The organism is Streptomonospora wellingtoniae, assembly GCF_031845375.1.
In the GTDB taxonomy this organism is placed as follows: Bacteria; Actinomycetota; Actinomycetes; order Streptosporangiales; family Streptosporangiaceae; genus Streptomonospora; species Streptomonospora wellingtoniae.
The window spans coordinates 55,509-113,179 of sequence record NZ_JAVREK010000006.1 but is presented as its reverse complement, the minus strand read 5'-3'; the positions used below and the strand labels follow the sequence as shown (position 1 = coordinate 113,179).

46 protein-coding genes and 1 tRNA gene (2 of these 47 cut by a window edge) are annotated in these 57,671 nt (G+C 72.3%); 31 read left to right on the top strand and 16 right to left on the bottom strand.

Annotation, left to right across the window (positions count from 1 at the left end):
- From RM446_RS08260 to leuA, 5 genes are all read left to right on the top strand, one after another.
- Window positions 1–406 carry the 3' portion of a hydroxypyruvate isomerase family protein gene (locus tag RM446_RS08260; RefSeq protein WP_311544584.1) on the top strand. The gene continues 395 nt to the left of window position 1, outside the view, so 406 of the gene's 801 nt are visible here — the last part of the coding sequence; its start codon lies off the left edge, out of view; its stop codon occupies window positions 404–406.
- Window positions 407–624: 218 nt separating this feature from the next.
- Window positions 625–1,512: a 2-hydroxy-3-oxopropionate reductase gene (locus RM446_RS08255; RefSeq protein ID WP_311544583.1), complete on the top strand. Its 888-nt coding sequence runs from the start codon at window positions 625–627 to the stop codon at window positions 1,510–1,512.
- Window positions 1,513–1,643: 131 nt separating this feature from the next.
- Window positions 1,644–3,365 (top strand): glyoxylate carboligase, encoded by a 1,722-nt coding sequence (gene gcl, locus RM446_RS08250; RefSeq protein WP_311544582.1) that lies wholly within the window; start codon window positions 1,644–1,646, stop codon window positions 3,363–3,365.
- Window positions 3,366–3,430: 65 nt separating this feature from the next.
- On the top strand, window positions 3,431–4,570 hold the full coding sequence (alc, locus tag RM446_RS08245) for an allantoicase (protein WP_311544581.1): 1,140 nt from the start codon (window positions 3,431–3,433) through the stop codon (window positions 4,568–4,570).
- A 408-nt stretch (window positions 4,571–4,978) separates the two neighbouring features.
- Window positions 4,979–6,700, top strand: coding sequence for a 2-isopropylmalate synthase (gene leuA / locus RM446_RS08240; RefSeq protein ID WP_311544580.1), 1,722 nt, complete (start codon window positions 4,979–4,981; stop codon window positions 6,698–6,700).
- A 189-nt stretch (window positions 6,701–6,889) separates the two neighbouring features.
- Here the strand turns inward: leuA and RM446_RS08235 are convergent, their stop codons facing one another.
- Window positions 6,890–7,660 (bottom strand): CAP domain-containing protein, encoded by a 771-nt coding sequence (locus tag RM446_RS08235; protein ID WP_311544579.1) that lies wholly within the window; start codon window positions 7,658–7,660, stop codon window positions 6,890–6,892.
- 518 nt (window positions 7,661–8,178) lie between these two features.
- Between RM446_RS08235 and recO the strand changes: the two genes are divergently transcribed.
- The 4 genes from recO (at window position 8,179) to RM446_RS08215 (ending at window position 11,541) form a co-directional block, all read left to right on the top strand.
- Window positions 8,179–8,910 carry a DNA repair protein RecO gene (recO, locus tag RM446_RS08230; RefSeq protein ID WP_311544578.1) on the top strand — a complete coding sequence of 244 codons (732 nt, stop codon included), beginning with the start codon at window positions 8,179–8,181 and terminating at the stop codon, window positions 8,908–8,910.
- A complete protein-coding gene (locus tag RM446_RS08225; RefSeq protein ID WP_311544577.1) occupies window positions 8,907–9,764 on the top strand; it encodes an isoprenyl transferase in 858 nt (285 codons plus the stop codon). Before recO ends, RM446_RS08225 begins: the two co-directional genes overlap by 4 nt.
- Window positions 9,761–10,618 carry an SGNH/GDSL hydrolase family protein gene (locus tag RM446_RS08220; RefSeq protein WP_311544576.1) on the top strand — a complete coding sequence of 286 codons (858 nt, stop codon included), beginning with the start codon at window positions 9,761–9,763 and terminating at the stop codon, window positions 10,616–10,618. Before RM446_RS08225 ends, RM446_RS08220 begins: the two co-directional genes overlap by 4 nt.
- A 107-nt stretch (window positions 10,619–10,725) precedes the next feature.
- Window positions 10,726–11,541 carry an SGNH/GDSL hydrolase family protein gene (locus RM446_RS08215; RefSeq protein ID WP_311544575.1) on the top strand — a complete coding sequence of 272 codons (816 nt, stop codon included), beginning with the start codon at window positions 10,726–10,728 and terminating at the stop codon, window positions 11,539–11,541.
- 63 nt (window positions 11,542–11,604) lie between these two features.
- Here the strand turns inward: RM446_RS08215 and RM446_RS08210 are convergent, their stop codons facing one another.
- From RM446_RS08210 to RM446_RS08195, 4 genes are all read right to left on the bottom strand, one after another.
- Window positions 11,605–11,985, bottom strand: a complete 381-nt coding sequence (locus RM446_RS08210) for a Fur family transcriptional regulator (protein ID WP_311544574.1) — start codon at window positions 11,983–11,985, stop codon at window positions 11,605–11,607.
- The gene (locus tag RM446_RS08205) at window positions 11,982–12,881 is read right to left on the bottom strand and encodes a metal ABC transporter permease (protein WP_311544573.1); all 900 of its coding nucleotides are present in this window, start codon (window positions 12,879–12,881) and stop codon (window positions 11,982–11,984) included. Before RM446_RS08205 ends, RM446_RS08210 begins: the two co-directional genes overlap by 4 nt.
- Window positions 12,874–13,707: a metal ABC transporter ATP-binding protein gene (locus RM446_RS08200; RefSeq protein ID WP_311544572.1), complete on the bottom strand. Its 834-nt coding sequence runs from the start codon at window positions 13,705–13,707 to the stop codon at window positions 12,874–12,876. The genes RM446_RS08205 and RM446_RS08200 overlap by 8 nt, the downstream gene beginning before the upstream one ends.
- A gap of 119 nt (window positions 13,708–13,826) precedes the next feature.
- Window positions 13,827–14,225 (bottom strand): DUF6703 family protein, encoded by a 399-nt coding sequence (locus RM446_RS08195; RefSeq protein ID WP_398694710.1) that lies wholly within the window; start codon window positions 14,223–14,225, stop codon window positions 13,827–13,829.
- A gap of 590 nt (window positions 14,226–14,815) precedes the next feature.
- Here RM446_RS08195 and RM446_RS08190 point away from each other — a divergent pair.
- The 3 genes from RM446_RS08190 to RM446_RS08180 all read left to right on the top strand — a co-directional run bounded on the left by RM446_RS08190 (window position 14,816) and on the right by RM446_RS08180 (window position 20,594).
- A complete protein-coding gene (locus RM446_RS08190) occupies window positions 14,816–18,526 on the top strand; it encodes a CDP-glycerol glycerophosphotransferase family protein (protein WP_311544571.1) in 3,711 nt (1,236 codons plus the stop codon).
- A 147-nt stretch (window positions 18,527–18,673) separates the two neighbouring features.
- Window positions 18,674–19,006, top strand: a complete 333-nt coding sequence (locus tag RM446_RS08185; RefSeq protein ID WP_311544570.1) for an antibiotic biosynthesis monooxygenase family protein — start codon at window positions 18,674–18,676, stop codon at window positions 19,004–19,006.
- Window positions 19,007–19,202: 196 nt separating this feature from the next.
- Entirely contained in the window at window positions 19,203–20,594 is a 1,392-nt protein-coding gene (locus RM446_RS08180; RefSeq protein WP_311544569.1) for a glycine--tRNA ligase, read from the top strand.
- A 252-nt stretch (window positions 20,595–20,846) separates the two neighbouring features.
- On the opposite strand, the gene trhA is transcribed toward RM446_RS08180, so the two are convergent.
- Both trhA and RM446_RS08170 read right to left on the bottom strand, forming a co-directional pair.
- Window positions 20,847–21,557 carry a PAQR family membrane homeostasis protein TrhA gene (trhA, locus tag RM446_RS08175; protein WP_311544568.1) on the bottom strand — a complete coding sequence of 237 codons (711 nt, stop codon included), beginning with the start codon at window positions 21,555–21,557 and terminating at the stop codon, window positions 20,847–20,849.
- Window positions 21,558–21,794: 237 nt separating this feature from the next.
- Complete coding sequence (locus RM446_RS08170; protein WP_311544567.1) at window positions 21,795–23,135, bottom strand: DUF2252 domain-containing protein; 1,341 nt, start codon at window positions 23,133–23,135, stop codon at window positions 21,795–21,797.
- Between the two features lie 391 nt (window positions 23,136–23,526).
- Between RM446_RS08170 and ppdK the strand changes: the two genes are divergently transcribed.
- The 14 genes from ppdK (at window position 23,527) to rpoD (ending at window position 44,256) form a co-directional block, all read left to right on the top strand.
- Complete coding sequence (ppdK, locus tag RM446_RS08165; RefSeq protein WP_311544566.1) at window positions 23,527–26,205, top strand: pyruvate, phosphate dikinase; 2,679 nt, start codon at window positions 23,527–23,529, stop codon at window positions 26,203–26,205.
- Window positions 26,206–26,319: 114 nt separating this feature from the next.
- Window positions 26,320–27,327, top strand: coding sequence for a YdcF family protein (locus tag RM446_RS08160; protein ID WP_311544565.1), 1,008 nt, complete (start codon window positions 26,320–26,322; stop codon window positions 27,325–27,327).
- A 133-nt stretch (window positions 27,328–27,460) separates the two neighbouring features.
- Window positions 27,461–28,765, top strand: coding sequence for a deoxyguanosinetriphosphate triphosphohydrolase (locus RM446_RS08155; RefSeq protein ID WP_311544564.1), 1,305 nt, complete (start codon window positions 27,461–27,463; stop codon window positions 28,763–28,765).
- A gap of 366 nt (window positions 28,766–29,131) precedes the next feature.
- The gene (locus RM446_RS08150) at window positions 29,132–29,968 is read left to right on the top strand and encodes a putative protein N(5)-glutamine methyltransferase (RefSeq protein ID WP_311544563.1); all 837 of its coding nucleotides are present in this window, start codon (window positions 29,132–29,134) and stop codon (window positions 29,966–29,968) included.
- Between the two features lie 194 nt (window positions 29,969–30,162).
- Entirely contained in the window at window positions 30,163–31,191 is a 1,029-nt protein-coding gene (locus tag RM446_RS08145; RefSeq protein ID WP_311544562.1) for a LacI family DNA-binding transcriptional regulator, read from the top strand.
- Between the two features lie 28 nt (window positions 31,192–31,219).
- Window positions 31,220–32,899 (top strand): ribulokinase, encoded by a 1,680-nt coding sequence (araB, locus tag RM446_RS08140; protein ID WP_311544561.1) that lies wholly within the window; start codon window positions 31,220–31,222, stop codon window positions 32,897–32,899.
- A 14-nt stretch (window positions 32,900–32,913) separates the two neighbouring features.
- A complete protein-coding gene (locus RM446_RS08135) occupies window positions 32,914–33,618 on the top strand; it encodes an L-ribulose-5-phosphate 4-epimerase (protein ID WP_311544560.1) in 705 nt (234 codons plus the stop codon).
- Between the two features lie 35 nt (window positions 33,619–33,653).
- A complete protein-coding gene (locus tag RM446_RS08130) occupies window positions 33,654–35,012 on the top strand; it encodes an L-fucose/L-arabinose isomerase family protein (protein WP_311544667.1) in 1,359 nt (452 codons plus the stop codon).
- 504 nt (window positions 35,013–35,516) lie between these two features.
- Window positions 35,517–37,031 (top strand): arabinosylfuranosidase ArfA, encoded by a 1,515-nt coding sequence (gene arfA / locus RM446_RS08125; protein ID WP_311544559.1) that lies wholly within the window; start codon window positions 35,517–35,519, stop codon window positions 37,029–37,031.
- A 53-nt stretch (window positions 37,032–37,084) separates the two neighbouring features.
- Complete coding sequence (gene chvE, locus RM446_RS08120) at window positions 37,085–38,179, top strand: multiple monosaccharide ABC transporter substrate-binding protein (RefSeq protein WP_311544558.1); 1,095 nt, start codon at window positions 37,085–37,087, stop codon at window positions 38,177–38,179.
- Window positions 38,180–38,192: 13 nt separating this feature from the next.
- Window positions 38,193–39,722 carry a multiple monosaccharide ABC transporter ATP-binding protein gene (mmsA, locus tag RM446_RS08115; RefSeq protein ID WP_311544557.1) on the top strand — a complete coding sequence of 510 codons (1,530 nt, stop codon included), beginning with the start codon at window positions 38,193–38,195 and terminating at the stop codon, window positions 39,720–39,722.
- Window positions 39,723–39,728: 6 nt separating this feature from the next.
- Window positions 39,729–41,039, top strand: a complete 1,311-nt coding sequence (mmsB, locus tag RM446_RS08110; protein ID WP_311544556.1) for a multiple monosaccharide ABC transporter permease — start codon at window positions 39,729–39,731, stop codon at window positions 41,037–41,039.
- A gap of 113 nt (window positions 41,040–41,152) precedes the next feature.
- Window positions 41,153–43,042, top strand: coding sequence for a DNA primase (gene dnaG / locus RM446_RS08105; RefSeq protein ID WP_311544555.1), 1,890 nt, complete (start codon window positions 41,153–41,155; stop codon window positions 43,040–43,042).
- 86 nt (window positions 43,043–43,128) lie between these two features.
- Entirely contained in the window at window positions 43,129–44,256 is a 1,128-nt protein-coding gene (gene rpoD, locus RM446_RS08100) for an RNA polymerase sigma factor RpoD (protein ID WP_311544554.1), read from the top strand.
- Between the two features lie 40 nt (window positions 44,257–44,296).
- Here the strand turns inward: rpoD and RM446_RS08095 are convergent, their stop codons facing one another.
- On the bottom strand, window positions 44,297–45,355 hold the full coding sequence (locus tag RM446_RS08095) for an aldo/keto reductase (protein ID WP_311544553.1): 1,059 nt from the start codon (window positions 45,353–45,355) through the stop codon (window positions 44,297–44,299).
- Window positions 45,356–45,451: 96 nt separating this feature from the next.
- Here RM446_RS08095 and RM446_RS08090 point away from each other — a divergent pair, with 96 nt between their 5' ends.
- Together RM446_RS08090 and RM446_RS08085 are read left to right on the top strand one after the other, a co-directional pair.
- Entirely contained in the window at window positions 45,452–46,072 is a 621-nt protein-coding gene (locus tag RM446_RS08090; protein WP_311544552.1) for a TetR/AcrR family transcriptional regulator, read from the top strand.
- A 133-nt stretch (window positions 46,073–46,205) separates the two neighbouring features.
- On the top strand, window positions 46,206–47,579 hold the full coding sequence (locus RM446_RS08085; RefSeq protein ID WP_311544551.1) for a glycoside hydrolase family 18 protein: 1,374 nt from the start codon (window positions 46,206–46,208) through the stop codon (window positions 47,577–47,579).
- A gap of 109 nt (window positions 47,580–47,688) precedes the next feature.
- On the opposite strand, the gene RM446_RS08080 is transcribed toward RM446_RS08085, so the two are convergent.
- Window positions 47,689–48,198, bottom strand: a complete 510-nt coding sequence (locus tag RM446_RS08080) for a pyridoxamine 5'-phosphate oxidase family protein (protein WP_311544549.1) — start codon at window positions 48,196–48,198, stop codon at window positions 47,689–47,691.
- A gap of 95 nt (window positions 48,199–48,293) precedes the next feature.
- Here RM446_RS08080 and RM446_RS08075 point away from each other — a divergent pair, with 95 nt between their 5' ends.
- Window positions 48,294–51,317 carry an FAD-binding and (Fe-S)-binding domain-containing protein gene (locus tag RM446_RS08075; RefSeq protein WP_311544548.1) on the top strand — a complete coding sequence of 1,008 codons (3,024 nt, stop codon included), beginning with the start codon at window positions 48,294–48,296 and terminating at the stop codon, window positions 51,315–51,317.
- 97 nt (window positions 51,318–51,414) lie between these two features.
- Here the strand turns inward: RM446_RS08075 and RM446_RS08070 are convergent, their stop codons facing one another.
- A complete protein-coding gene (locus RM446_RS08070) occupies window positions 51,415–51,915 on the bottom strand; it encodes a hypothetical protein (RefSeq protein ID WP_311544547.1) in 501 nt (166 codons plus the stop codon).
- Between the two features lie 5 nt (window positions 51,916–51,920).
- The gene (locus RM446_RS08065) at window positions 51,921–52,253 is read right to left on the bottom strand and encodes a hypothetical protein (protein WP_311544546.1); all 333 of its coding nucleotides are present in this window, start codon (window positions 52,251–52,253) and stop codon (window positions 51,921–51,923) included.
- 148 nt (window positions 52,254–52,401) lie between these two features.
- On the opposite strand from RM446_RS08065, the gene RM446_RS08060 reads away from it, so the two are divergent.
- Both RM446_RS08060 and RM446_RS08055 read left to right on the top strand, forming a co-directional pair.
- Window positions 52,402–52,477, top strand: a tRNA-Asn gene (locus RM446_RS08060).
- Window positions 52,478–52,921: 444 nt separating this feature from the next.
- Window positions 52,922–53,413, top strand: coding sequence for an NUDIX domain-containing protein (locus RM446_RS08055; RefSeq protein ID WP_311544545.1), 492 nt, complete (start codon window positions 52,922–52,924; stop codon window positions 53,411–53,413).
- 163 nt (window positions 53,414–53,576) lie between these two features.
- Here the strand turns inward: RM446_RS08055 and RM446_RS08050 are convergent, their stop codons facing one another.
- From RM446_RS08050 to RM446_RS08030, 5 genes are all read right to left on the bottom strand, one after another.
- Entirely contained in the window at window positions 53,577–54,461 is an 885-nt protein-coding gene (locus RM446_RS08050; protein ID WP_311544543.1) for an SAM-dependent methyltransferase, read from the bottom strand.
- A gap of 190 nt (window positions 54,462–54,651) precedes the next feature.
- Window positions 54,652–55,119 carry a thioesterase family protein gene (locus RM446_RS08045; RefSeq protein ID WP_311544542.1) on the bottom strand — a complete coding sequence of 156 codons (468 nt, stop codon included), beginning with the start codon at window positions 55,117–55,119 and terminating at the stop codon, window positions 54,652–54,654.
- On the bottom strand, window positions 55,116–56,072 hold the full coding sequence (locus RM446_RS08040; RefSeq protein ID WP_311544666.1) for a 3-hydroxyacyl-CoA dehydrogenase NAD-binding domain-containing protein: 957 nt from the start codon (window positions 56,070–56,072) through the stop codon (window positions 55,116–55,118). The genes RM446_RS08045 and RM446_RS08040 overlap by 4 nt, the downstream gene beginning before the upstream one ends.
- 173 nt (window positions 56,073–56,245) lie before the next feature.
- Window positions 56,246–57,145: a BKACE family enzyme gene (locus RM446_RS08035; RefSeq protein WP_311544541.1), complete on the bottom strand. Its 900-nt coding sequence runs from the start codon at window positions 57,143–57,145 to the stop codon at window positions 56,246–56,248.
- Window positions 57,142–57,671 carry the 3' portion of a TetR family transcriptional regulator C-terminal domain-containing protein gene (locus RM446_RS08030; RefSeq protein ID WP_311544665.1) on the bottom strand. 343 nt of this gene lie beyond the right edge of the window, so 530 of the gene's 873 nt are visible here — the last part of the coding sequence; the start codon falls outside the window, past its right edge; its stop codon occupies window positions 57,142–57,144. The genes RM446_RS08035 and RM446_RS08030 overlap by 4 nt, the downstream gene beginning before the upstream one ends.

Below are 57,671 nucleotides of genomic sequence, written 5' to 3'. Positions count from 1 at the left end.
GAAGAACACGCTGGCCGCCGCCAAGGCGCTGGAGGCCGTCGGGGGCACGGTCCTCATCGAGCCCATCAGCGGCTCCGCCGACTACCCCTTGATCACCGCCGCAGACGGGCGCGCCTTCGTCGCCGCCGCGAAGGAGGCCGGCGCCGCAAACGTCGCGCTGCTCGCGGACCTCTACCACCTGGCGGTCAACGGGGACGACGTGGCCGCCGTAGTGCGCGACCACGCCGCCGAGTTCGGACACATCCAGATCGCCGACGCACCCGGGCGGGGCGAGCCCGGCAGCGGCGAACTGCCCCTGATGGACCTGCTCGCCCTGGCGCAGGACGGCGGCTACAGCGGCTACGTGGGGCTGGAGTACAAGCCGACAGGGGCCACCGCCGACAGCTTCGGCGGGCTGCGCCTCTGAGGCCGCTCGAGGCTCCCCGGCGCCCGCCCCGCTTCCCGAGGCCGCGCCCCCGCCGGGCAACCACGAGCGGTGCGGGCGCCCGGCCCGACCGCCGCCCTGGCCGAGGCGCTCCGCAGCGCCCGCATCCGCCCGCCGCCGACGGCGGGCACCCTGCCCGAGCCGCCGCCGCGACCCTGCTACCGCACCACACCGACCGCCCTTTAAGGAGGGAACCCGCCATGTCCCAGACCCGCACGATCGCGTTCGTCGGGCTCGGCATCATGGGCCTGCCCATGGCCGCCAACCTGGTCTCCGCCGGCTTCGCCGTGCGCGGCTACGACCGCAGCCCCCAGCAGACCGACCGCTTCGCCGGGAAGGGCGGCACCGCCGTGTCCTCACCCGCTGAGGCCGTGGCCGGCGCCGACGTCGTCATCACCATGGTCCCGGACTCGCCCGACGTCGAAGAGGCGATGTTCTCCACCGGCGGCGTGTTCGACAACGCGGCGCCCGGAGCGCTGGTGATCGACATGAGCACCATCCGCCCCGACACCGCGCGCACCGTGGCCGAAGAGGGGGCCAAGCGCGGTCTGCGCGTCCTCGACGCGCCGGTCAGCGGCGGTGAGGCCGGGGCGGTCGAGGGGGTGCTGTCCATCATGGTCGGCGGGGACGCCGCCGACTTCGACGCCGCCGCCGACGTCTTCGGCCCTCTGGGCACCGCCGTGCTGGTGGGACCCTCGGGCGCGGGCCAGACCGTCAAGGCCGCCAACCAGCTCATCGTCGCCGGCAACATCCAGCTGGTGGCCGAGGCCCTGGTGTTCCTGGAGGCCCACGGAGTCGAGACCGAGGCCGGCCTGCGCGTACTCAACGGGGGACTGGCCGGCAGCACCGTGCTCACCCGCAAGGGCGAGGCCATGCGCCACCGCCGCTTCGAGCCCGGGTTCCGCATCGCTCTGCACGACAAGGACATGGGCATCGTCACCGCCGCCGCTCGCGAGGCGGGCGTGCCCATTCCGATGGGCGCGCTGGTGGCGCAGTTCATCGGCGCGCTCAGGGCCCAGGGCCACGGCGGCCTCGACCACTCGGCTCTGCTCAAGCTGGTCGACCAGCTCACCGCCGAGCAGAAGTAGACCCGGTGGCCGCCGGCGGAGGCGGCGTCCGGTCCGCGGTGCGACCGCGGAGGGGCGCCCCGGGTGTTGGCCGCACCCGGCGTTCCGCCGGCGGCCCCTGAAACCCCACTAGCACGAAGGGTTCAGCGAACATGGTACAGATGCCCGCGATGAACGCCGTGGTCGAGGTCCTCAAGTCCGAGGGCGTCGACACCGCGTTCGGCTGCCCGGGAGCAGCGATCCTGCCTCTCTACAAGGCCCTTGAGGAGGTGGGCGGGATCGAGCACCTGACCGTCCGCCACGAAGAGGGCGCCACCCACATGGCCGACGGCTGGGCGCGCACCAACGGCGGCGTCGGCGTGGCCATCGGAACCTCCGGCCCCGCCGGGACCAACATGATCACCGGCCTCTACACCGCGATGGCCGACTCCGTCCCGATGGTCTGCATCACCGGGCAGAACGTCTCGACCAAGCTGCACCAGGAAGCCTTCCAGGCCGTCGACATCGTCGACATCGCCGCTCCGGTGACCAAGTGGGCCGTCCAGCTCAAGGAGGCCGGGCAGGCGCCGTGGATCTTCCGCGAGGCCTTCCGGACCGCCCGCGAGGGACGGCCGGGGCCGGTGCTGGTCGACCTGCCGCTGGACATCGCGCAGCAGATCATCGAGTACGATCCCGCCATCGACGCGCCGCTGGCGCTGCACCCCGTCCTGCCCCACCCGCCGCGCGTCGAGCGGGCGCTGGACATGCTTCTGGAGGCCGAGCGGCCGCTGATCCTGGCCGGGGGCGGCGTGGTCATCTCAGAGGCGGCCGACGCGCTGCGCGACGTGGCCGAGTACCTGAACGTCCCGGTGCAGACCACCCTGATGGGCAAGGGCGCCTTCGACGAGGACAGCCCGCTGTACGCCGGTATGGCGGGAATCCAGACCTCCCAGCGCTACGGCAACGCCTCGTTCCTGGAGTCGGACCTGGTGCTGGCCGTGGGAGCCCGCTTCGGCGACCGCCACACCGGCAAGCTCGACGTCTACCGCGGCGACCGCCGGTTCATCCACGTCGACATCGAGCCCACCCAGCTGGGCAAGGTGTTCGAGCCCGACCTGGGCGTGGTCTCCGACGCCGCCCTGTTCCTCAAGGCGCTGGCCGAGCGCGCCTCCCGGCGCGGCCCCGCGCGCGGGCCGGGCGAGTGGGTGGCGCGGGTCGGCCGCCTCAAGTCCGAGCTGGGCCGCCGCGAGGACTTCGACTCGGCCCCGATCAAGGCGCCGCGGGTCTACAAGGAGATCAACGAGGCCTTCGGCCCCGAGACCTACTTCGTCACCGCGATCGGGCTGTACCAGATCTGGGGCGGCCAGCACCAGAAGGCCCACCTGCCCCGCCACTATCAGGTCTGCGGCCAGGCGGGCCCGCTGGGCTGGGAGATCCCAGCGGCCATCGGCGTCAAGAAGGCGCTCAAGCGCACCGATCCGGACGCCGAAGTGGTGGGCGTGGTCGGCGACTACAGCTTCCAGTACACGGTGGAGGAGCTGGCCGTCGCCGCCCAGTACGACGTGCCGTTCGTGCTCATCATGCTCAACAACGAGTACCTCGGACTGATCCGCCAGGCCGAGATCCCCTACGGCATGAACTACCAGGTCGACATCCACTACGACGACTACGGCACCGACAACGTCAAGATCATGGAGGCCTACGGCTGCACCGGGCGCAGGGTCACCGAGCCCGGCGACGTCCGCGGCGCCATCGACTGGGCGCGGAAAGAGGCCCAGCGCACCTCGCGCCCGGTGCTCGTAGAGGTCATGATCGAGCGAGAGGCCAACACGCCGCACGGTCCGGCCATCGACGCCGTCAAGGAGTTCGAGCCGCTGCCTGGAGCCACCGCCTGAGTCGGCGGTGCGGTGCCGGGCCGGGCGGACCGGCACCGCACCGTCCCACGAGGAGGTGACCGCCAGTGGGCGCACCGGAGTTCCGGCGCCTGCCCGACCTCGCCCTGCGCAGCAGGGGCGGGGCCGTCGTGCACGCCAGCGACGAGTCGTTCGCCGAGCGCGAGAACCTGATCAAGCCGGAGCCGCCGGGGTTCGACCCCGCCGCCTTCGGACACAAGGGCAAGGTCTACGACGGCTGGGAGACCCGGCGCAGGCGCGGCCCCGGCCACGACTACGCGATCGTGCGCCTGGCCGCGCCCGGGATCGTGCGCGGCGTGGTCGTCGACACCGCCCACTTCACCGGCAACCACCCGCCCGAGGTGTCGGTGGAGGCCGCCGGCCTGGAGGGCCACCCCGACACCGGCGCGCTGCTCGCGGCCGAATGGACGACTCTGGTGGCCCGTACCCCGGTCGCCGCCGACGCCGCCGGTGCCTTCGCCGTGGACGACCCGCACCGCTACACCCACGTGCGGCTGAGCATCCACCCCGACGGCGGTGTGGCGCGGCTGCGGGTGCACGGCGAGGTGGTCGCCGACCCGCGGCTGCTGGTCGCCGGTGCGCTGGACCTGGCGGCGCTGGTCACCGGTGGTCGCGTGCTGGCCTGCAGCAACGGCTACTACGGCGCCCCCGAGAACGCCATCGCGCCGGGTTCGGCCCGCACCATGGGCGAGGGGTGGGAGAACGCGCGGCGCCGCGGCGGGGGCAACGACTTTCTGGAGGTCGCCCTGGCGGCCGCCGGAGAGCCGCGGCTTCTGGAGGTGGACACCTCCTACTTCCTGCACAACGCTCCGGCCGAGGCCGCCGTCAGCGGCGCCGAGGAGGCCGAGGGGCCGGGGGAGTGGCTCCCGCTGCTGGAGCGGACCCCGCTGCGGCCCGACACGCCGCACCGCTTCGTCGTGGCGGCGCCCCGCCCGGCCGCGCGGCTGCGGCTGGACGTCTACCCCGACGGCGGCATCGCCCGGTTCCGCGCACTGGGTCCGCTGACCTCGGCGGGGCGGGCGGCGCTGTGGGTGCGCTGGCTCAACGCGCTGCCCGCGGCCCAGGCGCGCGAGGCGCTGGCCGGGCTGGGCCTGACGCGTCGCCAGGCCGCCGAGCTGCTGGAGCGGCGGCCGGTGGAGACCGCCGCCGACCTGCCCGAACCGCTGGCCGCGGTCGTACGCGGCTGAGAGCCCGGTGGGTGACCGCCCCCGAACCCCGGCGATCTTGTAGCTATCGTGAATTAAAACGATTTCCAGTGACGATGGCTACAAGATCAACGGTGATGTGGCGGGTGGCCGCGAGCGATGATGCGGCCCGCGTTCGGTCGTCGGTGCTGCACCGCGGCGGGCCGGGCGCACGGTGCCCGCCCGCCCCCTGCGCCTCACGGCCCCGGCCGTTCTGCTACGGTGGCAGGCACTATGCTGCGCGAGCTGCTCCTCCTTAGCGGCCGCGGCGGGGGTCGGTAGCAAGGTCGGCTCCCTCGCCGCGGGGCTTCGACGTGTTCCGAGTCGGCCGCTAGACCGTGAGCTTGGCCCGCCTCCCCCTGTTCCGAGGGGAGACGCCGGGCGTCGCAGATTCTCAAGGAGCCTTCTTCCATGGTGCCGCAGCAGCAACCCAGTGGTATGCCCGTCCACCGCTACCGCCCCTTTCCGGCCATCGACCTGCCCGACCGCACGTGGCCCGCGAAGACCATCACCTCCGCACCGCGCTGGCTGTCCACCGACCTGCGCGACGGCAACCAGGCGCTGATCGAGCCGATGGATCCCCAGCGCAAGCACGAGATCTTCGCGCTGCTGGTCCGCATGGGCTACAAGGAGATCGAGGTCGGATTCCCGGCCGCCAGCCAGACCGACTTCGACTTCGTACGCAGCCTGGTCGAGAACGACCTGATCCCCGACGACGTGCAGATCTCGGTGCTGACCCAGGCCCGCCCGGACCTGATCGAGCGCACCGTGCAGAGCCTGGTGGGCGCCAAGCGCTCGACCGTGCACCTGTACAACGCCACCGCTCCGGAGTTCCGCCGGGTCGTCTTCGGCGTCGACCGCGAGGCCTGCAAGGCGATCGCCGCCGACGGCACCCGCACGGTCGTGGACTGCATCGAGCGCTACCTGGGCGAGGCCGAGTACGTCGGCTACGAGTACTCGCCGGAGATCTTCATCGACACCGAGCTGGACTTCGCCCTGGAGGTCTGCGAGGCCGTCATGGACGTGTGGCGGCCCGGGCCCGGCCGCGAGATCATCCTGAACCTGCCGGCCACCGTCGAGCGCGCCACGCCCAACGTCTACGCCGACCAGATCGAGTGGATGAGCCGCAATCTGTCGCGCCGCGAGCACGTGTGCCTGTCGGTGCACCCGCACAACGACCGCGGCACCGGCATCGCCTCGGCCGAACTGGGGGTGATGGCCGGCGCCGACCGCGTCGAGGGCTGCCTGTACGGCCACGGTGAGCGGACCGGCAACGTCGACCTGGTCACGCTGGGCATGAACCTGTTCAGCCAGGGTGTCGACCCGATGATCGACTTCTCCGACATCGACACCGTGCGGCGCATCGTCGAGCACTGCACGCAGATGCCCGTCGCGCCCCGCCACCCCTACGGCGGCGACCTCGTCTACACCGCCTTCTCCGGATCGCACCAGGACGCCATCAAGAAGGGCCTGACCGCGCTGGAGGCGGACGCCGCCGCGGCGGGCACCCCCGTGGCCGAGTACCCGTGGAGCGTGCCCTACCTGCCTATCGACCCCAAGGACGTCGGCCGCAGCTACGAGGCCGTCATCCGGGTCAACAGCCAGTCCGGCAAGGGCGGGGTCTCCTACATCCTGCACCGCGACCACGCGCTGGACGTGCCGCGCCGCATGCAGATCGAGTTCTCGCACAAGGTCCAGGAGTTCACCGACACCGAGGGCGGGGAGTTCGACGGCGAGCGTCTCTGGGAGATCTTCTCGCAGACCTACCTGAACGACGACGGGCCCGTGGGCGTGCTGGCGCACCGCTCGGAGACCGCCGCGGACGGCGGCTACCGCATCAGCGCCGACGTCCGGGCGCACGGGGAGATCCGCGAGATCGCCGGCGCCGGCCAGGGGCCGATCTCGGCGTTCTGCGACGCGCTGACCGACGTCGACGTCAAGGTGCGGGTGCTGGACTACGTCGAGCACTCCCTGGATGTGGGAAGCGACGCCCGCGCCGCCGCCTACGTCGAGACCGAGATCGACGGGCGCACCGTGTGGGGCGTGGGGATCCACCACAACATCACCACGGCCTCGCTGAAGGCCGTCTGCAGCGCCATCGGGCGCGCGCAGGCCGAGGCTGCGGCGGAGTAGCCGCGCACCGGCACCGGATGAGCGGCGGGGCCGGCACGGAGGTGCCGGCCCCGCCGCTTCGCCGGGTGCGGCCGGTCAGCGCCCTGAACCCTTCGGCGATCTTGTAGCTATCGTGAATTAAAACGATTTCCAGTGACGATAGCTACAAGATCAACGAGGCCCGCGGCACAGCGCCCGGACCTCCCGGGCTCAGCCGGTGCCGAAGTTCTGCGCCCACCTGGTGTCGGTCTCGCCGACGCCCACCTCGGTGTTGTCGCAGTTGAGGATGTTGGCGCGGTGGCCGGGGCTGTTCATCCAGCCCTCCATCACCGACGCGGCGGAGGTGTAGCCCGCCGCGACGTTCTCGCCGGACCAGGAGCCGTAGCCGGCCTCCTCTGCGCGCTCTGCGGGCCCTTCGCCGTCGGGGTTCTCATGGGCCATGTAGTCGCGCTCGGACATGTCCTGGCTGTGGCCCTCCGAGGCGGCGGTCAGCCGGGGGTCCACCTGCAGTGGTCCGCATCCGGCATCGGCGCGCTCCTCGTTGGCGATGGACACCACCTGCTGGGCCAGCGTCGACGGCTGAGACCCGCCGCCTCCGGAGGAGTCCGACCCGGATCCGCCGCCGGAGCCTTCGCCCTGCGACCCGTCGCCGGACCCGGAGCCGTCCTGCTCGCCGTCGGGCTGCTGGGACGGGGCCACCGTGGCGCCGCCCTCGATCACCGCGTCGGGCGCCGGCTCGCCCGTTCCGGCGTCGCCGGGGTCCTCGGGCGCGGTCTCTTGGCCGCTCTGCCCGCCCTGCGGCGCGCCGCCGCTCTGCCCGTCGTCGAAGAAGTCGTCGGGGGCCGGGGGCAGCGCTTCGTCGGCGCCCGGCGCGGGCGCAGCACCGGCCTGGGTGCCCTGGGTGAGGGGGTTCTGCGAGGGCGGCCCGGCCGCCAGGACCATCGCCGCCGCCAAGCCGAGCCCCGCGGGGACCGCGACCAAGGCGGCGACGAGCGGCCGCCGGAGCCCGCGCCTGCCCCGCACCCCCTCGGGCCTTCGCGGAGAGGACCGCTCCCGGTCCCTGCGTCCGCTCCTCCTCCGCTGTCCGCGCCGTCCTCGTGCCATCGCGTCGCGCCCCATTCGGTAGGAATTGGTCGTTACTTGCGCGTGATCGTAGAGCAAATCGAGACATATGGGGAACGCGGGGAGTGGTTTGTCCGATTCTGCTCTCCTGTGGGCCGAGCGGCCTCCCGGCGGTAGCCGGTCCGCGGCTAAGAGTGAACGCATGCGGCCTTCACATCGGCTTGCGGCAGCGCTGCCACGACCTGCGCGACGACCTCACCCGCGACGCCGTGTGCGTCGCCGTCGCGGAGGCATCGGGCGTCGGGCTGCGGGCCCGCACGCGCACCCGCCCGGCAGGGCGCCGAGCCGGGACCCTGCCCTATCCGCATGAGAGGCACCGTTCGGGCCGGTCGGGCCGCGCGTGCGCGGCGGGGGCGATGATCCGCGACAATGGGGGTGTGAGTCTTTACCGTGACGAGGGAGTCGTCCTCCGCACCCAGAAGCTGGGCGAGGCCGACCGCATCGTCACGCTGCTGACCCGGCGCACCGGGCTGGTCCGCGCAGTCGGCAAGGGGGTGCGCCGCACCAAGTCGCGGTTCGGCGCCCGGCTGGAGCCCTTCAGCCACGTCGACGTGCAGCTCTACACCGGCCGCACGCTCGACGTCATCACCCAGGCCGAGACCGTGCGCGCCTACGGGGAGGCGGTCGTGGGCGACTACTCGCGCTACACCGCGGCCACCGCCATGCTGGAGACCGCCGAGAAGATCGTGGCGGTCGAGAAGGACCCGGCGCTGCGCCAGTTCCTGCTGCTCATCGGCGCGCTGCGTACTCTCGGCGAGGGCACCCACGACTCCCGTATGGTGCTGGACGCCTATCTGCTGCGCTCACTGGCGGTGGCCGGGTACGCGCCGGCTCTGCAGGAGTGCGCCCGATGCGGCACCCGCGGGGAGCACCGCTCCTTCGCCGTGCACGCCGGAGGGTCGGTGTGCTCGGTGTGCCGCCCCCACGGCGCCACCCATCCCGCTGCACAGACCCTCCGGCTGATGCTGGCGCTGCTCGGCGGCGACTGGCCCGCGGCCGACGCCAGCGAGGAGCGCCACCGCAACGAGTGCAGCGGGCTGGTGGCCGCCTACCTCCAGTGGCACCTGGAGAACGGAATCCGATCGCTGCGTCTTGTGGAGCGCTCTTGAGCCTGTTCAACACCTCTTCCACCGCCCGGTCCTACCGGCCGCCCAACCCGCATCCCAGCGGGGCGCGGCCGCCGCGGCTGCCCAAGGAGTTGGTCCCGCGCCACGTGGCGATCGTCATGGACGGCAACGGGCGCTGGGCCAAGGACCGCGGCCTGGCCCGCACGGAGGGCCACCGCGCGGGGGAGAGCTCGCTGTTCGACGTGGTCGAGGGCGCTTTGGAGCTGGGCGTGGACTGCGTTTCGGCCTACGCCTTCTCCACCGAGAACTGGAAGCGATCGCCGGACGAGGTGCGCTTCCTCATGGGCTTCAACCGCGAGGTGATCCGCCGCCGCCGCGACGAGCTGCACGCCATGGGCGTGCGGGTCCGCTGGGCCGGGCGGCGCGGGCGGCTGTGGAAGAGCGTCATCTCCGAGCTGGAGGACGCCGAGGAGACGACCAAGGACAACACCGCGCTGACCCTGCAGTTCTGCGTCAACTACGGCGGCCGCGCCGAGATCGCCGACGCCGCGGCGGCAATCGCCCGCAAGGCCGCGGCCGGACGGATCAACCCCGACCGGATCTCCGAGTCCACGCTGGCCGAGCACCTGGACGAGCCGGATCTGCCCGACGTCGACCTGTTCCTGCGCTCCTCGGGCGAGCAGCGCACGTCCAACTTCCTGCTATGGCAGTCGGCCTATGCCGAGATGGTGTTCCTGGACACCTTGTGGCCCGACTTCGACCGGCGGCACCTCTGGCACGCCTGCGAGATCTACGCCAGCCGCGACCGCCGCTACGGCGGAGCCGTGCCCAACCCGGTCGAACCCGGCCCCGCCAACGGCGCTCGGGACGGGCGCGATGCCGGGGAGGCGCAGTGAACCCCCTCGACTGGGACCGCCGCCCGCTGAACCTCGTGGCTCTGGGCGACAGCTTCACCGAAGGGGTGGGTGACCCCTATCCGCCCGCGGAGCCAGGCGCCCCGGTCCGGTACCGCGGCTGGGCCGACCGCTTCGCCGAGCACCTGGCCGCGCACGTGCCGGAGCTGCGCTACGCCAACCTGGCGGTGCGCGGCAAGCTGATGCGCCAGATCGTCGAGGACCAGCTCGCCCGCGCCGTCGGGCTGGCCCCCGATCTGGTCACCCTCTCCGCGGGCGGCAACGACCTGCTGCGGCCCGGCGGCGACCCCGACCGGCTCGCGCGCGTGCTGGAGCGCGCGGTGCGGCGGCTGCGCGGCACCGGCGCCGACGTCGTGCTGTTCACCGGAATCAACTTCAGCGCCGGGTTCATGCGCCTGCGCATCGGCACGTTCGCCCGCTACTACCTGAATATCCGCGCCATCGCCGACCGCCACGGCTGCCACCTGGTGGACCAGTGGTCGATGGACTCGCTGACCGACCGCCGCGCCTGGGACGCCGACCGGCTGCACATGTCGCCCGAGGGCCACCGCCGACTGGCGGCCAAGGTGGCAGAGACCGTGGGCCTGCCCGTGGAGCGCGGCGACGACGCGTGGCCGCCTGCGCCGCCGCCGGACCGCCGCGCCGCGCGCCGCGCCGATGCGCGGTGGGCCCGCGAGCACCTCGTGCCGTGGGTGGGGCGGCGGCTGACGGGGCGCTCCTCCGGCGACGGCGTCACCGCCAAGCGCCCCGAGCTGGAGCCCTTCGCCGCCGAGGGCGGCGCCGGGGCCCGCCACGGCGCCGGAGGCGGCCGCGAGAGGACCGACCGCGCGGGATAGCGGCCTCGCATCAGGTCCGAAAGGCGGCGTGAGAGTCGTTACAGATGCCGCACACCCCCGAACCTACTGTCGCGTAACCCGAGGTCGGCGATGCATCATCGAACACCATGAGCGGGTTTTCGAACGGGCGCGGCATCGTCTCCTACGTCGCGCTGGGCGACAGTTTCACCGAGGGTCTGGACGACCCGCACCTCGGGCCTGAGGGAACCGGCGAGGTGCGCTACCGCGGCTGGGCCGACCGGCTCGCCGAGTACCTCGCCGCCACCTGCGGCGAGGTCCGCTACGCCAACCTCGCCGTACGCGGCAGGCTCATCCGGCAGATCGCCGAGCACCAGGTCCCGCGCGCCGCCGAGCTGCGCCCGGACGTGGTGACCCTGTGCGCCGGGGGCAACGACATCATCCGCCCCGGCGCCGATCCCGACCTGACCGCGCGCATCTTCGAGGCCGCCGTCCGCCGTCTGGCCGCCACCGGCGCCCGCGTCGTCGTCTTCACCGGCATGGACACCGCGTTCCAACCGGTCATGCGCCACCTGCGCGGCAAGATCGCCACCTACAACATGCACCTGCGCGCGATCGCCGACGACTACGGCTGCGACGTGGTCGACCTGTGGAGCATGCGGGTGCTGCAGGACCACCGCGCCTGGAGCGGGGACCGGCTGCACTTCTCGCCCGAGGGCCACCGCCGCATCGCGCTGCGGGTCTGCGAGATCCTCGACGCCTGCCCGCCCGAGGACTGGCGCGCCCCCTGGCCCGCCGAGGACCCCCGCCCGTGGCGGGCTGCCCGCCGGGAGGACCTGCTGTGGGCTCGGGAGTACCTCGTGCCCTGGATCGGGCGACGGCTCACCGGGCGCTCGTCCGGCGACGGGCGTGCGGCCAAACGGCCCGTGCTGGAGCCGCTTCAGTCGGCGCGGCGAGGAGGCTGACGCCTGTACCGCACCCCCGCCCGGGGGTGCGGCACGGGCTGCGCCGCGCCCGGCCGCCGACGGTCAGTCGGCGGCGGCGCACGCCGCACAGGTGCCGAACACCTCGACGGTGTGCGTGATGTCGGTGAAGCCGTGCTGCGCGCCCACCGTGTCGGCCCAGCGCTCCACCTGCGGCCCCTCGACCTCGACCGCCTTGCCGCAGCTGCGGCAGACCAGATGGTGGTGGTGGGTGTCGGTGATGCAGGCGCGGTAGACGGCCTCGCCGTCGTCGGTGCGCAGGACGTCGATCTCGCCGGAGTCGCTCAGTGCCTGCAGCGCCCGGTAGACGGTGGTCAGGCCGATCTTCGAGCCCTCGGAGCGCAGGTCCGCATAGAGGTCCTGGGCGCTGCGGAACCCGGTGCTCTCGTTGAGGGCCTGGCGTACGGTCTCGCGTCGTGTGCTCATGGTGCTACGCCCCCCTGCTCGGTCTGGGGCATCGTACCGGGATCGGGCGCGCCCTCGCCGCCGCGGGTGCGGCGGGCGGAGCCCCGTACGCCGCGCACCAGGTAGCCGACCGCCACGGCCGCGGTGAAGACGGCCAGGGTCAGCAGGACGATCGCCGCTCCCGGTGCCACATCGGCATAGTAGGCCGTGGAGAGCCCGCCCAGGGCCGAGGCGACTCCGATGGCCACGGCCAGCGCCAAGGTGATCCGGAAGCTGCGGCTGAGCTGCTGGGCGGCGGCCACCGGAACCACCATCAGCGCGCTGACCAGCAGCACACCCACCACCCGCATGGACAGCACGACGGTCAGGGCGGCCGTGACGGCGACGATCAGGCTCAGCAGGCGCACCGGCAGCCCGTGGGCCCGGGCGACCTCCTCGTCCTGGCAGAGCACGAACAGCTCGCGGCCGAAATAGCCCACGGTGCCCAGCACCAGCGCCGCCAGCACGGCGACCATCACGATGTCGCCGCTGCTGACCGTGCTGACGGAGCCGAACAGGTAGGAGGTCAGCGTGGCGGTGGTGGTGCCCGGCGCCAGCCCGATCAGCAGCACGCCGCCGGCGATGCCGCCGTAGAACAGCAGCGCCAGGGCGATGTCGCCGCTGGTGCGCGCGCGTACCCGCACCAGCTCGATCAGCACGGCGCCTAGCGCGGAGACGATCGCCGCCGTTGCCACCGGCGAGGTGCTGGTGAGGAAGCCCAGCGCGACGCCGGTCAGCGCCACGTGCCCGATGCCGTCGCCCAGCAGCGCCAGCCGCCGCTGCACGAGGAACGTGCCGATGACCGGCGCGACCATGCCCACCAGCACGGCGGCAAGGAGCGCGCGCCGCATGAAGTCGAGCTGGAGCATCTCAGCCACGGCGCGGAACCTCGATGTCGGGCAGCGCCGCCGCGGCGTGCTCGGCGTCGGCGTGCGGGTGGACGTGGTCGTGGCCGGGCCGCGCGCAGTCGCCCTCGGGCCGGGGCGGTGCGCCGTCGTGGGCCACGTGCCCGCCGGAGAGGACCACGCTGCGCCCGATCAGCGGCTCCAGCGGGCCCGGCTCGTGCAGGACGAGGACGACGGTGGCGCCCTGCGCAGCCAGGCGCGTGACCGTACGGGCGAGCGCGCGCTGACTGGCGGCGTCGACGCCGGCCATAGGTTCGTCCATGAAGAAGGTGTCGGGCCGTGCGGCCAGTGCGCGGGCGATCAGCACCCGCTGCTGCTGGCCGCCGGAGAGCTCGTGCACGGAGTCGCGGGAGCGGTCGGCGAGGTCGACCGCCTCCAGCGCTTCGTCGACCGCCGCCCGCTCGTCGGGACCGGCGCGGTGCAGCCTGCGCCGCCGGGCCACCTGCCCGGAGGTCACGACCTCGCGCACCGTGGCGGGAACGCCGCCGCCTGCCGAGAGCCGCTGGGGGACGTAGCCGATCCGGCCCCAGTCGCGGAAGCCGCGCAGTGGTGCTCCGTGCAGTTCGACCCGGCCGGCCGAGAGCGGGACCAGTCCAAGCATCGCGCGCATCAGAGTGGACTTGCCCGAGCCGTTGGGGCCCAGGATCGCCAGGGTCTGGCCGGCGGGGACCTCCAGGTTCACCCCGTCGAGGACGGTCGCTCGGTCGTAGGCGACGGCGGCGTCGACCACGCGGACCGCCGGGGCGGGGCCGTCGGACGCGCGGCTGTGCGCGGTCGTACCGGTGGCAAGTGTGGACACCGTCCAAGTATGGAGGAAAACGAAAACGGTTGTCAAAATGGTGCGGTTGCCACCGGAGCCGCGGCGGCGCACCGTTGGCGGGCCGCCCCCGCGGGGCGGGGCCCGGAAGCGGCGCGCTCTCAGAACAGGCCGCTCTGCAGCAGCCCCAGCCCGAGGAGCACCGCGACGGCGGCCACCCGCATGATCCGCTCGCCGCCGCGCAGGCGGGGCCACGTCAGGAAGGCCAGCCAGCCGAAGAACGCCGCGAGCAGGACCAGCAGCACGGCGCCGGCCAGGCCCGCCAGGACCAGGCCCGCGATGAGGACGACGCCCATCACCGCCGGCAGCAGCAGGCGCGGCGCGTTGTGCAGCCACACCAGAGGAACGGCGCTGCGCCGTTCGATCTCGCGCCGGAGCCGGGAGGCGCCCGGCGTGTAGAACGTGTCGCCGGCGGGCAGCGGCCGCGGCGCACCGGTCGCGCCCTGATCGGAGGGGCGGCCCGATGCCGGCTTCCTGCGCTTGGCTGCCACGGTCTCCACGGCCTCCTCGGCCCATCGGGTCCGCGCCCCGACGGGGCTGCTGCTGACCGCAAAAGCATAGATCGTGCGGCGCCCCTCCGGCAGGCCGGCGCGGTCCTCCGTGCCGCCCTGCGGCCCCGGGCCGGCGCGGCGCGGATGTGCGGTGCCGCGGCAGGGCGTTGCGGCGGCGGCACCCGGGCCGCGTTATCCTGATCGTCGACGTGGAGGCGCCTGCCGCCCAGCGGCGCGACTCCCGGGTCCGCGTCGCACACGTCCGTGCCGGGGCGAAGGGGTCCGTGCCTTCTCAGCGAAATCCAAGCCGCCGGCGGTATACACGGTCGATCGTGGCCTAGGCGGCGCGGATCTCGGGGCCCGCGGATTCGTCCGGGCCCGCCGGCTTCCGCGGTCCAGGGCATCAGGCGGGGAAGCGGGGGGACCGGTGCGCGACCGCAGGGGCCCCCTCGGCGCTGTGAGGTGGCCGGAAGCCGCTGAACGGCGGTCGTTTCGGAGGTTTACCGATCACTTACGCTCGGTGACCTAGGTTGGCCCCCGTCCCCGCCGCCGTCCGATCCACGTGCTCCGCAGCAGAAACGTCGGGAGATAGTTTTTCCGTGCCGAAGTTCAGCGTGATCGTGACCTTCGACGTCACCGAGCCGCATCTGCAGGACAGCCTCGACTCGCTGGCGCGCCAGGACCAGAGCCGCGACGACGTCGAGGTCGTCCTCGTGCCGGTGGTGCCCTGGACCGGTGCTGCCGGCGGCGCTGAGCCCGGTCGCGAGGACACCGGTCGGCTGCCCTCCGCCGCGGGCGACGACGTCGACGCCGACGACGACCCCGACGCCGACGACGGCGCGGACCCCGGCGACGAGCACCTGCAGGAGGCCTCGTCGGAGGAGGAGGGCGACGAGGCGGTCGACACCGCGCGCGCCGAAGGGCTGGCCACGGCCCGCGATTTCGCCGCCGCACCGCCCAAGGGCCTGTCTGTGCCGCCCGTGCACGAGCCCGCCGAGTCCCACCGCGCCGCCCGGAACGCGGGCGCGGCCGCGTCCACGGGCGAGTACCTCGTGTTCCTGCCCGGCGGGGACAAGCTGAGCAGCTACGCGGTCTCCTACCTGGGCACCGCGCTGGAGGAGTCCGGCTCCGACCTCGCCACCGGCGACATCTACAGGTTCAACGAGCTGGGCAGCCGGCCCTCCGCGGCCCACCGGAGCGTGTTCGCCAAGACGCGCACCGGCGTGGACGTGCACGCGCTGCACCCGCTGCTCTCCGACCGCCGCCACGGCAACAAGATGTGGCGGCGCGGTTTCTGGGACCGCCTGCCCGCAGGCGGCCTCGCCCCCGCACCCGGCTCTGGGCACGACCCCGACCACGACACCGACCTGGACGTGGTGCGAGCCCTGTTCGCGGCCGACGCCGTCGACGTGCTCGCCGCGCCGGTCTACCTGCTTCGCGACCGATCCGCCGGCGACGACCTGAGCACGGAGGCCGCCGTCTCCCGGCGTCTCACCGCGCTCACCGCGCTGTCGAGCGCGCTCACCGGTCCCGACCGCGACCTGTGGGACTCCCGCGCGCTGCGCGGTGACCTTCGCTCCGTCCTGCTGCGCCAGGACGCCGTCGACGACGACACGCGCCGGCGGTTCCTCGATCTCGCCAACGCCTACCTCGGCGCCGTCTCGCGCGGCGTCCTGGACGGCCTCGCCCCCCTCCACCGGCTCAACTGGTTCCTGGTGCGCAAGCGCCAGGAGGACCGCCTGCTGGAGGCGATCACCTTCCAGAAGAGCGTGGAGCTGAAGAAGGCGCCGGTCCTCCGCCGCGGCCTGCACTACTACATGCGCTATCCCTTCTTCGAGGACTCCGCGGCCGGCGTTCCGCGCGAGGTCTACCGCGCCGACTCCGAGCTCCGGGTCCGGCAGAAGACCGAGTCCGTCGAGTGGCGCGGCGGGCGGCTGGTGGTATCCGGCCGCGTCGGTGTCGTCCACCTGCGCGCGGCCCGCCGCTGGCAGCAGCAGCTCTTCGCGTTCGCGGTCAACACCGGGACCGGACGGCGCATCCCCGTCGCCGTCAAGGTGCGCCGCGCCGCCGAGTACCGCCTGCCGGACGTGCCCTCGGCCGCCCGCCACGACTACGGCGGCTTCGAGATCAGCCTCGATCCGGCCCGGCTGCGCAGCTCCGGGCGATGGCAGGCGGCCGACTGGCAGCTGGAGCTGGTGGTGGTCAACCGCGGCCTGGTGCGCCGCCGGATCGTGGGCAACCCCGTCAGCGGCCCGCCCGAGCGCCCGCCCTACCACCGGGTCGACGAGGACGTGTGGATCCGCCCGACCTGGAGCAGCGGGCGCAAGCTGACCGTCGCGGTCGCGCCGGTGCAGGCCCGCCTGACCGACCACCGCCTCAGTGACACGGGCGTGCGGCCCGAACTGGTACTGGAAGGCGACTTCGTCGGCCCGCCCGCGGCCGAGGCGGACCGGCTGCGGCTGACCCGCAAACCGGGCACCGCGCAGCTGGAGTACCCCCTGGAGGTCGACGGCGCACGCTACTGTGCGCGGGTTCCGGTGGACGAACTGGTCGACAACGCGGTGGACGAGGGCGCCCGGAGGCTGCGCCAGGAGCTCTGGCAGGCCGACCTGGTCTCGCCGGACGGCCGCACCGCCTCGGTGGCGGTGCCCGAGGAGGTCCAGTCCGCCGCCTACGCGGCTGTGGACGGCTACCACGAGGTCGCCGTCCAGCGCACGACCAGCGGCTACCTGCGGCTGCGCGGGGGGTGGGCGCACCCTGTGGTGCGCGATGTGTCCTGGTCGGGGCGCAACCTGGTGCTGGAGGGCCACTACTCCGCCCGGTCCCGCGCCGAGCTGGTTTTCCAGGCGCTGGGCCGCGACGAGGAGCACCCCGTGGAGCTGACACGCGACGGCTCCTTCTTCAGCGCCAGGTTCACTCCGGCCGACATCTCCACGCTCTCGGGCACCCTGCCCCTGTCCGCCGGCAGCTACCAGTTGCGTGCGCGGGTGCGCCGCGACGACGGCCCGGTGACCGACATCGGCGCGGAGGTCGACGCCGAGCTGCTGCGCCGCCTGCCGCTGCGCATGGAGACCCCCGAACGCACCTTCGACTTCGAGGACACCGGCAGCGAGCGGCCCATGCTGCGCGTCAGCAGCGATCTGCGCCCCGAAGAGAAGGGCGACTTCGCCCAGCGGCGGCTGCGCGAGACCGTCTATCCGGCGCTGCGCAGCGAGCCCGTGCAGCCCGGTGTCCTCTTCGACAGCTACACCGGCCGGCAGTTCTCCGACAGCCCGCACAGCATCTACGCCGAGCTGCGCTCCCGCGGTTCCTGGGCCGACCACCCGATGTCGTGGCTGGTCAAGGACGGCCAGGTGAACCTACCGGAGGACCTGTCACCGGTGCGCCACAACGGGCGCGACTTCTACGAGGCGCTGGCCCGCACCTCCTACCTGGTGGCCAACTCCCGCCAGCCGGCGTGGTTCACCCGCCGCCCCGGCCAGGTCGTCGTGCAGACCTGGCACGGCTCGATGCTCAAGCGCATCGGCTTCGACATCGAGAACATCCGCGGAAAGTCCCGCGACTACCACGAGAAGCTGGCCTGGGAGACCCGGCAGTGGGACTACCTGGTCTCGCCGAGCCCGTGGGCGACCCCCATCCTGCGCCGCGCCTTCCGCTTCGAGGGCGAGATCCTGGAGACCGGCTACCCGCGCAACGACATCTTCTTCTCGCCCCGGCGCGACGAGATCGCCGAGCGCACGCGGCGCCGACTCGGCCTGCCCGAGGGCAAGAAGGTCGTGCTCTACGCGCCCACCTGGCGCGACGACAAGTACTACACCCGCGGAAAGCACAAGCTCGACCTGCACCTGGACCTGCAGCGGATGTACGAGAAACTCGGCGACGACCACGTGCTGCTGGTGCGTCGCCATCCGCGGGTCGTCGACAGCGTGCCGATCGCGGGGCGCGACTTCGTCTACGACGTGTCGCTCTACCCGGAGATCATGGAGCTGTTCCTGATCACCGACGTCCTCGTCACCGACTACTCGTCGATGATGTTCGACTTCGCCAACACGGGCCGTCCGATGCTGTTCTTCACCTACGACATCGAGAGCTACCGCGACAACCTGCGCGGTTTCTACTTCGACTTCGAGGAGACGGCGCCCGGCCCGCTGCTGCGCCACTCCGACGACGTCATCGGGGCGCTGCTGGACGTCGACGAGGTCGCCGACCGGTACGCCGGCACCTACAAGGCGTTCACCGACCGCTTCTGCCCCCTGGACGACGGCAACGCGGCGGCCCGGGTGGTGGACCGGGTCTTCGGCGAGGGCTGAGTCGGGCAGGTGCCGGCCGGCACCCGAGCCGGGTCCGGCCGGCACCCGAGCCGGGTCCGGCGGGCGCCCGCGGGGCGGGCACCCCCACCCGGCTGGGACGGCTCTGGACACGTTCGCGCGTCTCCTGAAGGGTGAGAGTATGGGCCGGTGATCGTGGTTACCCGCTACACCGTGCCCGAGGGCGAGCAGGACGCGTTCCTCGCCGGCGCCGAGGCCGCCGTCGAGGCGATGGCCCGCCGGCCGGGCTTCCGCGGATCGCGCATCGGCCGCGCCGCGGACGATCCGATGCTGTGGACGGTGGTCACCGAGTGGGACGGCCCCGGCGCCTACCGGCGGGCCCTGTCGAACTTCGACGTGCGCGTGGCCGCGGTCCCGCTCCTGTCCGGGGCCCTCAACGAGCCCAGCGCCTTCGAGGTCGTCGCGCGCCGCGACAACGGGGGCGCCGAAGCCGCGGGCGGAGCCGGAGCCACGTCCGGATAGTGCCGGAACGGGGCGCGGGCCGCACAGCGGCCGAAACCGGGCACCGGGAGGCACCGGTCGCAGCAGAGTCGTTTCGGTGCGTATCGTCTTCGGTGCACGGCCGCCCGTTCCAGTCCCTTAAGCTGGGCACTTACCGCAGGTACATCGCGTTGTGCGATCCGCCGACCGCCAGCCGGATGGAGAATCGAGAAAGCTTATGGCCGCCAAGTCAGAGGCGATGGACGCACTTGTCAACCTCGCCAAGCGCCGGGGCCTGGTCTACCCCTCCAGCGAGATCTACGGGGGTCTGCGTGCCTCGTGGGACTACGGCCCTCTGGGCGTGGAGCTGAAGAGCAACGTCAAGCGCCAGTGGTGGCGCGCCATGGTCCAGGAGCGCGAGGAGATCGTCGGTCTGGACTCCAGCGTCATCCTGTCCCGCGAGGTGTGGGAGGCCTCCGGCCACGTCAACGCCTTCGTCGACCCGCTCACCGAGTGCCAGTCCTGCCACAAGCGCTTCCGCCCCGACCACCTCGTCGAGGCCTACGAGGAGAAGCACGGCCACGCGCCCGAGAACGGCCTGGACGACCTCGCCTGCCCCAACTGCGGCGCGAAGAAGTCGTTCACCGAGCCGCGCATGTTCAATGCCATGCTGCGCACCTACCTCGGCGCCGTGCAGGACGACGAGTCGGGCCTGGCGTTCCTGCGGCCCGAGACCGCCCAAGGCATCTTCATCAACTACCTGAACGTGCAGCAGAGCGCGCGCAAGAAGATCCCCTTCGGCATCGGCCAGATCGGCAAGTCGTTCCGCAACGAGATCACGCCCGGCAACTTCATCTTCCGCACCCGCGAGTTCGAGCAGATGGAGATGGAGTTCTTCGTCCGCCCCGGCAACGACGAGGAATGGCACCAGTACTGGATCGACAACCGCATGCAGTGGTACTCCGACCTCGGCATCTCCAAGGAGAACCTGCGGCTCTACGAGCACCCGCAGGAGAAGCTGTCGCACTACTCCAAGCGCACCGTCGACATCGAGTACCGGTTCAACTTCACCGGTTCGGAGTGGGGCGAGCTGGAGGGCATCGCCAACCGCACCGACTTCGACCTCACCACGCACTCGCGGGCCTCGGGCGTCGACCTCTCCTACTTCGACCAGGAGTCCGACGAGCGCTACGTTCCCTACGTGATCGAGCCCGCGGCCGGTGTGGACCGCGCGGTGCTGACGTTCATGCTCGACGCCTACAACGTCGACGAGGCTCCCAACTCCAAGGGCAAGATGGAGAAGCGCGCCGTGATGCGGCTGGACCCGCGCCTGTCGCCGGTCAAGGCGGCCGTGCTGCCGCTGTCGCGCAATACCGACCTCTCGCCCAAGGCCCGCGACCTCGCGGCCGCGCTGCGCAAGCGGTGGAACGTGGAGTTCGACGACGCGGGCGCGATCGGCCGCCGATACCGCCGCCAGGACGAGATCGGTACCCCGTTCTGCGTCACCGTCGACTTCGACACCCTGGAGGACAACGCGGTCACCGTGCGGGAGCGCGACACGATGTCCCAGGAGCGCGTCTCGCTGGACCAGGTCGAGATGTACCTGGTGGAGCGCCTGCCCGGCTGCTGAGGTCTGCGAGGGGCCGCGTTCGAGCGGATCCGTCGCGGCAGGCGGCGGAGAGGGCCGCAGGACACGAAAGAGGCGACCGGACCCGGGGGGATGTGGTATCCGGTCGCCTCGATCGTTCTGCCGGGTGCACACACCCGGCCGAACCGGCTCTCACGCTATCGGCGCGGCCGCCGCGCGTCCCGGGCTGTCGCCCGCTCGCGTTCACCTGTAAGCGAATCGTGACCGGCCGGTCGATGTGCGCGGTCGGCCGGATCAGCCGGCCGTGTAGACGACGAACGAGACGGCGATGTACTGGCAGACGTAGGCGGCCACGGTCAGCGAGTGGAAGACCTCGTGGAACCCGAACCAGCGCGGGGCGGGGTCGGGGCGCTTGAGCCCGTAGACGACGGCGCCCGCACTGTAGAGCAGCCCGCCGACCAGCACCAGGATCCAGGCCGCCGGATGGGTCCCGCTGATCAGCTGGGGGATGAACAGCACGGCGACCCAGCCGATCGCCAGGTACAGCGCGGTGGACAGCCAGCGCGGCGCGTTCAGCCAGAACACCTTGAACACCACGCCGGCCAGCGCGCCGGTCCAGATGAGCGCGAGCATGGCGGCGCGCAGGCCGCCGTCGAGCACCAGGACGACGAACGGCGTGTAGGTGCCGGCGATGATCAGGTAGATGTTGGCGTGGTCCATCCGGCGCAGTACGGCCATCGGCCGGTGGGACCAGCGGCCGACGTGGTAGACGGCCGAGGTGGCGAACAGCAGCACGGCCGCGGCGGAGTAGACGGCCGATGCGGCGCGGGCCGCCGCGGTGGGCGCCAGGCACACGAGCACGATCCCGGCGGCGAGGGCCAGCGGGGCGGTGCCCAGGTGCAGCCAGCCGCGCAGCCGCGGCTTGACCGCCTCGACCAGGTCGGCGGCGATCCCCAGGGCTCCCTCGTGCTGCTGGTTCGAAGAAGGCGGATCCGGGCGTGTCACCGCATCCTTCCTCGCGTGCGAGCGCACACCTGAACCTCCGTCCTCCTGTGTGCCTTGGCGGTGCCCGGGGAGGGGACCGGCGGGCCCCGCTCGGCGTGCCGCGATGAAGGCGATGCCTTCGGCGATTCTACCTACGGAAGCGTAGGTTACCGAACAGTAGAAGCGTGTGGCTCTGCGCACAGGGGCGCGTCGGCGGCCGGGGCCTGCGTCGGCCGGCCGCCAGCGCACCGGGAGGGCTCAGGTGTGGGCGCGCGCGGCTCCGGTGGAGCGGACGCCGGGGATGGCGTTGCCGCGGAACGCCTCGACGAACAGCGCGCGGTCCGTGCGGGCCTGCTCGGCGTAGTGGCGGGCGAACTCCGTGTTCCAGGCGACGAACTCCTCCTCGTGCCCGTCGAGCGCCTCGAGGATGGCCTCCTCGGTCTGGAAGGCCACAAGCGACTGGTCGGAGTCGCGATCGGACACGCAGTGCGCCTTGGCCGTTGCGCGGCCCAGGTAAGCCAGCACCGATGCGATCTCGTCCGGCTCGGTCAGGTCGCTCCAGTCGAGGTCGTCGACGTAGGGGGAGAGTTCGGAGACCACGAAGCCGACACCGTTGTAGGTGGTGTGGCCGAGCAGCGGGTCGGCGTGCGCCTGCAGCGCGCGCTGGGATACGGCGGTGCGGTGTCCGTGGTGCAGGAAGTACCGGTTGATGTCGGGGTCGGTGACCACCCGGGCGGGCGCGGCCACGTTGCCCTGCTTCATCGACAGCACGATGTCGTTGTCCAGAGCCTCGCTGAAGCCCTCGATGAGCACGTTGTAGGCGGGCAGTCCGGCGCTGCCGATGCCGAACCCGGCCTTGCCCACGACGTCCTTGACCCGGTAGGCGATGGAGTCGTAGCGCTTGTCGTCGGGGATCGTCGCGCGGTAGGCGTCGAACGCCGCGCACACGGCGTCGCGCTCCTCGGCGCCCAGCCGCCGCACGCCCGGCCCGTCGCGGAACCGGCGGTCGTAGTCCTCCACCCGCGTCATGGAGTCCAGCAGCGTCACGCGGCTGTTCAGCCGGCTGCGCTGGAGTACTCCGCGGATCGGGCCGTCGGTGCTGTCCAGGCGCAGGGAGAAGGCCTCGTCCCCGCTGTGCTCGGCGAACCGGCGCACCTGGTCGACGTAGGCGCGCACGTAGGTCGCCACCAGCGCGTCGATGTCCTCGTCGGAGAACGCCTTGCGCCAGCTCAGCAGCGCGACGCTGGCCACGAACCGCCGGACGTCCCAGGTGTAGTGGCCCAGGTAGGCCTCGTCGAAGTCGTTGACGTCGAAGATGAGGGCGCCCTGGGCGTTCATGTAGGTGCCGAAGTTCTCGGCGTGCAGGTCGCCTTGGATCCACACCCGAGAGGTGCGCTCGTCGGCCCACGGGTCCTCGAGTCCGGCGACGTCGGCGTAGAACAGGCAGGCGCTGCCGCGGTAGAAGGCGAAGGGATCCGCGGCCATCTTTCGGAACTTCGTCCGGAAGGCGCCGGGGTCGGCCTCCATCATCTCGGAGAAGGCGTCGACGAGGGTGGCGATGATGCGTTCCTGGCGCTCGGCGTCGGAGCGGGTTGGCATTGGTTCGCTTGTTTCGGACATGTCGACATCCTCGCAGTGGTGGGCGCCGCCGCGCAGCCGCCCGGGCCCGGCGTCCCGTGCGACGCCCCGAGGGCAGTGGACCACTGGGGCGGCACGTCGCTCGGCGCCCCTCGGATCCCACGGCCACCACCGGCACCACCCGCCTCCACCTGCGCCGCCGCGCCCTGCAGCCCCCGTTCCGCCCCACTCGTCGGACGGGCAGGCGATGCGAAACGTCCAGACCATTGGTATAGGCCTGTTGGAAGGATTCTGCCTGCGAAAACAGTGGTACTAGGGTGGGGTGAGAGATCGTAACGCGTCAGCTGGGTAGAGTCGCGCGCATTCCAGGACGAGCGGCCGATTCAGGTCCTTCCGACAGCAGGGAGCCACCGTGCCCAAGTACGTTTACGAGTTCGCCGAGGGCAGCAAGGACCTCAAGGAACTGCTCGGCGGCAAGGGCGCCAACCTCGCCGAGATGACCAACCTCGGCCTGCCTGTGCCCCCGGGGTTCACGATCACCACCGAGGCCTGCCGGTACTTCCTCGCCAACGGCGCCATGCCCGACGGCCTCGACGCCGAGGTCGGCGCCAAGCTGAGCGCGCTGGAGCGCGAGATGGGCAAGCGGCTCGGCCAGCCCGACGACCCGCTGCTGGTCAGCGTTCGCTCGGGCGCCAAGTTCTCCATGCCGGGGATGATGGAGACCGTCCTCAACATCGGCCTGAACGACGACTCGGTGCACGGCCTGGCGGCCCAGTCCGGCGACGAGCGCTTCGCCTGGGATTCCTACCGCCGGCTCATCCAGATGTTCGGCAAGACCGTCCAGGGCATCGGCGGCGAACTGTTCGACGACGCCTTCGAGGAGGTCAAGCGGCAGAAGGGCGTCGTCGGCGATCTCGACCTGGACGCTGCCGACCACCGCAAGCTCGTCGAGGTCTTCAAGGGCATCGTCGCCGAGCACACCGGCCGGGAGTTCCCCGCCGACCCCCGCGAGCAGATGGACCTCGCGGTCCGGGCGGTCTTCGGCTCGTGGAACGCCCCTCGCGCCGTCCTCTACCGGCGCCAGGAGCGCATCCCGGTGGACCTGGGCACCGCGGTCAACGTCTGCGCCATGGTGTTCGGCAACCTGGGCATGGACTCCGGCACCGGCGTAGCCTTCACCCGCGACCCCGCCTCGGGCCGCCAGGGCGTCTACGGCGACTACCTGCAGAACGCCCAGGGCGAGGACGTGGTGGCCGGCATCCGCAACACGGTGCCGCTGGCCGACCTGGAGGGCATCGACGGCCGCAGCTACGCCGAGCTCCTGGCGATCATGGAGACGCTGGAGAACCACTACCGCGACCTGTGCGACATCGAGTTCACCATCGAGCGCGGCAAGCTGTGGATGCTGCAGACCCGCGTCGGCAAGCGCACCGCCGCCGCGGCGTTCCGCATCGCCGACCAGCTCATCGACCAGGGCATGATCACGCTGGACGAGGCCGTCTCCCGCGTCACCGGCGACCAGCTCGCCCAGCTGATGTTCCCCCGCTTCGCCGACGACGTCGAGGGCCACCTGCTGGGCTCCGGCATGAACGCCTCTCCCGGCGCCGCGGTGGGCAAGGCCGTCTTCGACTCCTACACGGCCATCAAGTGGGCGCGCAGCGGCGAGGACGTCATCCTGTGCCGGCGCGAGACCAACCCCGACGACCTGGAGGGCATGCTCTCGGCGTCGGGCATCCTCACCAGCCGCGGCGGCAAGACCTCCCACGCCGCCGTCGTCGCGCGCGGCATGGGCAAGACGTGCGTCTGCGGCGCCGAGGAGCTGGGCATCGACACGAAGAACCGCCGCCTCACCGCTCCCGGCGGCGAGGTCGTCGAAGAGGGCGACGTCGTCTCCATCGACGGCACCAGCGGCCGGGTCTACCTCGGGGAGGTGCCGGTGGTCGCCTCGCCCGTCGTGCGCTACTTCGAGGGCGAGATCGACCCCGCCTCGGACGAGGCCGACGACCTCGTCCGCGCCGTCGACCGCATCATGCACTACGTTGACGCCGCGCGCCGCCTGCGCGTGCGCGCCAACGCCGACAACGCCGAGGACGCCGCCCGCGCCCGCCGCATGGGCGCCGAAGGCGTCGGGCTGTGCCGCACCGAGCACATGTTCCTCGGCGACCGCCGCCAGCTCGTCGAGCGGCTCATCCTCGCCGACACCGAGGCCGAGCAGCAGGAGGCCCTCGACCGGTTGCTGCCCCTGCAGCGCGACGACTTCGCCGAGGCGTTCGAGGCCATGGACGGCCTTCCGGTGACCGTGCGGCTGCTGGACCCGCCGCTGCACGAGTTCCTGCCCGACATCACCGAGCTGTCGGTGCGCGTGGCGGTCGCCGAGTCGCGCGGCGAGAGCCACGAGAACGACCTGCGGCTGCTGCAGGCCGTGCACAAGCTGCACGAGCAGAACCCGATGCTGGGCCTGCGCGGCGTACGCCTGGGCCTGGTCGTACCCGGCCTGTTCACCATGCAGGTGCGCGCCATCGCCCGGGCCGCAGCGCAGCTGCTCGCCGAGGGCCGCCGCCCCCGCCCCGAGATCATGATCCCGCTGGTGGGCACCGTCCAGGAGCTGGAGATCATCCGCGACGAGTCCAACCGCGTGCTGCGCGAGGTCGGCGAGGAGTACGGCGTCGAACTGGACTTCCCGGTCGGCACCATGATCGAGTTGCCGCGCGCCGCGCTGACGGCCGGGCAGATCGCGGAGAGCGCCGAGTTCTTCTCGTTCGGCACCAACGACCTCACGCAGACCGTGTGGGGCTTCTCCCGCGACGACGTGGAGGCGTCGTTCTTCTCCGCCTACCTGGAGAAGGGCGTCTTCGGCGTGTCCCCGTTCGAGTCGCTGGACGTCGAGGGCGTCGGGCGCCTGATCGAGATCGCGACCGCCGAGGGCCGCGCCGCCCGGCCCGGGATCAAGCTGGGCATCTGCGGCGAGCACGGCGGCGACCCCGACTCGGTGCACTTCTTCCACCGCGCGGGACTGGACTACGTCTCCTGCTCGCCGTTCCGCGTGCCCGTGGCCCGGCTGGAGGCCGGGCGCGCCGCGGCGCGCGGCTGAGCCGCCGCCCGCTCGGGGCGGGGTGCGCGACTCGCGACCGCGCACCCCGGCCGAGCTTCCGCCACGCGGCCGCCGAGCCGCTCGGAAAGGTCGCGGGGTCGGTTATCGTCGGGCTTGTCCGAGGAGCGCGACCGGGGGTGGCTGGTGCCAGGAGCGGGGGAGGGCCGCGGCGACGCCGCTTCGACGCGGGATTCGGCGGGCGACGGGACCGAGGCCACCCGGGTGTTCACCCGGTCGGCATCCGGTGTACCACAGGACGGTGCCGAGGACACCCGGCGGTTCCCGCGGGGGGACCGCTCCGCCGACGCCGAGCCGCGCGTCTCAGGCGGCCCCGACACCGCCGACGCCGATGACGCCTACGGGCCGCAGAGCGCGGACGCGACACAGGTCATCCGCCGTTCCGGCGGGCCGTCCGGCGACGGCACCGACCGGCCGGACGGGCCGGACGGCCCCTGGGGCCGGGGCCCGCGCGGCGACGCTCCCGCACCGCGCCCGCGCCGCCGGCGCCGCGTCCGGCTGCGCTGGATCGTGGCCCTGGTCCTGCTGCTCGTCCTGGCGGCGCCGCCCGCCACCTGGGTGTGGGTCTGGTACACCGCGCGGGCCGACGAGCGCCCCGCATCGGACGCGATCCTGGTTCTGGGAGCCAGCCAGTACAACGGCCGCCCCTCGCCCATCTTCGAGGCACGGCTGGCCCACGCCGAGAACCTCTACCGCGCGGGCGTCGCTCCCGCCGTCGTCACGGTCGGCGGCAACCAGCCCGGCGACAACTACACCGAGGGCGGGTCAGGGCGCGACTGGCTGGTCGAACAGGGCGTGCCCGCCGCCGACGTCGTCGCCGTCGAGGAGGGCGACGACACGCTCAAGAGCATCGAGGCGGTCTCCGAAGTCTTCGAGAACCGCGACTGGTCCAGCGTGGTGATCGTCACCGACCCCTGGCACAGCCTGCGCTCCCGAGAGATGGCCGGCGACCACGGCATGGAGGCCGCCACCTCGCCGTCGCGCTCCGGCCCGGCCGTGATCGAGCGCGAGACCCAGCTGTGGTACATCACCCGCGAGACGGCCTCGCTCTGGTACTACTGGATCTTCGGCGACAGCAGCGACATCGAGGTCGACGCCGCCTGACCGCCGCCCGGTCGCCGTACGGACTGCGCGCGCGTCCCGGGCCGGGCGCCGCGGTACGACTCCGGCGGACCGGACCGGCGCACGGTGCGTTGCGCGCCTTCGTCGGCGCCGTTGCGTAGAGTCGACCGTGACCATGGCAGCGAGCGACGAGACCCCACCGCGCGGCTATAGCGGCCGCGACCGGCGGCGCTGGGCTCCCGAACCCGACAAGAGCCGCGCGCGCGGCCCGTTCGAGCGCGACCGGGCGCGCGTGCTGCACAGCTTCGCGCTGCGCCGGTTGGCCGCCAAGACCCAGGTGGTCCAGCCCGGCGCCAGCGACTTCCCGCGCACCCGGCTGACCCACTCCCTGGAGTGCGCCCAGATCGGCCGCGAGCTCGGCGGGGCCCTGGGCTGCGACCCCGACCTGGTGGAGGCCGCCTGCCTGGCGCACGACCTCGGGCACCCGCCCTTCGGCCACAACGGCGAGAAGGCGCTGGACGCGGCCGCGGCGCCCTGCGGCGGGTTCGAGGGCAACGCGCAGAGCCTGCGCCTGCTCACCCGGCTGGAGGGCAAGGTCGTCGTCGATGGGGCGCCCTTCGCCGGCGGAGGGCTCTCGTCGGGCACCGAGCAGCAGGACAGCGCCGGACTCAACCTCACCCGGGCGACACTGGACGCCACGCTGAAATACCCGTGGCCGCGGGGCGGCGGCGACGGCCGCAAGTTCAACTGCTACCCAGACGACCGCGCGGTCTTCGACTGGATCCGCGAGGGTGCGTCCGCCGCCGGGCCGAACGGCCGGCCGCGACTGTGCTTCGAGGCGCAGGTGATGGACTGGGCGGACGACGTCGCCTACTCCGTGCACGACCTGGAGGACGCGCTCTACTCCGGGATGATCCGGCTGCCCGCGCTGCACAGCCGGGCCGAGCGCGCCGACGTGAGCGCGGTGGCCGCCTCCCTCTACGCCGACGCCGGGGCGGCCGAGCTGGAGGAGGTCTTCGCCGATCTGATGGCCGAGCCCTTCTGGCCCAAGGACTTCTCCGGCGACCTCGCCTCGCTGGCGGCGTTGAAGAACCTCACCAGCGAGCTGATCGGCCGGCTGTGCCGCTCCGCCGAACAGGCCACCCGCACGGCCTGCGGTCCCGGGCCCGTCACCCGCTACGCCGCCGACCTCGCCGTCCCGCGCCGCGGTCTGCTGGAATGCGCCCTGCTGAAGGCGCTGACCGCCCACTACGTGATGGCGCGCTCCGAGGCGGTGGCCTACCAGGCGCGCGAGCGCGAGATCGTCGCCGAACTCGTCGAAGCCGTCCAGCGCGGCGCCCCCGCCACCCTGGACGGCCCCTTCCGCGCCGTATGGGAGCGCGCCACGGACCACACCGTCGCGCTCCGCGTGGTCGTCGACCAGGTCGCCTCCCTCACCGACACCTCCGCCCGCGCCTGGCACATGCGCCTCGCACGTTGAGCCCCGAAGCGCTGCGAGGGGCGGTCGCCCCCGCAGCTCAAATCCGGTCCGGCCGCGGGGCCGGTGAATCGCGGCGCCGATTCAGAGCGTAGGACCACGGGCCGCCCACCGGGCCGGCGTCTCCGTAGATTGCGGCGAGCCCGCCGGCGCGCACCCGGCTGGTACCGTGGCGCTCGCTGAGCCGCACGACCGTGTTCGGCGGTCCGGCCAGACAGTAGCGGACCGCGCCCCCGTGCGGGGCGCCCGACCGAGGAGGTGAGACCCGTTTCCGTCGTATTGGGCAGGGTGCTCATCCTCCGCGGCCCCGACGCCGAACCGGCATAGACCGCCGCGGGAGCACCCCCACGCTTCCCGAAAGGCCGTCCCATGCCGCATTCGCCGGTCCCCGACCCGTCCTTCACTGCCGACGCCCCGCTCGCGCGGTCCGCACCGGCCTACTCCGCGCTCGTCGCCCGACTGCGCAGCGCCGGCTGCGTCTTCGCCGAGGACGAGGCCGACGTTCTTCTCTCCGCGGCGCTCGACCCCGCCGACCTCGACAAGATGGCCGAGCGGCGCGCCGCGGGTGTTCCGCTTGAGCACGTCGTGGGGTGGGCGGAGTTCGCCGGGCTGCGTGTGGCCGTCGACCCGGGCGTCTTCGTGCCGCGGCGGCGCACCGAGTTCCTCGTGGGCCAGGCCGCACGCCTCGCGCCCGAGCGGCCCGCGGTGGTGGACCTGTGCTGCGGGTCGGGTGCCCTCGGCGCTGCGCTGGCCGCGCTCCGGCCCGGAGCCGAGCTGCACGCCGCCGACGTCGACCCGGCCGCCGTCGCCTGCGCACGGCGCAACGTCGCCGCCTTCGGGGGCGCGGTCTATTCGGGCGACCTCTACGATCCGCTGCCGCGCGGGCTGCGCGGCAGCGTGGACGTGCTGCTGGCCAACGTGCCCTACGTCCCCACGGGCGAGATCGGCCTGCTGCCCGGCGAGGCGCGCGACCACGAGGCCCGCACCGCGCTCGACGGCGGCCCCGACGGGCTGGCGACGCTGCGCCGGGTGAGCGCCGCCGCGCCGGGCTGGCTCGCGCCCGGCGGGCGCCTGCTGTTCGAGACGAGCGAGCGCCAAGCGGAGACCGCCGCGGCGATCGCGGCCGGCGACGGCTTGGACGTGCGCGTGGCCGACGACGAGGAGATCGGCGCCACGGTGGTCGTCGCGACCGCGCCCGGCTGCTGACGGCGCCGACGGCCCCGCCGTCCGTTCCGCCGCCGTGCGTGGCCGCGGAATCACCGCCCGTGCTTCTGCGGGGTGCATCTCGACCTGTTGTGATCCCGATCTCGCCCCCTCTTGACGGGGGTGGATGTTAGCGCTAACAATGTTGCTTACGTCACGGAGGCGTCAAATCCGCGTTTCGAGGAGTTGGACCACGCATGTCGGTACCCGTTGGGCGCAGCCCGGTCATGGCCGATGTCGCACGGCTGGCCGGTGTGTCCCATCAGACCGTCTCGCGTGTGCTCAACGGCCACCCCAACGTGCGCGCCGAGACCCAGGCCCGGGTGCAGTCCGCGATCGAGGAGCTGGGCTACCGGCGCAACTCCTCGGCGCGTGCGCTCGTTACCCGCCGCACCGGCGTGATCGGCGTCGTCGCCTTCGACACCACCCACTACGGGCCCGCGCAGACGCTGTCCGGGATCGAGCACGCCGCACGCGCCGACGGCTACTTCCTCAGCGTGGTGACGCTGCAGACCGTCACCCGCGAGGCGGTGAGCGAGGCGATGGACTACCTCGCCCAGCAGTCGGTCGAGGGCTACATCGTCATCGCGCCCAAGCGCGCGGTCGTCGAAGGGCTGGCGGACCAGCCCGCCGAGCGCCCGGTCGTCGCGGTCGAGGGCGGCGAGGCGCCGGACCTTCCCGTGGTCTGCGTCGACCAGTTCGGAGGCGGGTACCTGGCGACGCGGCACCTGCTCGACCTCGGCCACCGCACCGTCCACCACATCGCCGGGCCCGGCGACTGGCTGGAGGCCGAAGGCCGGATCGCGGGCTGGCGCCGGGCGCTGGAGGAGGCCGGGGCGCCCGTCCCCGATCCGCTGCACGGCGACTGGCGGCCCCGCTCGGGCTACCGGATCGGCGCGCAGTTGGCCGAGGAGCGCGAGGCCACCGCCGTCTTCGTGGCCAACGACCAGATGGCGCTGGGGGCGCTGCGTGCGCTGGGCGAGGCCGGTGTGCGGGTCCCCGACCACGTCAGCGTCATCGGCTTCGACGACATCCCCGAGTCCGAGTTCTTCACCCCGCCGCTGACCACGGTGGCCCAGGACTTCAGCGAAGTGGGCCGCCGGGGGATAGGGCTGCTTATCGACCTGCTGGAGGATGCCACCGACACCGCACCGACGACCCCGGCGCGCAGCGTGGTGCCGGCACGCCTGGTCACCCGCGTCAGCACCGCACCCGCCTGCGCCTAGCCGACCGCGCATCTTGGAGGAACTTCCCGTGAACGAGAATGTTAGCGCTCACAGCGGCGATGTCGTGATCGGCGTCGACTTCGGAACCCTTTCGGGGCGCGCGGTCGTCGTCAGCGTCGCCGACGGCGCCGAGCTCGCCGGTGCCGTACACGAGTTCGAGCACGGCGTCGTCGCGCAGACGCTGCCCGGATCCGACCATCCGCTCGCCCCCGACACCGCGCTGCAGGTCCCCGAGGACTACCGCGCGGTCCTGCGCCACGCGGTGCCCAAGGCGCTTGCGGCGGCGGGCGTGTCCCCCGACCGCGTCGTCGGCATCGGGACCGACTTCACCGCCTGCACGGTGCTGCCCACCACCGCCGACGGAACCCCGCTGTGCGAGCTGGAGGAGTTCGCCGGCCGGCCGCACGCCTACCCCAAGCTCTGGAAGCACCACGCCGCCCAGCGCGAGGCCGACGACATCAACACCCTGGCCGAGGAGCGCGGCGAGCCCTGGCTGTCCCGCTACGGCGGAAAGATCAGCTCGGAGTGGCAGTTCGCCAAGGGCCTCCAGGTGCTGCGCGAGGACCCCGAGGTCTACGGGCGAACCGAGCGCTGGATCGAGGCCGCCGACTGGATCGTGTGGGTGCTGTGCGGCTCCGAGACGCGCAACGTCTGCACCGCCGGGTACAAGGGCATCCACCAGGACGGCGCCTGGCCCGGCCGCGACTACCTGGCCGCGCTCCACCCCGACTTCGCCGGCTTCGCCGAGGAGAAGCTCGCCCACCCGCTCATGCAGCTCGGCGACCGCGCCGGCGGCCTGTCCGCCGCCGCTGCGGCGCTTACCGGCCTGCCCGAGGGCATCGCCGTGTCCGTGGGCAACGTCGACGCCCACGTCACCGCCGCGGCCGCGCAGACCGTCGAGCCGGGCCGGATGCTCGCGGTCATGGGCACCAGCACCTGCCACGTGATGAACGGCGCGTCCTTCGCCGAGGTTCCGGGCATGTGCGGGGCGGTGAAGGACGGCATCGCGCCCGGGTTCTGGGGCTACGAGGCCGGGCAGAGCGGCGTCGGCGACATCTTCGGCTGGTTCGCCGAGAGCTACGCGCCCGCCGAGTACCGCGGTGAGGCCGACGAACTGGGGATCTCCGTCCACGACCTGCTCTCGCGCAAGGCGGCCGACCAGCCGGTCGGCGGCCACGGGCTCGTCGCCCTGGACTGGCACAGCGGCAACCGCTCCGTCCTCGTCGACCACGACCTCTCCGGCGTCCTCTGCGGACTCACGCTGGCGACCCGGCCCGAAGAGGTCTACCGCGCGCTCGTCGAGTCGACCGCCTTCGGCACCCGCACCATCCTCGACGCCTTCGCCGGCTCAGGCGTGCCCGTCGAGGAGTTCACGGTCGCCGGGGGCCTCAAGCGCAACGCTTTCGTCCTGCAGATCTACGCCGACGTGCTCAACCGCCCCCTGGCCATCGCCGACTCCGACCAGGGCCCCGCTCTCGGCTCGGCGATCCACGCGGCGGTGGCGGCCGGCGCCTACGCCGACATCCGCACCGCCTCGGCGGCCATGGGCGGCGCCGCCCGCAACGCCGTCCTGCCCGACCCCGACCGCGCCGCGGCCTACGACCGGCTCTACGCGGTCTACACCGAACTGCACGACCACTTCGGCCGCGGCGGCAGCGACGCCCTGCACACGCTGCGCACCATCCGCAACGAGAGCCTGGCCGACTGACCGTGAAGGACGCCATGACAGCACTGCCCGACCTGTCCGCGCACTCCGCCGAAGCGCTGGACGCCGCCCGCGCCCGGGTGTGCGCCCTGCACGCCGAGCTGACCCGGTGGAACCTCGTCACCTGGACCAGCGGCAACATCTCCGAGCGCGTGCCCGGCACCGGCCTCATCGTCATCAAGCCCAGCGGCGTCACCTACGAGGACCTGACGCCCGACTCGATGGTCGTCTGCGACCTGCAGGGCCAGCGGGTCGACGGCCGGCACGCGCCTTCCAGCGACACCGACGCCCACGCCTACGTCTACCGGCACATGCCCGAGGTCGGCGCGGTCGTGCACACGCACAGCACCTACGCCACCGCCTGGGCCGCTCGCAGCGAACCCGTCCCCTGCGCCATCACGGCGATGGCCGACGAGTTCGGCGACGACATCCCCGTCGGCCCGTTCGCCCTGATCGGCGGCGACGACATCGGCCGCGGCATCGTCGCCACCCTCGACGGCCACCGCTCGCCCGCCGTGCTGATGGCCAAGCACGGTGTATTCACCGTGGGCAAGGACGCCAAGGCCGCCGTCAAGGCCGCCGTGATGTGCGAGGACGTCGCCCGGACCGTTCACCTGGCACGCGAGCACGGTCCGGTCGAGCGCCTGCCGCAGGAGCACATCGACGCCCTCTACGCCCGCTACCAGAACGTCTACGGCCAGAGAGAAGGTTCGGACTCGTGAGCGAACGCCTTCCCACCATCGGGATCCTCGGCATCATGCAGCCCCTCTACGACGACATGATCCCGGGCATCACCGACCGGCAGGCCGGCTACGCGCGCCAGATCGCCGACAGCCTCGCCGACATCGCCGACTGCGTCGTCTCCGACCCCGTGCGCGGGCGCGCCGACGCCGAGCGGGAGATGCGGGCCTTCGAGAACGACGACCTCGACGGCGTCCTGGTCGTCATGCTCACCTACGGCCCCTCGCTGCGTGTGACGCGCGTGCTGAACGAGGCGCGGGTGCCGCTGTGCCTGGCGAACATCCAGCCCGACCCGGTGGTCACACCGGAGTGGGACATGGCCGACATGACCTACAACCAGGGCATCCACGGCGCACAGGACACCGCCAACGCCATGGTGCGGGCCGGTCGTGCGTTCGACGTCATCACCGAGGAGTGGCCCGGCGACGCCTTCCGCGAGCGCGTGGGCCGCTGGGCGCGCGCCGCCCGCGCGGTCACCGCCTGGAAGCGGCTCAAGGTGGGTGTATTCGGCTACGCCATGAACGGCATGGGCGACGCCCGCGTCGACGAGACCGCCTGGATGCGCAAGCTCGGTCCCGAGATCGAGGTCATCGCTCCCGGTGCGCTGCACCGCACCATGGCCCAGCTGCCCTCGTCGGCCGTCGACGCGCTGATGGCCGAGGAGGACGAGCGCTTCACCGTCGACGAGCGGCTGTCCAAGGACGAGCGCGAGGACCACGCCCGCATGCAGCTGGGCATCGAGCGGCTGCTCGTCGAGCACGGGTGCGGCGCCTACTCCACGCACTTCGACGCCATCGGCGAGGACGGCAGGTTCGCCCGGCTGCCCATGGCCTCGGCGTCCAGCCTCATGGCCGACGGCTACGGGTTCGCCGGCGAGGGCGACGCGCTGGCCGCGTCCATCGTCTACGCCGGCCACCAGCTCGCCGGCGACGGCCACTTCACCGAGATGTACGCGATGGACTTCCCCTCGGACTCCATCCTGATGAGCCACATGGGCGAGGGGAACTGGAAGGTCGCCCGCGACGACGAGCCGGTACGGCTCATCAAGCGCCCGCTGGGCATCGGGGGCCTGGACGACCCGCCCACCCTGCTCTTCCGCATCCAACCCGGCCCCGCCACCCTCGCCTCCCTGGTGGCGCTCGGCGGCGAGCGCTTCCGGCTGGTGGTCGCCGAGGGCGAGGTCCTGGACTCCCAGGTGCTCCCGGCGCTGGAGATGCCCTACGGCCAGTTCCGCCCCTCCTCGGGTGTGCGCGGCTGCATGGACGGCTGGCTGCGCGCCGGGGGAACCCACCACATGGTCATGAACCTGGGGCGCACCGCCGACGACTGGAGAGTGTTCTGCGACCTGGCCGGCATCGAGTTCGTCCAGGTCTGATCGACCGGGGCGTCCGCGGCCCGCGGACGCCCCGCCGCACACCGGCGGGCCGTACCGGGACCACACCGGACGGCGGGCCGGCACCGGCCGGTGACGCAGAGGACGCCGCAGGCCCCGACCGGCCGCGGCGCCCGACCCGCACACCCGCTCCTGTCGACAGCACGTACAGCACCGGCACCGAAAGCACACCCGCAGCGCGCGGAGCCTCGCGCGAAGGCCTACCGCAGGCGGCCCCGCTCGCCTCGCGGCGGCCCGCAGGTGCGGCGCACCGCCGCACCCCCGGACAAGTCCAGCGGTCTCTCGGGGGACGGCCGCACCAGCGCAGCGAGAGCAGAGGAGTCGCCATGCGCAGACGAGACACCACCGGCCCCGGGCCGGCCCCCGACCTGGGGCGGCGCGCGTTCCTGGCCGGCGGTCCGACCGCGGCCCGCGAACTCTGAAGCCCCGAACCGCCACCCGCCCGCCTCCGACACAGCGCCCCGGACCCTGGGGGGAGAACCGCGAATGCTGCACGCGTCGATGACCATCGACCCCGCCTTCCGCGTCGCGCCCGTGCACCGCCGCACCTTCGGCTCGTTCGTCGAGCACATGGGCCGCTGCGTCTACACCGGGATCTACGAGCCCGGCCACCCCACCGCCGACGCCGACGGCTTCCGCACCGACGTGGCCGACCTCGTCCGCGAGCTGGGCGTCACCACCGTGCGCTACCCCGGCGGCAACTTCGTCTCCGGCTACCGCTGGGAGGACGGCGTCGGTCCCAAGGACCAGCGACCGTTGCGGCGCGAGCTGGCCTGGCACTCCACCGAGACCAACCAGTTCGGCCTGGACGAGTTCATGACCTGGACCCGCCGGCTGGGCATCGAGCCGATGATGGCCGTCAACCTGGGCACCCGCGGCCTCCAGGAGGCCGTCGACCTGCTTGAGTACGCCAACCACCCCGGCGGAACGGAGCTGTCGGACCGGCGCGTGGCCAACGGCAGCCCCCGGCCGCACGGCATCCGCATGTGGTGCCTGGGCAACGAGATGGACGGCCCCTGGCAGATCGGCCACAAGACCGCGCACGAGTACGGCCGGCTGGCGGCCGAGGTCGCGCGCGCCATGCGGATGAGCGACCCGGGCTTGGAGCTGGTGGCCTGCGGATCCTCGGGTCCGGAGATGGCGACCTTCGGCGCATGGGAGGCCGAGGTGCTGGAGCAGACCTACGACCACGTCGACTACATCTCCCTGCACTCCTACTACGAGGAGCACGACGGCGACCTGGCCGGCTTTCTGGCCTCCGGCGCCGAGATGGACCACTTCATCGAGTCCGTGGTCGCCACCGCCGACGCCGTGCGCGCCAAACTGGGCGCCAAGAAGCGGATCCAGCTCTCGTTCGACGAGTGGAACGTGTGGTACCGCAGGCGGCACCACGCCACGGACCCGGGCACCGATTGGCCGGTCGCGCCCCGCGTCATCGAGGACCGCTACCACGTCGCCGACGCCGTGGTCTTCGGCAGCCTGCTCATCTCGCTGCTGCGCCACAGCGACCGCGTCACCGCGGCGAGCCTCGCCCAGCTCGTCAACGTCATCGCGCCGATCATGACCGAGCCCGGCGGGCCCGCCTGGCGCCAGACCACCTTCCACCCGTTCGCGCTGACCGCGGCCAACGCGTCCGGCACCGTGCTGCGGGTGGAGCCGCAGAGCCCGGTGCGCGAGACCGCCCGCTACGGCGAGGTCCCGCTCGTCGACGCGGTCGCCACCCACGACCCCGACAAGGGCGAAGCCGCCGTCTTCCTGGTCAACCGCGCCACGGACGATCACGTCTCCGTCGACGTGGACCTGCGCGGCCTGGACGCCGAGGGCGTCGCCTCGTGCCTGACGCTGCACGACGACGACGTCTACGCCGCCAACACCCGCGAGCGGCCCGACCGCGTCGTGCCGCGCGAGAACGAAGACGTCCGACTGGAGGACGGCCGCCTCAGCGCCGTCCTCCCGCCGGTCTCGTGGACGGTTCTCAAGCTCGCCCTCCCGCGCGCTTGAGCGCCGCCCGCACCCGCACAGAACCCCCCAACCCCCATCATGAGGAGCACACGATGAAGCGGACCCCCTCCGCCATCCTGTCCGCGGCCCTGGCCGCGGTCATGGCGCTTGTGCTGACCGCCTGCGGCGGCGTCGGAGACGCCGCCCAGCAGTCAGGAGAGAACGGCACCGTCGGGATCGCGATGCCGACCAAGTCGTCCGACCGCTGGGTCGCCGACGGTAAGAACATGGTCCGGCTGTTCAAGGAAGCCGGCTACGGCACCGACCTGCAGTACGCCGAGGACGTGGTCGAGGACCAGGTCTCCCAGATCGAGAACATGATCACCCGCGGCGTGGACGCCCTGGTCATCGCCGCCATCGACGGCGAGGCGCTCACCGACGTGCTGCAGATGGCCGCCGACAACGACATCCCGGTCATCTCCTATGACCGCCTGATCAACGGCAGCGAGCACGTCGACTACTACGCGACCTTCGACAACTTCCAGGTGGGAGTGCTGCAGGCCTCCTACATCGAGGAGTCCCTCGACCTGAAGAACGAGGAGGGCCCCTTCAACATCGAGCTGTTCGGCGGCTCGCCCGACGACAACAACGCCTACTTCTTCTACGACGGCGCCATGTCGGTGCTCCAGCCCTACATCGACGAGGGAAAGCTGGAGGTCCGCAGCGGCCAGACCGAGATGGACCAGATCGCCACCATGCGCTGGAGCGGCGCCAAGGCCCAGTCGCGCATGGACAACCTGCTCAGCTCGCACTACTCCAACAAGCAGCTCGACGCGGTCCTGTCGCCCTACGACGGCATCAGCATCGGCGTCATCTCCTCGCTGAAGGCCGTGGGCTACGGCAGCGAGGACCGGCCCCTGCCGGTGATCACCGGCCAGGACGCCGAACTGGCCTCCGTCAAGTCGATCATCGCCGGCGAGCAGACCCAGACGGTCTTCAAGGACACCCGCAAGCTCGCCGAGGTGGCCGTCAACATGACCGACGCGGTTCTCAACGGCGAGAAGCCGAAGGTCAACGACACCGAGAGCTACGACAACGGCAAGAAGGTCGTGCCCGCCCACCTGCTGGAGCCCGTCTCGGTCGACGAGGACAACTACGAGGAGGCCCTCATCGACAGCGGCTACTACGAAAAGTCGGAGCTCTCGTGAGGCGGTGCCGGAAATGAGCATCCTGCTGCGGATGCGCGGCATCACCAAGGAGTTCCCCGGTGTCGTCGCGCTGGACAACGTCGAGCTGGCGGTCGAACACGGCGAGATCCACGCCCTCATGGGCGAGAACGGCGCCGGCAAGTCGACCCTGATGAAGGTGCTCAGCGGCGTCTACCCGCACGGCGACTACTCCGGCGAGATCCTGCTGGACGGCGAGGAGTGCTCGTTCAACGGCATCAGCGACAGCGAGAAGGCCGGGATCGCCATCATCCACCAGGAGTTGGCGCTGGTCCCGCAGCTGTCGGTGGCCGAGAACATCTACCTCGGCAACGAGCGCACGCGCGGCCCCGGTTTCATCGACTGGGGCCGCACGGCCTCGATGGCGCGCGAGGTGCTCCGACGCGTCGGCCTGGACGAGGACCCGACGGCGCCGGTTTCGGCGCTCAGCGTGGGCCGCCAGCAGCTCGTCGAGATCGCCAAGGCGCTGTCCAAGCGCGTGCGGCTGCTCATCCTGGACGAGCCGACCTCGGCGCTGAACGAGGCCGAGAGCGACAACCTGCTGGGGCTCCTGCTGGAGCTCAAGGAGCAGGGGATCACCTCGATCCTGATCTCCCACAAGCTCGGCGAGGTCACCCGGGTCGCCGACTCGGTGACCGTGCTGCGCGACGGAAAGGCCATCGAGACGCTCTCGACCTCCGCGGGCCGCGTGGAGGAGGACCGCATCATCCGCGGGATGGTCGGCCGGGACCTGGACGAGCGCTACCCCGAGCGCGCCGCCGACATCGGCGAGGTGCGCTTCGAGGTGCGCGACTGGACCGTCGACCACCCCACCCAGGTGGGCAGGCGGGTGGTCGACGGCGCCGGGCTGGAAATCCGGCGCGGCGAGATCGTGGGCCTGGCCGGGCTGATGGGCGCCGGCCGCACCGAGTTGGCGATGAGCGTGTTCGGGCGGTCCTACGGGCGCTACGTGGACGGCACCGTCTACAAGGACGGCAAGCCCGTGCATCTGCGCGACGTCGGCGACGCCATCGCCGCGGGGATCGCCTACGTGCCCGAGGACCGCAAGGAGCTCGGGCTGATCCTGGACGACGACATCCGGCGCAACCTGACCCTGGCCGGGCTGCACCGCGTCAGCAGGCGCGCGGTCATCGACCCCGCCCGCGAAGCCGTCGCGGCCGAGGAGATGCGGGCGGGGATGCGGGTCAAGAGCAACGGCGTCTTCCAGACGACCGGCGATCTCAGCGGCGGCAACCAGCAGAAGGTCGTGCTGGGCAAGTGGATGTTCGCCGAGCCCGACCTGCTGATCCTGGACGAGCCCACGCGCGGCATCGACGTCGGCGCCAAGTACGAGATCTACGTGATCGTGCAGCGTCTGGCCGCCGAGGGCGCGTGCGTGCTGCTCATCTCCTCGGAACTGCCCGAGCTGCTGGGCATGTGCGACCGCGTCTACGCCATGTGCGAGGGGCGGATCACCGGGGAGGTGCCGCGCGACAAGGCCGACCAGGAGACCCTGATGAAGCTGATGACCACGACGAAGGCGTGACTGGCCATGCAATCAACACCACTTCTGCGCACACTGCGCGACCTGGTGCGCAACAACGCGCGGCAGTACGGCATGGTGATCGCGCTGGCGGTCATCGTCGTGCTGTTCCAGATCCTCACCGGCGGCCTGCTCCTGCGGCCGCTGAACATCACCAACGTGATCATGCAGAACTCCTACGTGCTGATCCTGGCCGTGGGGATGATGCTGGTCATCATCACCGGCCACATCGACCTGTCGGTGGGCTCGGTGGTGGCGTTCACGGGTGCGGCGTCGACCGTGCTCATGACCGGCTGGGGGCTGCCGCCGCTGGTGGTCGTACCGCTCGCGCTGGCCATGGGCGGCCTGATCGGCGCCTGGCAGGGGTTCTGGATCGCCTACGTGCGCATCCCGGCGTTCATCGTCACCCTCGCCGGGATGCTCATCTTCCGCGGCGCCACCCTGATCGTGCTGGGCGGGCGCTCGATCGGCCCGCTCCCGCAGTCGGTGCGCATGTGGGCCAGCGGGTTCGTTCCCGGATTCACCGAGGGGCCGCACCTGCTGACGCTCGCGCTGGGCGCCGCCGGGTCGGCCGCCCTCGTCTGGGTCCAGTGGCGGGTGCGCGCACGCAACCTGGCGCACGGCCTGCCCGCCTCCTCGGCCGCGCTGACCGCGGCCAAGGCGGCGGCGACCGTGGCCGTGGTGATGCTGTTCTCCTACGCCCTGGCCGACTACAACGGGATCCCGATCGTGGGGCTGCTGCTGCTCGTCCTCATCGTGGGCTACTCCTTCCTGATGAAGTCGACCACCGCGGGCCGGCGCATCTACGCCGTGGGCGGCAGCGAGAAGGCCGCCCGCCTCTCCGGTGTGAAGACCAAGCGCACCACGTTCTGGGTGTTCGTCAACATGGGCGTGCTCTCGGCACTGGCGGGCCTGGTCTTCACCGCGCGGCTCAACGCCGCCACCCCGGGCGCCGGCGAGATGTTCGAGCTGGACGCGATCGCTGCGGCGTTCATCGGCGGGGCCTCGGCCTCTGGCGGTGTGGGCACCGTGATCGGCGCCGTGGTCGGCGCGCTGGTCATGGGCGTGATGAACAACGGCATGTCCATCATCGGGCTGGGTGTGGACTGGCAGCAGGCCATCAAGGGCCTGGTGCTGCTCGCGGCCGTGGCGTTCGACATCTACAACAAGCAGCGGGTCGGGTACGGGCGCGCCGGCGGGACCGCCGGCAGGAAGGGCTCGGGATCCGGGCCGCTGCCGCCGGAACAGGCGGAGGACTCCGCTTCCCGGAAGCACAAGGAGGGCTCCGCCGAGGCGGCCGCTCCGGCACCGCCGCGGTGAGCCGGGGGCGCGCGGCGGGGCACCGCCGCGCCGCGCGCCCCGGCCCGCCCCCGGCGTCCACAGCCCGGTATCGGGGGTCGGAGGCATCGGTTCCACGAACTACGCTGGGGACCGTGGCCGGCAGGATCAGAGACGAAGACGTCGCACTTGTGCGCGAGCGCACGCCCATCGCCGACGTGGTGGGGGAGTACCTGCAGTTGCGCAATGCGGGCGGCGGCTCGCTGAAGGGGCTGTGCCCCTTCCATGACGAGAAGTCGCCCTCCTTCAACGTCACCCCCGCCCGCGGCCTCTACTACTGCTTCGGGTGCGGCGAGGGCGGCGACGTCATCCGCTTCATCCAGCAGATCGAGAGCCTCAGCTTCGTCGAGGCCGTGGAGTCGCTGGCCCAGCAGAGCGGCATCCGGCTCCGCTACGAACAGGGCGGATACACCTCCCGCAGCAACGACCAGGGCCAGCGCCAGCGGCTCATCGAGGCCCACCGCGAGGCCCAGCGCTTCTACGCCGACCGGTTGCTGGCCCCCGCCGCCCAGGAGGGCCGCCGCTTCCTCGGCGAGCGCGGGTTCGGCCGCGCCGACGCCGAGTACTTCGGTGTGGGCTATGCGCCCGGCGGCTGGGAGGCGCTCACCGCCCACCTGCGCGACAAGGGCTTCACCGACCAGGAGATCATCACCGCGGGCCTGGCCGGCCAGGGCCGCCGAGGCGCCTACGACAAGTTCCGCAACCGGCTGGTGTGGCCGGTCCGCGAGGTCACCGGCGAGATCGTGGGCTTCGGCGCCCGCAAGCTCGACCCCGGCGACGACGGTCCCAAGTACCTCAATACGCCCGAGACCCCGATCTTCAAGAAGGGCCATCTGCTCTACGGCCTCGACCTCGCCAAGCGCGAGATCTCCCGCGACCGCAAGGCCGTGATCGTCGAGGGCTACACCGACGTCATGGCCTGCCATCTGGCCGGGGTCACCACCGCCGTGGCCACCTGCGGGACCTCCTTCGGCGAGGACCATCTCAAGGTGCTGCGCCGCATGCTGCTGGGCCGCTCCAACCAGGGCGGCGAGGTCGTGTTCACCTTCGACGGCGACGCCGCCGGCCGCAAGGCCGCGGTGCGGGCCTTCGCCGAGGAGCACGGGTTCGCCTCCGAGACCTTCGTGGCCGTCCAGCCCGACGGCCTCGACCCCTGCGACCTTCGCCAGCGCCAGGGCGACGCCGCGGTGCGCGACCTCGTCGCCGACCGCAAGCCGCTGTACGAGTTCATGATCCGCACGGTCATCGAGCAGTACGACCTCGACACCGCCGAAGGGCGCATGGCCGGCCTCGACGCCGCAGCCGAGATCGTGGCCAGCATCCGCCACGAGGGCGTGCGCAAGCTCTACGGCGTCAACCTGGACCACTGGCTGGGCATCATGGACGAGGCGTTCGTGCAGCGGCGGGTGGACCAGCATGTGGCGGCCCGCCGCGGCCGCCCGGGCGGCGGCTCGGCGCGGCGCCCCGCGCCCCAAGCGCCGCCGGGAGCCGCCGAGTCCGCGCCCTACGACCTGCGCGACCCCTCGCTGCAGCGCGAGCGCCAGGCGCTGAAGATCGCCGTGCAGTACCCCTCGCTGGCCGCCGAGTTCGACGAGTTGGACGCCGAGTCGTTCAGCGTGCCCCAGCATCGCGCCGTCTGCGAGCTGATCGACTCCCGGGGCGGTGTCGCCGCGGCGGGCGAGCCCCGGCAGTGGGCGGCCGGGCTGTGCGACGCCGCCTCCGACGAGGCGCAGCGGGCGTTCGTCACGCGGCTGGCGGTCGAGCCGATGGAGGTCTACGGAGAACTCGACGAGCATTACGCCCAGGAAATCCTAGGCACAATCAAGATTCATTCCATCAATCGCCGAGTTGCAAACCTGAAATCGCGTCTGGGGCGGCTGGACCCCTCCGCCCAGGCCGAGGAGTACCAGCGGGTATTCACCGAGCTGATGGCCGTTGAGCAGGAGCGGCGCCTGATGCGCGAGCGGTCGGCAGGTGCCACGTAGCACCCAGGTGACAAAAATAGTCCTCACCATTCAGGGCCCCGGTCGGGCACACTGTAAGAGTGGCTCTAACGGTGCTGCCCGGCGAAATGCCACCGATCACCCAGGTGGCGCAACTGGTCGCGGGCGCGGGCTCCGGGGAGACGGTGACCGTGGCCGACGTCGCCGCCGTCCTGGACCGTCTCGACGCCCCTCCCGAGTCGCTTGACCAGGTGGTGCGCGGTCTTGCCCAGCAGGGGGTCGACGTCGTCGACCCCGCGGCAGAGGACGACCCCGCCCCGGCCTCCGACCTCGGGCGCAGAGCACCAGCCGGCGACCTCGTGCGCATCTACCTGCGTGAGATCGGGCGGGTTCCGCTGCTCACGGCAGAAGAAGAAGTAGACCTTGCGAAATCCATCGAAGCCGGCCTCTTCGCCGCCGAGAAGCTGCGCCGGCCCGGACCCCGCACGGGGCCCGACGACGCTCTGGACCTCGAAATCGTCGCCGGCGAGGGCGAGCGCGCCAAGGCGCGGCTCATCGAGGCCAACCTGCGCCTGGTGGTCTCCATCGCCAAGCGCTACCTGGGCCGCGGCCTGCTGCTGCTGGACCTGGTGCAGGAGGGCAATCTCGGTCTGATCCGCGCGGTCGAGAAGTTCGACTACACCAAAGGGTTCAAGTTCTCGACCTATGCCACCTGGTGGATCCGGCAGGCCATCACCCGGGCCATCGCCGACCAGGCGCGCACCATCCGCATCCCGGTGCACATGGTCGAGACCATCAACCGGCTCCTGCGGGTGCAGCGCCAGCTGCACCAGGAACTGGGCCGCGAGCCCACCCCCGTCGAGATCTCGGGCGAGCTCGGGTTCGGCGACGACCGGGTGCAGGAGATCCAGCGCATCGCCCAGGAACCCGTGTCGCTGCAGGCTCCCATCGGCGAGGAGGACTCCGACTTCGGCGACTTCATCGAGGACACCGACGCCGTCGTGCCCGCCGACGCCGCCGCGTTCACCATGCTGCAGGACCGGCTGGTGGCGCTGCTCGGCGGCCTCAGCGACCGCGAGCAGCGCATCATCCAGCTGCGCTTCGGCTTGCGCGACGGGCACCAGCACACGCTGGAGGAGGTCGGCCGGGAGTTCGGGGTCACCCGGGAGCGCATCCGCCAGATCGAGGCCAAGACCCTGGCCAAGCTGCGCCACCCGTCGCTGGCCCAGACCCTGCGCGACTTCCTGGAGTCCTAGCGGTCCGGGGCGCGGACCCCGGGCCCGGTCCAGGGCCGGGTCACGTCGACGCCCCGAGCCGCACGCCCACCGGCGAGGGGTTGAGGCGGGCGAAGGCCTCTTGGCGCTCGTAGGGGTAGTAGGGATAGGGCGCGGTTCGCGCACTTGCGGCGTCGAGCCGCGCCTCCTGTTCGGCGGTGAGCGTCCAGCCGACCGCGCCGAGGTTGTCCCGAAGCTGCGCCTCGTTGCGTGCGCCGACGATGACCGAGGAGACCGTGGGCCGCCCGAGCAGCCAGTTGAGCGCGACTTGCGGAACGGACGCGCCGGCCTCCTCCGCGATCTCGTCGAGGACGTCCACGATCCGGTAGAGCCGCTCGTCGTCCACCGGGGGACCGAACTCCGCGGTCCGGTGCAGGCGGCTGCCCTCCGGCAGAGGGCTGCTGCGGCGGACGCTCCCGGTGAGGCGCCCCCACCCCAGAGGGCTCCACACCATCGCGCCGACCCCCTGGTCGAGACCGAGGGGCATCAGCTCCCACTCGTAGTCGCGGCCGACCAGCGAGTAGTAGACCTCGTGGGCAACGTAGCGCGGGCGGCCGCGGTCGTCGGCGATCGCGAGCGACTTCATCAGCTGCCAGCCGGAGAAGTTGGAGGCGCCGACGTAGCGCACCTTGCCGGACCGGACCAGGTCGTCCAGAGCGCTCAGCACCTCCTCTACCGGGGTGGCGGCGTCGAAGGCGTGCATCTGGAACAGGTCGATGTAGTCGGTGCCGAGGCGGCGCAGCGAGGCTTCGCAGGCCCGGATCAGCCGCGAGCGCGACGAGCCCGCGTCGCCGGGCCCCTCTCCCATGGGCAGGCTGGTCTTGGTGGACAGGAGCACCTCGTCCCGGCGGCCGCGGACCGCCGCGCCCAGCACCTCCTCCGAGGCGCCGTCGGAGTAGACGTCGGCGGTGTCGAAGAGGGTGGCCCCGGCTTCGAGGCAGATGTCCACCAGGCGGCGGGCCTCGGCGGCGCCGGTGTCGCCCCAGGCGCCGAAGAGCGGTCCGCGGCCGCCGAACGTGCCGGCGCCGAAGCTCAATGCGGGAACGCGCAGTCCTGATGCGCCGAGTTGGCGGTACTCCATAGGTATTCCTTCCGGGCCGCAAGTTAACGGTACTGTTGTTCCGTTAGTATGGAAACCTAGCAGAAGTCGGACGACTAATGAAACTGGAGTTTCGTTATGGCGCTTGGCGGGGTGGAGCCGGGGCACACGCGCCCGGGCGGGCGCACGGCGCGGGTCAGGGACGCCGTGCTGCGTGCTGCGGGAGACGCTCTGGCTGAGCACGGGATGGACGCCTTGGACCTCGGCGACGTGGCCCGCCGCGCGCAGGTGGGCAAGACCACCGTCTACCGGCGCTGGGGAACCGTCCCCATCCTGGTCGCCGACCTCCTGAGGGACATGGCCGACCAGTCGCTGCCCCGCACGGAGACCGGCTCGCTGCTCGGCGACCTGACCGCCAACGCACGCCTCGTGCAGGAGACGCTGGCCGATGCGCGGCAGGGCGCCCTGTTCAAGGCCGTGATCGCCGCGGCGACCTGCGACGCGGCGACGGCCCGGGCCCTGCACGCCTTCTATGCCACACGCGTCGGCGAGTGGGCGCCGTGCGTGGAGCAGGCCGTCGACCGCGGCGAACTCCCTCCGGGGACCGACCCGCACGAGGTGGTCCGGGCCGTGTCCGCGCCGCTGTACTACAGCCTGCTGTGCACCGGCGGCGCCCTCGACGCTGCGGCAGCCGACCGCGCCGCAGCCGCCGCGGCGGCCGCGGCGCGAGCGGGACTCCACGTCCGGAGCGGAGACTGAGGCGGCCGGGGGCGGTGCGGGGTTCGGCGCATAGGGCCGGGAGCGGGAGTGCTGCCGACGCCGGGGCCGCGGCCCCGCGCGGCCGGAATCGGCCTGCCGAGGGGGCGCCGAAGCGGCTACGTTGGCGGGTGTGATGTGCCAGGCGAGTGCGCGGAGGCGGCGGTCGCGCGCGCCGCGCACCCCTACCGGCCGTCTGCTGCTGGGCGCGGGGGCAGCGGCGCTGTCCGCCGTGCTCGCGGCGGGCGCCCTGGCCGCCGTCGACGTCCTCAGGAGCGGACCGAGCACCGTGCACCGCATCGCCTATTTCGCCGACTGGAACACCGCCGCCCGCGGCTACAGCATCGCCGACGTCGCCGACAGCGGCGCGGCGGCCCGGCTCACCCGGCTGATGTGGGCCTTCGGTGAGATCGACGAGCAGGGCCGCTGCCACGTCCCCCATGACGCGGACTGGCTGCTGTACCAGCGGCGCTACGACGCCGCCGGCAGCGTCGACGGGCGGGCGGACTCCTACGAGCAGCGGCTCGCCGGGGGCCTCAACCAGCTGCGCAAGCTGCGGGAGCAGCACCCGGGCCTCGGCGCCAGCATCTCGCTGGGCGGCTGGAACACCTCCATCCACTTCTCCACGGCGGCGCGTACCGAGCGCTCCCGCGAGGAGTTCGTCTCCTCCTGCCTGGACCTGTGGCTGCGCGGCGACCTTCCCGTGCGCGACGGCGAGCCGCAGGGCGGCCGGGGCGCGGCGGCCGGCGTCTTCGACGGCGTCGACCTGGACTGGGAGTGGCCCGGCGGCGACGGGCACGCCGACAACGTCGAGCACCCCGAGGACCGGCGGAACTTCACCCTCCTCGTGCGCGAGTTCCGGCGCCAGCTCGACGCCCTGGAGCGCGAGACCGGCCGGGAGTACACGCTGTCGGCATCGCTGCCCGGCGACACCGAGCGGATGGAGGCGGGCTACGAGGCGGAGGCCTTCGAACCGCTGGACGTCGCAACGGTTCAGGGCTACGACCTCACCGGGCCCTGGAGCGACGTGACCGGCCACCACGCCCAGCTTCACGCGGGCGAGGCCGCCGCGCCCGCGGAGAGCGTGCACAGCGCCGTCCAGGGCTATCTGAGCCACGGCCTGCCCGCCGAGAAGCTCGTGGTGGGCTTTCCCGGCTTCGGCCGCGGCTGGCGCGGCGTGCCCCGGGGCCCCTCGTTCGGCCGCGGCGAGACCGCCGAAGCTCCGGCGTCGGGCGAGTACGGCGAGGACGCCGCCTCTTACGCCGAACTGCAGCGGCGCGGCGGGCGGCGCTTCCTCGACCCCGTCAACGGCGCGTACTGGCTGGTCGACGGCGGCGAGTGGTGGTCCTACGACACACCCGCGACCGTGGCCGTCAAGGGCGCCTACGTCCGCGAACGCGGCCTCGGCGGGCTCATGCTGTGGAACCTGGACATGGACCCCGAAGGCGAGCTCGTGCGCGCGATGGACCGGAGCCTCGAACCGGGCGGCGAACCGGACACGCCCGGGTAGCCGGCACATCACCGTCGATCTTGTAGCCATCGCAAACGGCAATCGATTGCCTTCACGATGGCTACAAGATCAACGGGGTTCGGGCTCTGGGGGCGGGCTGGCGGGGGCCTCAGTCGCGGTAGTCGTCGGCGAGGCCGCGTCCCGGCCGCCAGTGGCGGATGCGCAGCCGGTCTCCGGTCACCGAGGTCAGGACGGCCTCGCCGACCAGGACACGGAACAGGTGGAACGCCCCCGGTTCGGAGCCGGGGTCGGTGAGCAGGGCGCGCGCTTCCTCCAGGTCCGTCACCTCCACCGCGACGCCGGCGATCTTGGCGTCGCCGGCGTCCATCGGTCCGGGCGCGGCGTGCAGCGCCAGGCGGCCGTCGCGCTGCAGGTCCTGCGCCTTGCGGGCGCCGAGCATCGAGCCCATCAGCAACTCCTGCTCGCCCAGGTCCACCTCGGTGCCGCTTACGCGCGGCGAACCGTCCGCGCGCAGCGTCGCCAGGACGTGGTGCTTCGCTGCGCCGAACACCGAGCCGACCTCGGCCGCGAAGGCGGGTTCGGCGGCGGAGAAATCCGCCCAGGCGACGGGCAGTGCGGTGCGAGCGGCGGAGGGCGCGTGCGCCGGGAACTCATCCATGCGGGCCAGCATCTCCCCGAAAGCTGTCGCCTACCGTCAGGAATCGCGGCCGCGTCCCGGTTGTCTCACCACGCGACCCGCGCCACGCTGGGATCATGCCCGACACGACCTCCCCGACTGCCCTGCCCGACATCGATCTCGAAGGCTTCCGCCGCGCCCTGCGCCGCGACGTCTCCGGGAACGTCGCGTTCGACTCCGGAGCCAGGGCGCTCTACACCCAGGACGCCTCCAACTACCGGCACGTACCCCTCGGCGTGGTGGTGCCGCGCACGGTCGACGACGTCGCCGCCGCCGTCGCCGCGTGCGACGCCTACGGGGTGCCGCTGACCCCGCGCGGCGGGGGGACCAGCATCGCCGGCAACTCCATCGGCGAGGGGCTGGTGATCGACACCTCGCGCCACCTCACCGCGATCGAGGAGGTCGACCCGGCGCGCCGCACCGCCCGCGTCCAGCCCGGCGTCGTCCTGGACGACCTGCGCGCCGCCGCGGCGCCGCACGGGCTCACCTTCGGCCCCGACCCCTCCACCCACAGCCGGTGCACGCTCGGCGGGATGATCGGCAACAACTCCTGCGGCTCCCACTCGGTCGCCTGGGGGACCACCGCCGACAACGTCGAGTCGCTGGACGTGCTGCTGCACGACGGCACCAGGATGACCGTCGGGGCGACCGGGCGCGACGAGCTCGACCGGCTGGCCGCCCTGCCCGCCCGCGAGGGGCGGATCTACGCGGCGCTGCGCGACCTGGTCAACACCTACATGGGCGACCTGCGCACCGGTATGCCCCAGCTGTCGCGGCGCGTGTCGGGATACTCGCTGGACCGGCTGCTGCCGGAGAACGGCGGCCACATCGCCCGCTCTCTCGTCGGCACCGAGGGCACCTGCGTGACGGTGCTCGGGGCGACGGTGCGGCTGGTGGAGTCGCCGCCGTCGCGCATCCTGGCCGTGCTGGGCTACCCCGACGCCCCTGCGGCCGCGGACGCGGTACCCGAGCTGCTCCAGCACGGCCCGCTCACCGTCGAAGGGCTCAACGAGCAGCTGGTCTCGCGCGTACGGCAACCGGGCCGCGGGCGCACCGAGCTGCCGTCCGGAGCGGCGTGGCTGATGGTCGAGGTCGGCGGCGCCGACCGCGCCGAGGCCGAGGAGCGCGGCAAGGCGATGCTGCGGTCGCTTTCGGGCGCCGCGCGGCCGCTGGACTCGGCGCTGGTGGTCGACCCCGCCCACGCGCGGGCGCTGTGGCGCATCCGCGAGGAGGGCTCCGGCCTGGCGACCCGCGCGCCCGACGGCACCGAGGCCTGGCCGGGCTGGGAGGACGCCGCCGTCCCGCCTGAGCGCCTGGGCTCCTACCTGCGCTCCTACGACCGGCTGATGGCGGACCACGGCTACCAGGGCGTGGTCTACGGCCACTTCGGCGAGGGATGCCTGCACGTGCGCGTGGACTTCGGCCTGGGCGACGCTCAGGGGCGCGGCAGGTTCCGCTCGTTCATGGAGGACGCCGCCGACCTCGTCGCCGAGCACGGCGGGTCGGTCTCCGGCGAGCACGGCGACGGCCAGGCCCGTTCCGAGCTGCTGCCGCGGATGTACAGCGAGCGGGTCGTGCGCGCGTTCAGCGAGTTCAAGTCGCTGTGGGACCCGCGCAACCGGATGAACCCGGGCATCATCGTCGACCCGCTGCCGATGGACGCCGACCTGCGCCAGGCCGCCGTGACCAGCGGCCCGCTGACCGTGCTCGACTACCCCGAGGACCAGGGCGACTTCGCGCGCGCCATGCGCCGCTGCGTGGGCGTGGGCAAGTGCCGGCGCCACGAGGGGCCGGGCGTGATGTGCCCCAGCTACATGGTGACCCGCAACGAGAAGGACTCCACGCGCGGGCGCGCCCGGGCGCTGTTCGAGATGGTCAACGGCGAGGTGATCACCGACGGCTGGGCCTCGGAGGAGGTGCGCGACAGCCTGGACCTGTGCCTGTCGTGCAAGGGCTGCCGCAGCGACTGCCCGGTGAACGTGGACATGGCCGCCTACAAGGCCGAGTTCCTGCACCACCACTACCGGGGGCGCGTGCGGCCGGCGTCGCACTACTCGATGGGGTGGCTGCCGGTGTGGGCGCGCCTGGCGGCGGTGGCCCCGGCGGAGGTCAACCGGGCGGGCGGCGCGCGCGTGCTCAGCGAGGCGATGAAGCGGATCGGCGGCATCGCGCCGCAGCGCAGCATCCCCGAGTTCGCGCGGACGACCTTCACCCGGTGGTTCCGCCGCCGCTCGCGGCGCGCGGCGGGCGCGGGAGGCACTTCCCGGCGCGGCGCTGGGCTCCTCGGCGGCGTCCTCGCCCGTCGCGGCGGCGCCGCGACGGGCGCAGGGGAGGACGGCGGTGCCGCGGGCCGCCGGGAGCGCGGAACGGTGGTTCTGTGGCCCGACACCTTCGGCAACTACCTGACCCCGCAGGTGCCCGCGGCGGCGGTGCGGGTGCTGGAGGACGCCGGATTCCGCGTGGTGCTGCCCGAGGGGCAGGTGTGCTGCGGCCTGACCTGGGTCTCCACCGGACAGCTGGGCGTCGCCCGGCAGGTGATGCGCCGGGCGCTGCGCGCCCTCGCCCCGCATGTGGAGGCGGGGCTGCCGGTCGTCGGGCTGGAGCCCAGCTGCACCGCGGCGCTGCGTTCGGACCTGCAGGAGCTGCTGCCGGGGCCGGCCAGCGAGCAAGTCGCCGCGTCGGTGTACACGCTCTCGGAGTTCCTCGCCGCCTACGCCCCCGACTGGGAGCCGCCGCGCGTCGACGCCCGCGCGATCAGCCAGGTGCACTGCCACCAGCACGCGGTCATCGGCTTCGACGCCGACCGCAAGCTGATGGAGCGCGCCGGGATCGACGGCGACGTGCTGGAGTCGGGGTGCTGCGGTCTGGCCGGAAACTTCGGCTTCGAGGACGGGCACTACGAGGTGTCCAAGGCCGTGGGCGAGCGCGTGCTGCTTCCGGCGGTGCGCGAGGCCGATCCGGAGACCCTGGTCCTGGCGGACGGCTTCAGTTGCCGCACCCAGATCGACCAGGAGGCCGGCCGCCCGGCACGCCACCTGGCGGAGGTCCTGGCCGACGGCCTGGCCCGGAAAGAGGCCGAGCGGGGGGAGCCGGAGCGGTAGGCGCGGCCGCAGGGTGGCCGCGGACCGGGGCCGGGCACCGTCCCGGCCCCGGCGACCCCGGAACCGCCGGCGCCGGTTCACATCCTCCGGGCGGCGCTCACACCCCCATCTGCTCGCGCAGGGAGGCGAGCGCGGCGGAGGCGCGGGCGGCGACTTCGGGGTCCTTCGGGTCGACGCCCTCGTCGACGTGCACCTGCCAGGTGATCTCGGCCCCGCCGGGCGGGCGCCGTGCCACGAGCCGGAATCCCGCGGCGCTGCCCTCGTCCGCGTCGCCGCCTTCCAGCGAGAAGCGACGGGAGACGACGATCGTGGCCGTTACCCGCTCGTAGACGACCTCGGCCAGGCGCCCCGGCTCCTCCACGTCGTAGACCCGGCGGCCGTGCCCCTCCTCGGTGAAGGTGAAGCCCTCCTCCGACCACCGGGCGCGGTCGATGTGCTCCCAGGGCACGGTGTGGCCGTCCGGCAGGTGCAGCGCCCGGTCGGTGGCCACCAGCGCGCGCTCGCCCCCGCCGGTCAGCGCGAGGACGCGTTCGCCGCGCCCGAGGGACACCCGGGAGCGCAGGTCCTCGGGCAGCGCGCGGCTTCGCGTCAGGCGCACGGGGATCAGCGGCGGCCGGAGTCGGAGCCGTTCAGCCCGCTGGCCCGCGCGGCGCCGTCGGGTCCGGTACCGCTCAGCTCCGCGGCCTCCTCGTCGGTGGGCCGGGCCAGGAAGTCCTTGAGCGAGGAGACGGGCATGCGGTCCGCCACCCTGCCGTACACGGCCTTTCCGGCCCCGCTGACCTGAGCGCCGACGACTCCGGCGGTCTCCTGCACGGCCGGGCTCTCGGCCACCCGCCGGGCAGTGCGGACGATCTGCTCGTAGCGTGTCTTGCCCGCCTTGGCCCCCAGCACGTAGCCCACAGCGAGTCCGGCAGCGAACGTGATTCGGTAGCGCATAGGTCCCTCTTCCGTCGACGGTGCCGCCTTGCCCTTGACGCTACCCCCTGGCGCCCGGAAAGCCTGTCACGAGCACACCTGCGCATGCGCTAGTCTAGTCGTGTCGCCGCGGCGGGAAGCGCCCCCTCCAGCAGGCGGCAGGGTCCGATCCCGCGTAGCTCAATCGGCAGAGCAGCCGGCTGTTAACCGGCAGGTTACTGGTTCGAGTCCAGTCGCGGGAGCCATCCACCCGCAAAGACCCCGCTCCCACAGCGGGGTCTTTTTCATTGGGCGTCAACGTCGCCCTCGGGCTCGTGCTGTTCCGGCTTATATCATCGTTGATCTTGTAGCTATCGTCACTGGAAATCGTTTTTCTTCACGATAGCTACAAGCTGTGTGGGGCCTCCCTCTGGTCGGCCGTACCGGAGGAACAAAACGAGGGTGAACCGGCCCGCTCCAGACCCACTTCAGAGAATGTCACGGAACGATAACGGGATTTCGTGGGCGTCTCGCGATGGAGTGCGTTTGCCCAGGTCAGAGGTGCTAGCTCCGCTGTTTTGGGAATAGATCAACGGGGGTGGGGAGCGCCAGGCGAAAGGAGCCCGATGAGATCGAGCGGGCGAGTGACCGCGGCATTGGACACTCAGCGGCTGCGGACCCGGGGCTCGGTGGAGGGGAGACGACGCCTTATGGCGAGGACCAGTGCCGGATTGCTGCTTTTTCGGCGCGGTGGCGAGGGGGCGGTCGAGGTACTGATCGCGCATATGGGCGGGCCCTTCTGGGCGAAGAAGGACGAGCACGCCTGGTCGGTGCCCAAGGGCGAGCACACTGCCGAGGAGGAGGCTCTGGCGGCGGCGCTGCGGGAGTTCGCCGAGGAGCTTGGGCGGCCCGCACCGGAGGGCGAGCCGTTCGCGCTGGGCGAGGTGCGTCAGTCCGGGGGCAAGACCGTCAAGTGCTTCGCTCTCGAAGGCGACTTCGACGCCGCCCGGATCGAGGGGAACACCTTCGAGATGGAGTGGCCGCCGCGCTCCGGGCGGACGGCGGAGTTCCCCGAGATCGACCGCGCCGCATGGTTCGGGCTCGATGAGGCGCGGACGAAGCTGGTCAAAGGGCAGGCACGATTCCTGGACGTGTTGGAGGCGGCGGTCGGCGGCGCATCGGGGGCCGGCGGGCACGAGTGAACGTGCGGCGGCCGTGACGTCCGCGAAGAACGGGTGACTCGCCGCGTTCGTGATCGGGCCGGGCAGGACACCGTCGGGCTCCGGCTGCGACTCCGGCGCCGGGTCCCGGCGGACGGGGTGCCGGGGACCCGGGACGCCGGCGGGCGCCGCGCTGCGGGACAGGTCAGGGCTTGACGGCGATTCCGCCGACGATGAGGTTCTCGTTGCGCGGCGGCATGGTGTAGGTGCCGATGGACTTTGCGTCCGGGGGGAGCGGGCGCCACCGGTTCAGCGTGACGAGGCCGGGCTCGACCAGGCGCCAGTCGCCGAAGTACGAGCGGACCTGCTCTGTGGTGCGCCACATGCCGGTCTTCAGCCGCTCCAAGAAGGCGTCCTGCAGCCGCCGGGCCCGGTCGGAGTCCGTGGGGAGCTGCGCGGGGTCGGGCTCGCAGAAGTGGCTGATCACCAGGCAGCTGCCCGGCGCCAGCGCCTCGCGCAGCTGCCGGGCGATGCCGCCGGGGTCCTGCTCGTCGCCGAGGTGGTGCAGGATGCCGCCGAGCATCAGCGCGAGGGGGCGGCGGAGGTCGATCAGCCCGGTGCGCTCCGCCTCGGCCAGAACCTCCTCGGGCCGGGTCAGGTCCTTGCGGACGACCAGGGTGGTGTGGTTGTCGGCGAGCAGCGCGCGGGCGTGCGCCAGGACGATCGGGTCGTTGTCGACGTAGACCACGTGCGCGTCGGGCTTGGACTCGTGGGCGACCTCGTGCACGTTGCCGTCCGTGGGCAGCCCGGAGCCGATGTCCAGGAACTGGTCGAGCCCTCGCTCGGAGGCGAGGTACCGGGTGGCCCGCTGGACGAACGCCCGGTTGCCCATGGCGAGGTCGGTAACGCCGGGAACGACCGACTCGGCGTAGTTGGCCATGTCCCGGTCGGCTTCGAAGTGGTCCTTGCCGCCCAGGTAGTACGAATAGACCCGGGCGATACTCGCCTGCTCGGTCTTGATGTCGGGGGCGACCGGGTTGTAGGCGTCGCCGGCGCGCTTCATGAAATCCGGGGACTCGAAACGAGGCATCGCCATCCTCTTCAGGGGGAAGTCGGCCGATGGTTCTCGGAGTCTATTCCTTCCGAGTGGCGCCGGTCACCATGTCGCGGCGTTCGGTGAACGGATTCGGGCCGAACCGCCCTTGCGTCGTGCGTGCCCGTGTGATGGGGCCCTCGACGCCCCCGGCCCGCTGCCCCCGGCCGATCGGCCGCCCCCGGCCTCAGCCGATCGCGCGGCCCGCGTAGTCGGGCGCCTCGCCCGCCACCGCCGACAGCCGGCCGGCCACGGCCTCGGGGAACGGCACCGTCGATTGCGTCTCCTGGTCGACGTGCAGCGCCATCAGCTCCTCGGTGGCGCGGAGATCGCCCTCCAGCCACATTTCGTGGCACAGCCGGACCTTTTTGGCGCCCACCGCGACCACGCGGGTGCGGATCTCGACCTCGCGCCCCTCGCCGACTTCGCGCAGGTAGCGGACGTGCGCCTCGACCGTGTACAGCGACCGCCCGGTGGCGCGCCGGTAGTCCGGGCCCAGACCGACGCCCTCCATCAGGCCGTCGGTGGCGAACCCGAAGATCAGCACGTAGTAGGCCTCGCTGAGGTGCCCGTTGTAGTCGATCCACTCCGGTGCCACCCGCTGCCGAAGGACGGCCGCGTACCCGCCGCCGTCCTGCGCCGGCGCCGCCGTCATCGGCCGGCCTGTGCCGCTTCGCGCTCCTCCGCGGCGTCGACCTCGGCCAGCGCGTGCATGACGGCGATCAGCCTGCGGTCGCGCTGGGCGATGAGCTCGGCGGTCGAGCGCCCGGAGACGACCTCGTCGGTCTCGCGCACCATCGCGTCGCGCAGGTCGGCGGTCAGTTCGGGGGATTCCAGACGCGTCCAGGGAGACTTGAGGGACGGTCCGAAATGGTCGAGCATGTGCGCCATGCCGCCTTCGCCGCCCGCCATGTGGAAGGTCAGGCACGGTCCGAAGAACGCCCACCGCAGCCCGGGGCCGGCGGTCATCGCCAGGTCGATCTGCTCAGCGGTGGCCTCGCCCTTGTCGACCATGTGCAGCGCCTCGCGCCAGGCCGCCTCCTGGATGCGGTTGCCGATGAACCCGGGCAGTTCCTGGTCCATCGTGATCACCGACTTGCCCGCCGCCCGGTAGAACTCGGAGGCCCACTCCACCGCCCACGGCGCCGTGGCCTCGCCGCCCACGACCTCCACCAGCGGTACCAGGTAGGGCGGGTTGAACGGGTGGCCCACCACCAGCCGCTCCGGGCGGTCGGCCTTGACCTGCATCTCGCTCATGGAGTAGCCGGAGGTCGAGGAGGCCACGACGACGTGTTCCGGAGCGGCCGCGTCTATCTCGGCCAGCAGCCCGATCTTGAGGTCCAGCCGCTCGGGCGCGCTCTCCTGCACGAAGTCGGCACCCGAGACCGCTTCGCCCAGCGTGGCGGCGACGCTGAGCCGCTCGGGGGAGGCGCCTTCGGCCAGGCCCAGCCGGGTCAGCGCCGGCCACGCGGCCTCGACGAGACCGCGCAGGCGCTCCTCGGCGTCCTCGGCCGGGTCCCAGGCCACCACACGGTAGCCGCGCGCCAGAAAGTGCGCGACCCAGCCGCCGCCGATGACGCCGGCGCCCACACACGCCACGGTGCGCACGGCTTCGGGGTCGGCCGCGGCCCCGGGGCGCTGCGGGTCGTGTCCGGGGGTGTTGTCGGTGTTGTCGGTGTTGTCGGGGAGCACAGAAGCCCTTCTTTGGCGGTGAGCGGGAGCGGGCGGGGGAGTGCGGGGGAGGCCCGGCGGGAGAGAGAGCGCTGGAGGGGGAGGGTGCTCTAGCCGGCGCTGCGCAGTTTGAGCTTGGCGCGGGCCTCGTCGGGCGTGCATACGCGCGCGCCGAGCGACTCGATGAGGCCCGCGGCCTTCTCCACCAGCTGGGCGTTGGTGGCCTTCACTCCCCGGCTGAGGTAGAGGTTGTCCTCCAGGCCGACGCGCGCGTGCCCGCCCAGCAGGATCGACTGCGCGACCCAGGGCATCTGCATCCGCCCGATCGCGAAGCTGGCCCACTGCGACCCGTCGGGCAGCAGGTTGACCATGGAATGCAGCACCCCCGGGTCGGCCGGCGCGCCGTAGGGGATGCCGGTGCAGAGCTGGAACATCGACGGGTCGTCGATCAGCCCTTCGGCGTGCATCCGCTTAGCGAACCACAGCTGGCCGGTGTCGAAGATCTCCAGCTCGGGGCGCACGCCCAACTCCTGGATGCGCTTGGCGCCGGCGCGGAGCATGTCGGGCGTCGAGACGTAGACCAGGCTGCCGTCGCCGAAGTTGACGCTGCCGCAGTCGAGCGTGCAGATGTCGGGCAGCAGCTCTTCGACGTGGGGCAGCCGGTCCAGGCCGTTGACCAGATCGGTGCCCTCAGCGAAGTCCACCGGGTCGCCCTGGCCGATGACCAGGTCGCCGCCCATGCCCGCCGTCAGGTTGATGACGATGTCGGTACCGGTCTCCTTGATGCGCTCGACGACCTCGCGGTAGAGCGCGTTGTCGCGCGAGGGGGCGCCGGTCTCGGGGTCGCGCACGTGGATGTGCACCGCGCTCGCGCCGGCCTCCGCGGCCGCGACCGCCGACTCGGCGATCTGGGCGGGGGTCACCGGTACGTGTTCGCTCTTGCCGACCGTGTCGCCGGCGCCGGTCAGCGCGGCGGTCAGGATGACGTCGGTGTTCATGGTCTCGTTCACTGGTTCGTGACTCCTTCGATGCGGGTCGAGACGAACTCGCGCAGGGTGTCGCGCATGCGCTGCACGGTCCGCCCCGGTCGCCGGGTGAGGACCTGGATGGCCAGGCCGTCGATGAGCGCCGTGAGGTGCATGGTCGCCGCCTCGGTGTCGATGTCGCCGAAGACGCCTTGGGCGACCCCGTCGCGCAGGGTCTGGGCGATGGTGTCGTGCCAGCGCTGGTAGTAGCCGGCGTGCAGTTCGCGCAGGTGCGGGTGGAGCGTGGACTCGGTCCACACCTGCATCCAGATCGACCACTCCAGCGTGAGGTGGCCGGGGTTGGGCAGCTGCAGCTCGATGAGCCGGTCGAGGCGCTCGCGCGCGTCGGGGATGGTGTGCAGCACCGCCACCTGCCGGTCGAACGCCTGTTTGGCCGAGGTGCGCAGTGCCTCGTCCAGCAGGTCGCGCAGGGTGGGGAAGTGGTAGTGGATGGTGGCGCTGGAGGTCCCGCAGGCGCGCGCGATGTCGGCGGTGCGCACGGAGTGGTAGC

What these genes read in the sequence shown, in the direction of transcription:
- RM446_RS08255 (WP_311544583.1), top strand. Translation starts at nt 625, where the DNA reads ATGTCCCAGACCCGCACGATCGCGTTCGTCGGGCTCGGCATCATGGGC.
- gcl (WP_311544582.1), top strand. Translation starts at nt 1,644, where the DNA reads ATGGTACAGATGCCCGCGATGAACGCCGTGGTCGAGGTCCTCAAGTCC.
- leuA (WP_311544580.1), top strand. Translation starts at nt 4,979, where the DNA reads ATGGTGCCGCAGCAGCAACCCAGTGGTATGCCCGTCCACCGCTACCGC.
- RM446_RS08215 (WP_311544575.1), top strand. Translation starts at nt 10,726, where the DNA reads ATGAGCGGGTTTTCGAACGGGCGCGGCATCGTCTCCTACGTCGCGCTG.
- RM446_RS08210 (WP_311544574.1), bottom strand. Translation starts at nt 11,985, where the DNA reads ATGAGCACACGACGCGAGACCGTACGCCAGGCCCTCAACGAGAGCACC.
- RM446_RS08180 (WP_311544569.1), top strand. Translation starts at nt 19,203, where the DNA reads ATGGCCGCCAAGTCAGAGGCGATGGACGCACTTGTCAACCTCGCCAAG.
- RM446_RS08170 (WP_311544567.1), bottom strand. Translation starts at nt 23,135, where the DNA reads ATGCCAACCCGCTCCGACGCCGAGCGCCAGGAACGCATCATCGCCACC.
- RM446_RS08155 (WP_311544564.1), top strand. Translation starts at nt 27,461, where the DNA reads ATGGCAGCGAGCGACGAGACCCCACCGCGCGGCTATAGCGGCCGCGAC.
- RM446_RS08150 (WP_311544563.1), top strand. Translation starts at nt 29,132, where the DNA reads ATGCCGCATTCGCCGGTCCCCGACCCGTCCTTCACTGCCGACGCCCCG.
- RM446_RS08145 (WP_311544562.1), top strand. Translation starts at nt 30,163, where the DNA reads ATGTCGGTACCCGTTGGGCGCAGCCCGGTCATGGCCGATGTCGCACGG.
- RM446_RS08135 (WP_311544560.1), top strand. Translation starts at nt 32,914, where the DNA reads ATGACAGCACTGCCCGACCTGTCCGCGCACTCCGCCGAAGCGCTGGAC.
- RM446_RS08130 (WP_311544667.1), top strand. Translation starts at nt 33,654, where the DNA reads ATGCAGCCCCTCTACGACGACATGATCCCGGGCATCACCGACCGGCAG.
- arfA (WP_311544559.1), top strand. Translation starts at nt 35,517, where the DNA reads ATGCTGCACGCGTCGATGACCATCGACCCCGCCTTCCGCGTCGCGCCC.
- chvE (WP_311544558.1), top strand. Translation starts at nt 37,085, where the DNA reads ATGAAGCGGACCCCCTCCGCCATCCTGTCCGCGGCCCTGGCCGCGGTC.
- mmsA (WP_311544557.1), top strand. Translation starts at nt 38,193, where the DNA reads ATGAGCATCCTGCTGCGGATGCGCGGCATCACCAAGGAGTTCCCCGGT.
- mmsB (WP_311544556.1), top strand. Translation starts at nt 39,729, where the DNA reads ATGCAATCAACACCACTTCTGCGCACACTGCGCGACCTGGTGCGCAAC.
- rpoD (WP_311544554.1), top strand. Translation starts at nt 43,129, where the DNA reads ATGCCACCGATCACCCAGGTGGCGCAACTGGTCGCGGGCGCGGGCTCC.
- RM446_RS08095 (WP_311544553.1), bottom strand. Translation starts at nt 45,355, where the DNA reads ATGGAGTACCGCCAACTCGGCGCATCAGGACTGCGCGTTCCCGCATTG.
- RM446_RS08090 (WP_311544552.1), top strand. Translation starts at nt 45,452, where the DNA reads ATGGCGCTTGGCGGGGTGGAGCCGGGGCACACGCGCCCGGGCGGGCGC.
- RM446_RS08085 (WP_311544551.1), top strand. Translation starts at nt 46,206, where the DNA reads ATGTGCCAGGCGAGTGCGCGGAGGCGGCGGTCGCGCGCGCCGCGCACC.
- RM446_RS08080 (WP_311544549.1), bottom strand. Translation starts at nt 48,198, where the DNA reads ATGGATGAGTTCCCGGCGCACGCGCCCTCCGCCGCTCGCACCGCACTG.
- RM446_RS08075 (WP_311544548.1), top strand. Translation starts at nt 48,294, where the DNA reads ATGCCCGACACGACCTCCCCGACTGCCCTGCCCGACATCGATCTCGAA.
- RM446_RS08065 (WP_311544546.1), bottom strand. Translation starts at nt 52,253, where the DNA reads ATGCGCTACCGAATCACGTTCGCTGCCGGACTCGCTGTGGGCTACGTG.
- RM446_RS08055 (WP_311544545.1), top strand. Translation starts at nt 52,922, where the DNA reads ATGGCGAGGACCAGTGCCGGATTGCTGCTTTTTCGGCGCGGTGGCGAG.
- RM446_RS08050 (WP_311544543.1), bottom strand. Translation starts at nt 54,461, where the DNA reads ATGCCTCGTTTCGAGTCCCCGGATTTCATGAAGCGCGCCGGCGACGCC.
- RM446_RS08045 (WP_311544542.1), bottom strand. Translation starts at nt 55,119, where the DNA reads ATGACGGCGGCGCCGGCGCAGGACGGCGGCGGGTACGCGGCCGTCCTT.